Origin of the sequence: Nereida ignava, from assembly GCF_001049735.1 — a bacterium.
In the GTDB taxonomy this organism is placed as follows: Bacteria; Pseudomonadota; Alphaproteobacteria; order Rhodobacterales; family Rhodobacteraceae; genus Nereida; species Nereida ignava.
Map to the genome: position 1 here is coordinate 1 of NZ_CVPC01000004.1, position 55753 is coordinate 55753.

The following is a 55753-nucleotide window of genomic DNA, read 5'->3' on the forward strand; positions in this document are numbered from 1 at the left end:
TTAAATAATCGAGGCTCTCTTTCAAGATCAGCTTGTCCAGTTGGAGGTCCGCAACGATTTTCTTCAGCCGCTCGTTTTCCTTCTTCAGTGCTTTCATTTCTGAGAGCTGCGGTCGCCCTAGACCACCGAACTTCTTGCGCCAATAGTAATAGGTCTTGTCCGAAATACCCGCCTTGCGACACGCGCCCACAACATCCAACCCATCATGCAAATGAACATCAATCTCGCGCAATAACTTCAGTGCATCCTCATGTGAATACCGTTTCCGTGCCATTCTCTGTCACTCCCTTAGTCAACAAATAGTGGCACAGTTTTAGGGGGCCAAGACATGGCCGCGGCCGCAAGCCAAAGTGGCTAGTGGCACAGCTTGATCAAGGAAAGTCAGTCGAGGACTTTGCTCTTTAAACCTAGTGCGCGTCATAGGGCTGCTCGCCACTGCTACAGACAGTCAAGCGAGTAGCGGGCAGTCCTAACTTTCAACTTCTCAAAAATTGCACCAATATTTAGGTAAAGTAACTCGCTATCCGCATCTACCGCATAGTATTGAGGCAACATGATGAAGTACGTCTTCTATGACTTTGAAACCACTGGGATAAGCCCAGCATTTGATCAACCGCTTCAATTTGCTGCTATCGTGACAGACGAGAGTCTTAACGAACTTGAGCGGATCGATATACGGTGCCAGGTTGCTCCTCATATACTACCATCTCCATTTGCTCTGCATGTCACCAACATCAAGCCGGAGCAAACAACCAATAAAAACCTACAAACGCCATTTGAGTTTGCACAAACATTACAGGCTTTTACAGAGGCTTGGGCCCCAGCTTGTTGGCTAGGATTTAATACAATCGCATTTGACGAACCGATGATGCGACAGATGTTTTATCAAAATCTTCAGCCAAACATATTTGCCACGCAAATTAATGGAAACACTCGCCTTGACGTTATGAAAATGGTTTTTGCCACCTATGCTGAGGCAAATAGTACGTTAGCTTGGCCAACGAATAATAAAGGTAAGCTGAGCTTTAAACTCGACCAATTAGCTCCTCATAATGGATTTGCGCATGAGAACGCCCATGATGCATTGGCAGACGTCGAGGCCACGATTTATATTTTCAACAAAATCAAAGAAGGTGCACCTGAACTATTTGGAAAGCTACTCCAAGCTGCTGATAAAACATTTATTGCGAGCTCGCTTCGAGGGTTTGTCCCAATGGAAGTCACTCTCAGGTTTGGTGCCCACCCACCAAAAACTTATCAAGGATGCTTTTGTGGCGCGAGTAAAGGCAACCCGAACTCAATCGGCTTCGTAGATTTTGAACTAATGGGAGCAAACGAATTTTCCATCGCATCTCCAATTGCGATTACGCAGGCAATTGAAGCGTCACCAAAGAAAATTCGCAATCTAGCCATAAACAAATCTGAGACTTTTCGAGTTATAGAAAATCCTACAGAGGAAATGCTGCACACTTGTGATCAAGTTAAAGCTGCTACTGAGGTACAAGGTTTTGTTGCTGAAGCATTTACCGCGCGTTTTAGTCAAGAAGAACCGGCTGAACTCGAAGTTGAAGACCAAATCTATTCCAACTTCACTAGTCAACAAGACAAAAACTTACTTGAGCACTTTCAGACTGCGACGTGGCCAGAGAGGGCTACTATTATCAACAAACTTAGTGATCGACGCTTACAACAGTTGGGCAAACGCTTAGTGGCATTTTACGCACCAGAACTTTTGACCGACCAACAACGCATAGACTTTGATAATTTCCTTAGTCAGCGATGGTTAACCCCCGGTGATCAAGCGCCATGGATGACTGCAGAAGAAGTGTGGATTGCGCTTGAGAAGCTCGGCTCAGATATTGAAGTCAGTGAGTGGCGCGAGTTTTATCAAGCTCGGATAGATGCTATTTTGAATTAGATATGCGCGCCGCATAGCTCGAGGTTCTACGGCGCTGTTAGTCTCGCTTAAACAAAAAGGAGCCGGCGTGAGTGTTTCAAGGGTAAAAGAACTTTTCTATGATGCGACTAATTCTAAAGTTTCAATTGGATCAGGGGATGATGAGTACTTACAACGGAAGCTCAGAGAAGCGCATAGGCTAGCGGTATCGCTACAAGATCAAGTCTGGCAGTATATTCCCGCCTACCGCCTGTCGCATTTGCTCTTTCGAGAAGCAAAAACTGAGAGTGACTTCACCGAAATAATGGAGCTGCTCGAGCATGCCGAGAAATCAGATTCCAATTATATCAGTTTAAACTCAAGCCTGTTAAAGTTTGCAGCAATGCACAGGCTGCGCTTACTGGGAACTGACTTTCCAACAGAAACACAATCGGAATGTGCTGAATCAATTGTGAGGAAAATTTCCACTGCAAGTAATCAAAACCAACACTGATCAGCCCCACCTGAGTGGTCCAATTTGATTGTTAGTGCATGATCGGCCTTTGGTCCACCTGCACGATGGCTTCTGGCGCTGGCGGGCGGTAGCCCAGAGCGCTGTGTGGTCGTTTGGTGTTGTAGTGTTTCCTCCATTCCTCAATCAAGACTTGGGCTTCGCGCAGGTTATAAAAGACTTCTCCATTCAAGAACTCATCGCGGAAACGGGCGTTGAACTTTCGCAATATCCGTTCTCCCATGGGCTGCCTGGTTCGATGTAAGCCGTCTTTGCGCCGACGGCCTTGATCCAATCCTGTACAGCCTGCGCGACGAACTCTGGGCCGTTATCGGAACGTATAAACGATGGCACACCGCGCAGGATGAACAGGTCACTCAAGACATCGATGACATTGCCTGAGTTAAGCTTCCTGTCAACGCGGATCGCCAAGCATTCTCGGCTATACTCGTCGATGATGTTGAGCGTGCGGAACGCCTTTCCGTCGTCAGTCCGACAATGCACAAAGTCGTAGGACCAGACGTGATCGCGATGCTTCGGTCGAAGTCGAACGCACGATCCGTCATTCAGCCAAAGTCGCCCCTTCTTTGGTTGTTTCATTGGCACTTTTAGCCCCTCTCGTCGCCATAGCCGTTCCACGCGTTTGTCGTTCACATGCCAGCCGGCATCTCTCAACAGCGCCGCAATCCGACGATAACCATATCGGCCATACTGCCGGGCAAGCTCGATCATATCCGCAACAAGACGCTCTTCATCGGCACGTCCCACAGGAGTTTTGCGTTGCGTGGAACGATGCTGTCTCAGAACACGGCACGCACGGCGTTCAGAGACTTTCAGCTCAGCGCGTACGCGATCAATACAGGCGCGACGACGAGCGGGGCTCAGAAGTTTCCCTTTGCCGCCTCCGCCAGGATCAGCTTGTCCAGCGTCAGATCAGAAACGGCCTTGCGCAACCGCTCGTTCTCTTTCTGTAGACGCTTCAGCTCCTTCAATTGGTCCGTGCCCATTCCACCGTACTTTTTCTTCCAGCGATAATAGGTTTGTTCAGTCACACCAATCTGCCGGATCGCATCAAGACGAGGCATGCCTTGCCCCGTCAGTACCTCAACCTGCCGTAACTTCGTGACAATCTCTTCGGGCTTAAGTCGTTTGTTGGCCATGTGTTTCCTCCGTTTTCCTAAACATAGCGGAGGACCACTTCAGTGGGGGAGGATCATTGGTACGTCCGCTCATGTGACCACGAAAACAAACGATGCCACTACACCGTTCGTGTCAGCGGGTCACGCGCGTCTTGGCCGATCAGTTTTGACAGTGAAAACAATCAGACAATTCTGTTTCCGCAACGCAGCGGCCGGAACCATTCATCCCACCGTGCGGTGATGATTGAATACGGTGATTTCGAGGGCAACATGGATCACACTGAGTGGTTTTCTTACTAACTGCGTTCAGGTGAATTTAGGGGATGCTTTATGATTTGAACTTCTATCTCTGATTTTTCAACGCAATCAGGGCGGATAAACCACGCCCGCGTTACTTGGCAGTTGTTCCAGCGATAATCACGCCAGACCACTCTAGAAGAACCTGAAATTTCCGTGACACCTTCCCTGATAGGAAAGGCTGTTAGGCGCTTGTTACTCATGAAATGACTTACTTGTTACGTGTTAGGTGAGATTTACTAGGTACGGGCCCGGGGTTTAACCAACTCGCTCGGATCAATGCCCAGGGCCAGGGCGATGCTTTCCAACGCGGAAATAGACATGGCATTTCGGCCGTTTTCGAGCTTGCCCATATAGCTGCGACTAAGGCCCGCTGCGAACAACAGAGCTTCCTGGCTGAGCCCTTTGGCCCGCCGAGCATCTTGAATGTTTTGTCCGACGCGCTCTTGCAAATTCATGACCAGATATCGGCCATGTGGAACGCGATTTAGCCACGCAATATAGTGCGCATTCAGCATGTGAGTGCTGAAGCCTTGGATTTTATCATGGGCGCTCCGCTGTCATTGACAACGGCATCGAAAAGGCGCCCCAGAAGGATATGCCTATAAGTTAGATTATGTTAATTTTGTAGGCTTCCGACATGGCCCACCAGCAGTATTTTCCGGAAGCAGCGAAGCAAGGGTACATCTTAGCCAGACCGAGTGTTTCACTTTCTGTGAGAATACTTTGGAGATCAGTGACAAGGATCCTCGCTGAGACCTTTCAGAATGGGGCAATCTGGGCGGTGATCGCCTGCACATGCATTGGAAAGATGTGTGAGTGTTTCATACATGGCTTGGAGATCGGTAATTTTGGCCTCGATTTCTTCCAAATGTTTGCGTGTTATGTCTTTCACCTCAGCGCTTGCGCGAGTTTCGTCCTCATAGAGCGCCAGTAAATTGCGGCATTCGTCGATAGAAAACCCCAAGGCGCGGGCGCGGCCAAGAAAAACCAACTTGTGGAAGTCGGACTCACGGAAGACACGGTAGTCGTTTGTGTCGCGTAGCGGTTTAACAAGCCCAATGTCCTCATAGTAACGGATGGTTTTTGCCCGCAAACCGGTGCGTTTGGATACTTCGCCAATGTTAAGGTTCATTTGGCCTCCTAACTAAGACAATTCTAGGAACTCGATGGGGTGACGCGGCGTCCATTGACTGCCAGGGATCTAGTCGTTCAATACGGGCTTTACCCATCGTAAGCGAAGTGCATTCGTTAGCACAAATACGCTGGATAGCGCCATCGCTCCGGCCGCCAACACCGGTGATAGGAGCACGCCAAAGGCCGGATACAAGATACCTGCTGCCACAGGGATAAGCAGCGTATTGTAGCTAAAGGCCCAGAACAGGTTCTGTCGGATGTTACGCATTGTACGCGTCGAGATGTCAAAGGCATTGACCACTCCAGTTAGCTCGCCAGACATCAATACGACATCGGCCGCTTCGATTGCCACATCTGTGCCAGTGCCGATCGCGATGCCTACATCTGCGGTAGCCAACGCTGGCGCATCGTTGATTCCGTCGCCAACGAAAGCCAGCTTGCCACGCTTGCGCAACTCCTCCAACGCGGCAACTTTCCCCTCAGGTAGTACCTCAGCGACAACAATATCAATCCCCAGTTCAGTTGCAATTGCGTGGGCGGTGCCCTGATTGTCCCCGGTGATCATTGCCACGTTCAGACCAAGTCCATGTAGAGCTGAGATGGCTCGAGGGGTCGCGGGTTTGATCGGGTCTGATACCGCGATTGCCGCTGCTATTTTCCCGTCAATGGCGGCATAGAGCGGCGTGCGGCCTTTGAGCCCCAATGCGTTACCGGTTTGGGCAAGTGTGCCCATGTCGATTCCCTCGCGCTTCATGAGCCGATCTGCGCCGACAATAACCTGTTGACCGTCAACAGTTGCCTCAACGCCGTAGCCAGTGAGGGAGGAAAAGGCAGTAACTTCGGCGCTCTTCAGCCCTTTCTGAACGGCCGCGCGCGTAATGGCTTCGGCGATCGGGTGTTCGGATTGCGCCTCAAGTGCAGCAACAAGGCGAAGTACCTCATCTTCGTCGAAGCCGCCTGCAGCGACCAGGTCCGTGAGCTCGGGACGGCCCTGGGTCAACGTACCGGTCTTGTCAAGCGCCACCACTTTTGCTTCCTGCAGCATTTGCAGAGCATCACCCTTTCGAAAAAGAACCCCCATCTCTGCGGCCCTACCTGTGCCGACCATGATTGAAGTCGGCGTTGCCAGACCCATTGCGCAAGGACATGCAATGATCAACACAGCAACGCCTGCGATCAAGGCAAAGCTCAATGCGGGATCTGGACCAAATAATAGCCATGTTCCCACAGTTATGGCGGCAACCACCATAACCGCAGGAACGAACCACGATGTAATGCGGTCGACAAGACCTTGGATGGGCAATTTGGCCCCTTGCGCCTGTTCGACCATCTGGATGATTTGCGCCAGCATTGTATCTGCGCCAATCTTGGTCGCCCGAAAGACCAAGGCGCCTGTGCCGTTCACGGTCGCCCCAACGACCTCGGCGCCTACACCTTTCTCGACGGGCACGGGTTCCCCGGTGATCATACTTTCATCAACATAAGATTTGCCGTTGGTTACTGTGCCATCCACGGCGATTTTCTCACCGGGGCGAACATGGATCAGATCACCGACCATAATCTCTTCGATTGCTAGCTCGACGACCTCGCCCCCCCGTTCAACACGCGCGATTTTCGCCTGAAGCCCGACCAACTTTCGGATCGCCTCGCCTGTGCGCCCTTTGGCGCGAGCTTCGAGGTAGCGACCCAAAAGTATCAACACAACAATTACGGCCGCGGCCTCATAGTAAACGTTGACCGTGCCCTCAGGCAGAAGGGCTGGGGTGAATGTCGATACTAATGAGAACCCGTAGGCCGCCGAAGTGCCCAGCGCTACAAGCGAGTTCATATCCGGCGTACCTTTCAATAGCTGGGGAAAGCCCTTTGTGTAGAAGCGCAATCCAGGGCCGAACAATACGATTGTGGTCAAAAAGAATTGTAGAAGCCGGCTATTTTGCAACCCAATATTTTGCTCAATCCACATATGCATTGATGGTACTAAATGGCCGCCCATCTCGATCACAAACACAGGGAAGGCCAATAGGGCTGCAAAAAGCGTAAGTCGTCCCAGTTTTTTGATATCAGCGGCTTTGCGGTCCTGTTTGCTGAGGTCTTCGCCATCTTTGACCTTGGCCGGATATCCGAGCTCGGTTGATATCCTTGCCAATTCCGCCGGAGTGATTGCGCCGTTAACATAGCGGACCGTCGCCGCCTCTGTCGCCAGATTGACTTGCGCGTCGATGACCCCCTCGCTGGCTTTGAGTTTGCGCTCAACCCGACCAACGCAGCTGGCACAAGTCATGCCTTCGACATCTAACGTAATCTCGTTTGTTGAGGCGGGATAGCCTGCCTCCCCAAGAGCTTCGATCATGTCAGTCAGACTGGCCGGTTCGGAGTATTGCACCTGTGCAGTTTCATTTGCCAGATTGATCGCAGCTTCGCTCACACCGGCGATGCTCGACAATGTCTTTTCGACACGTCCGACACAGGACGCACAGGTCATCCCTTCAACCGAAAATGTAAGTACTTGAATTCCTGACATGACACACTCCGCGATTCGTCGTTTCAAAACCGACTAAGGGGGGTTCCAGTGAGGGTAGGGTCAAGCGCCGTAAGCCGAATAATTTGTGCTTGACCCTACCCTATGGGAACCCGCTCCTCTTTCTTTGAATCTAAAAAGGAGACAACTATGAGTAAGTTCAATGTACCCGATATGACCTGTGGCCATTGTAGGGCTTCTATTGAAAAGGCCGTTGGTTCGGAAGACGGCGACGCTGTTCTGAATTTCGATTTGGAGGGTCGCACAGTGGAAATCACAAGCCGGCTCAGCGATGATGAATTGGCGCGTCTACTGGAGAAAGAAGGCTATCCAGGAACGACCGCCGCTTGATCCGTGGCTTACTTCTTTAGCGTCGGGACAAGAATTGAGGGCTTGAGGGCGCCTGTTTGGCACCCTCAAGCCCTGATAGAGACTGCGGCTGTCTATGCCGCTTCGTATTCGGTGAAAGTCTCAACTGATCCGTCTTTTCGGATCAAATACACTGTATAAGCATCACGCTTGTTTTCGGGACCCATACCAGGCGACCCCCATGGCATACCAGGCACTGCCAAGCCAATAGCGTCGGGACGCTCGGCCAGCAGCCGTTCGATATCCGGTGCGGGTACATGGCCTTCAATAATATACCCGTCAACATGAGCCGTGTGGCACGATGCCATTTCGTCACTGATCCCGCTGTCCGCTTTCAACTGAACCAAATCATCGTAGGGAACGTCGCGAACCTTAACGTCGAATCCAGCGCTCGCCATGACGTTGATCCAGGCACCGCAGCACCCACAATTCGGATCTTTAACCACTTGCATCAACGGGCCCGTGGCGGCGAGGGCTGGGACAGCCATTGTGAAGCCAGTGGCGCATAAGCCACCCAACACTGCGCGGCGGTTAAAATCTAACGTAGTCATGGTATTTTCCTTTCTGACCAGACATGTCTGGCATTTTTTGTCTCACCTGTATCGAATTGGTTCGATCTCATTCTAACGAAGGTCAAGAGGTGGCCGTTCATGTGCCGTCTTCCATCTGCTCCCCTAATGTCCGCCCTCTTTGGGTTTCGCGCATTCGCTCCGGCCAAGTGGATTTGATAAAGGCCAAAATATCCCAGATCTCTTGGTCGCTGAGAAGGTCCGCAAAGCTCGGCATGCCGCTGTTGAAATTTGTCACGCCACTTGCCTCTAGAGCCGCCTGCCCCCCAAACTTCGTGTAGTTGAACAATAGAGCATCTCCATGGTGCCATGTATGGCCCGTTCGATCGTGCGGTGGGGCAGGAAGCGAGCCGTCATCTTTCGGGCTGCGCCAATTCGGCTCCCCTTCCAGCTGCACACCATGGCACGATGCACAGTTTTCCGCGTACAGCATCTCACCCGCTTCGACGCTCGACTTTTCGGGCTGTTTGGCAATGTTTGGCTTCTCAAAGGTAGCGCCAAGGGTGAAAGCAAGTACAGAAACGCCCACAATGAGTATGAAACCAAAAGTCAGAATATGTGACCGAGTCAATGTCGTGCTCCACGATAGAATGATTGAAGGGGAAGGCCAGTTCTCATGAAACTTCTACCCAGGTTGCCATGCCATCTGCGCTGTGACTAAGCATATGACAATGGAGCAACCAACGACCTGGATTGTCGAAAACGCATACAATTTCGCGCGTCTCTCCCGACGCCACCAAGAGTGTGTCTCGCAAAGGGCCTAGTGTCCCGTTGTCAGTGATTTCGCGGAAATGGTGACCATGCATATGAATTCCATGGGAAAAACCGGTTGGGTTCAACAAAATGAGCCGGGCAGTTTCACCCCGCCGAAACTTACCAAAAGGTCTGTTGGGAAGCCCTGATACCCCGTTGAATGCCCAGCTGCTATGGCCAGAGTGATTTCGATCGCCCTCCCCTCCCCGCATCAAGAGTTCGAGAGACTGACTAATTCGACCGGGTTTGCGGAGATTATGTTTCGGCAACGCGGGAATTGGACTTCGATCAGGTGAAGGGTTTTGACCTTCCAGTGAAATGGATGCGACTGATGCTTGGGAATTTCGATTTCTCAGATTGAATGAAATTTCAGTTTCAGCGATCCCAATAATGTCGATCCGCTGCGCAGGTGCTAAGATGAGCGGTTGCAATTGTGTTGGTGTTTCCAAGGGCATGCCATCAATCGCGACAATTGCCCCAGCAATGCCTCCAAGATCGAGACGAAACACTCTGTCGATGGCGGCATTGACCAACCGCAATCGAACGCGATCCCCTTTTTGAACTGAGTTCCTACTGAGAAAAACCCGTGTCATGTTTCCAAGGCGCCCTTCGCGACCAAAGTCATCCAAGGCGCTGAAATCGGTGTCGAGCATCCCATCGGCGGATGTTCTGAAGTCAGCCAACATTGCTATAATATCGTGATCAACAACAGGGGGGTCGTGTTCTTCAACAACTAGAGGGCCAAACAATCCACGGCCAACTTGCTCATAGGACATGTAGTGCGAATGATACCAAAACGTACCGGCGTCAGGCAAAGCGAATTTGTAGTCATAGTGCCCCCCTGGTGGAACAACCTCTTGCGATAGAATTGAAACCCCGTCCATTTGGTTGGGAACTCGAACCCCGTGCCAATGCACCAGCGCCCCGTCCTCCATCCCGTTTTCTAGACGAACATCCAGTTGATCGCCTTGTCGATATCGCAGTTCGGGTCCGGGAACGGACCCATTGAAGCCGAGAAAGCCAGACATTCTGTTGCTTTTTCTGCCCCACCGAACACTCATTGGAGCTGGGCGCAATGTATGCTTGGGGTTGGAAGCAGTTGATGATCGCGGCAATGAAAAACCGGCAATTGTGCCCAAAAGCATTTTGCGACGAGAAATCAGCATTAGTCTGCAATGAGTTCCAAATTTTCAATTGATGCAAGGATGCGCCCGCCTGTGTCGTCGCTATCGGCCGATACTCCGACGCCGACAAGAGTACCTATATGAGAGTCAAAAGCGGCAGAATAATCAGCTTCTAAGTCGACATTTTCTGAGTGGTATCCGATATCGCTAGGGCGAAGAACGAGCGTTGACATTCGGGAATGATACGGGCTTTTTAGGATGCTACCTGATGCATGCGCGCCGCCCCATACATAGACCAAAGCATGGGTATTGTGATTGCGTAGCAGCCGCCTTGGTGTCGTCTGGTCCAGTGAGCTGACGGTTTCAGGGTCCGTGAAAACGAAGTAAATTGCCAGATTTCGATCGTCCCCTCCCTTGCGTCTCAAGTCAGTGCCGATGACACCTTCGCGCACTTCCCAAGTCCACTTTGCCGATCGCGAAGTTCGCTGTTTGGCTTCCAAAACACGCCACAATAATGAGACCGTTCCATTTGAAGCTACGTCTAACTTTGAGCCCTGAAGTTTGTAGTCGTTTGACCGCAGGCGAAGAAAACTTTGCTCCTTCCAGGAGCCATCAAAGAGCACCGGCTCAGAATGAGCCGGGCTCATTGAAGCCGCGAACAGAAATACGGCGATAATTCTGCTGCGGGTTAGAGTCATTCTGTGGCTTTTCTTGCCGTGTCGACAATTTCCACCAATTGAGATTTTTTCACGAACCCTGGCACCAGTTCTTCTCCGATGACAAATGATGGTGTTCCGTTGAAGCCCAGTGACTGCGCCAGGCCCATGGATGTCTCAATGTGTTCTTCCACGTCAGGTGCTTCCATATCTTTGCGCAGCTGGGCAACATCCAATCCGACTTCACCCGCGATGCGAATGACACTTGCCTCTTCGGCACGGCCTGACATGCCCATCAACGCCCAGTGAAATTCCTCGTATTTCCCCTGCTTACGCGCGGCTAAAGCAGCCTTTGCCGCGAATACAGAACCCTCCCCTAGGATTGGCCATTCCCGGTAAACAAGGCGGACATTCTTGTCGTCCTCGAGCAATCCTTGGACCTCGGCCATGGCGCGACGACAAAAGGAACAATTGTAGTCGAAGAATTCGACCACCGTCACGTCACCTTCAAGATGCCCCAAAACCGGAGCATTCGGATCTTGTTCAAGTAAATTGCGCTGGTTGGTCAGTACGTTGGTGCGAGCAATATTCTCAGCTGCAGCCTGTTGCTGTTCCAAAATCGCGACGGCTTCCATTACGATGCCCGGGTTTTCACGGATTGTTTCGAGAACCAAATCCTTAATACGATCTTCATCGAGCCCGTCAGCCAAGGCCCCAAATGGCAATGCTAGGAAGGCCATGGCGAAAATGCCGTTCGTCAATCTCATGTTTTTCTCCGTTGTCGTTTTCTTCATGTCACGTTGATCCATGTTGCCATGCCAGAGGCGGCATGGGCCAACATATGGCAATGGAACAGCCATTTTCCGGGATTGTTTGCGACAAAAGCAATCTCTCGAGTTTCATCACCGAAAACCAAAATTGTATCTCTGAGTGGTCCCATCTCGTCATTTTCAAGGATCTCGCGAAAGTGCATTCCGTGCAGATGCATAGCGTGGGGGAAAACTGTGTCATTGTGAATTTTGACACGGGCGGTTTCACCTGATGAGAGCTCTGCAAGCGGGGCATCAGTCATTCCGACTACACCGTTGAACGACCAGAATTGATTGGCGGCAACCATTTTTCGGAAGCTCGTTTTTTCACCCTCCAACGTTGCGCTTCGAAGGCTGCCCATTGCGCCGCCTTCCATCTTCAGTTCAAAACGCTTGGCCGACTGGGTCCCAGGCACGGACATGTTGGGATTTGCGGGCAATGAGACCGGGCTTGTTCGCCGTGGTGTCGAGCTCTCGGCAGCCTCAACCGGAAAGGCCGCTTGGGAAGCTCCGGTTTCATCGTCAAATCGCACCAAATGGGCGACCTCACCGACCTCGGCGGTTACATCAACGAATAGGTCGACTCGCTGGCCCGGCGCCAACAAAAAGTCCCCTTCAACCTTTTCGGGAACCTCCAACGGCATACCATCATAAGCCATTACCCATCCGTCAAACCCCGACAAGCCGAGCAGGAAAATGCGCGCATTAGCAGCGTTAATGAGGCGCAAACGCAGCCTTTCATTTGCTTTGACAGGAAGTTCCGTTTCAGCAGTTCCATTCGTTGCGATGTAGTTCCCACGACGTCCGGCGTGGCTGCGGTCATGGGGGGCATCGAACTCAGGGTCCAATTGCGCTGTCTCAGGGTTAAGCAACCAGTCGTCTAGAATAAGAACTTCTTCTCGGTCGACGTCGACCGGTTCGGTTTCTTCGACGATCAATGCGCCATAGAGCCCGCGTGCGACTTGTTCCATCGATCTATTATGCGCGTGATACCAATAGGTTCCAGCGTCGGTTGCGGCAAACTCGTAGTCAAATGCCTCCCCTGGTGGGACAGCATCCTGAGTAAGTCCAGAGACACCATCCATCGCGTTGTCAATTCGAAGACCATGCCAATGTACGGAGCTCGCTTGCGGGAGTTCGTTCACAAAACGTCGCACTATCCGGTCGCCTTGTTTGACACGAATTTCGGTGCCGGGCATTTGTCCGTTGAATCCCCAGACCTCTGTCTTCGGATAGTCAGAAGGCGCGAGTTGAACGTTTGCAACGCTAGCGACTATGGAGATGGGGGAAGACGTTGCCGCAAGAAGTGTTCTCGGCACTAGCGCGCCAAATCCGAGGGATGCCCCCATCCTCAAAATGTCTCGTCGGGTCTGTGACATTCTATGTCCTTTTGTTGAAGGGGCTAAGGCCCCATTCTTTGTTTTCAACCTCAACCACCTGAGTGATCGTCCATCAAATAGGTCGCCATCGCGTTGCGGTCGGCATCCGTCAAAAAACTGGTTCCATACATCACAACCTCACCCATGGAGCCGCCAAAGGCGTCGCCGTCAGGTTTGATACCTGTGCGAAGCGCATAGGCGAGGCTCTTTACACTCCAGTCATTCCTCTGGAGGGCCTCATAATCGATGGCTGGAGCCTTTCCTCCGTCGGGCAGGGAACTACTTCCTTTAAAATGCTGACTGTCTGATTTTCGCGCGCCAGCAAAATTTCGAGCGGTGTGACAGGCCGCACAATGCGTCGCTCCTTCCACGAGCTCGCGACCCCGATTCCAAACGTCGTCGTTCCCTTCAATCGGCTCAGTGTTTGGGGCGTTCAAAAACGCGGCGCGCCATAGTTTCAAACCCCAGCGTTGGTTGAACGGGAAAGCCATCTCCTGCTCTTTGGAGGGCTCAGCAACAGCGGGTACAGTTTGGAATGCGGCCCACAGGTCGGCTATGTTCTGGTCTGTGAAGTTGGCGTAGAATGGATAGGTGAACGCAGGATAATAGGGTTTGTCTTCAGGCGAGACCCCCTGTCTTACGGCGCGGGCAAACTCGTCAATCGTCCAATTACCAATCCCGTGTTCAAGGTCGGTGGTCAAGTTAGGGGAGAAAAGCGTGCCAAATGGCGTTTCGAGTTTTACCCCTCCGGCCAAAGGCGCACCGCTTTCCTCTACATTTGTATGGCAGGCGATGCAGCCACTGGCGCGGGCAAGGTAGGCACCGCGGCCCGCGTCGCCTTCCAAATTTATGGGCTCTTGGAATTGGCCGATAGGCCATGCCATGAGCGCTACGATTGTGACGGTGCCAATAGCCGCCACCCCGAAGGCTATTTTCAAGATACCGCGCATTGGTTTAGTTTTCAGCGCGGAATTGTGTATGGCAGGCTGAACAGGCTTGGGTAACCATTGAGAAAGCACCATCTACAGGCATTTCAGAAATCTGTGCGACGGTCATGGCGTCACCCATTGCGCTGGAGCCCCCCATCATGTTGGCACCGCCGCTCATCATACCCGATCCGCCGCCCATCATTGTATCTGCGTTTGTTTCGCCCGCGTTGCTCCCCATCATTGGGTTATCGGCGGCCGCGGCCAATCCCTCGGCGGCAATCCCGAGCCGTTCAGCAAGAGCCGAAAACTCGTCCCAATTGCTCCAGACTGTGTCCTTGGCCTCAGAAGGCGTTCCACCTGTGCCCTCGGGGAAGAGCTTCGTCATTGAATCCCCAGCGTGCCGGGAGAAGGTTTCTGCAGCCTGACGCATGACTTCTGCATCATATGCGACGTCCCCACGCATCATTGGTGTGACTGCTTTAACAGCCTTTCCCATATCCGCCATGGCATCCATTCGTTCTTTAACAATACCTGTCGCACCCCCATGCGCAAAAGCGGCGAGAGCGGTTGACGTTGCGAGAAGTGTTGCGAGAATTGTTGTCTTTTTCATTGTCGTTATCCTTGATCGTTCATTCATGTTTGCGTTTTGTAATCAGGATTCTCGGCGGGGCGGTGGTTTGTCAAATTGTGGGCTCCACCTGGCCCCTCCTTGGAAGGTGGACCAGAGATGTAATTTGCCAGACCGTGCCCGTTCCGGCAGCAAGATAGGGCGGAGCAAATAGTTAGCGGCGGTCAAACAATCTAGCCCTGGATGACAATGGCCCTTTAGTGCGGTGAGTTCATTATTGTGGCCACGGACGGTGTCGTCATGGTCGCTTTCGTAAAAACCACTGGAATCTTCTGCGTGTTCGCTAACAGAATCGGGCAAACCCGCGATGGAGATCAGTGCACCTAGAATGGCGACGCCGATCAATCGAAACAGGGTTTTACCGAGATCTGAAAGCATCAATTGATTCCGTTTTCTCTCTGAAGCTCTCTCACATATTGGGCGATAAATTTAACATCCGCACGCGTCAGGCCTGGCACTGGGGGCATATTGCCGAATTGCCAGTGGTGCGCACGAACTCCATTCTTTGCAGCCGATTGGAATGATTCATCCGAATGGTGCCCCGGCTCGTAGATTTTGTGCACGAGGGGTGGAGCAACGCCATTTTGGCCCGCGGCATTTGCGCCGTGGCAGGGCGCGCAATTAATATCAAAAGCACGTTTTCCAATTGTAGCATCCGACGATAAAGTGGCGGGTAGCTGGACAACTTCAATCGGGTCGCCAATAGCGATGTCGCTCGTGTCGGGCGGTACCATGGAATGACCTTGTGGCGTGGGCGCTGGTTGAAGCGCTTGCCAACCTATGACTGCAATACCTGCAAGTAGGACGCCACCTACGAAAAGTCCCCATTTACTCATTTTCATATCCTTTAGTTTCTTCCCGAGTAGCGCTCAAATCAACTTAACCTGTGTCCCTACAGGAGTTCGGCCGTAGACTTCTTCGATTTGATGATTGTAGAGGCCTATACATCCGTTCGAAGATCTTCGGCCGATTTTTCGCGTGTCATGCGTGCCGTGAATTCGGTAGTACTGCCAAGAAAGGTACAGCGCTCGAGTTCCCAATGGATTGGTTGGGTCTCCACCTTTGACGATCAATGGCCATTCTGGATTTCGTTCTCTCATAGCCGGCGTCGGGGCCCAACTTGGGTTTTTGCGCTTCTCGACGACCTCGGTGTAGCCTCGTTTCGTCAGCTCGTCCGTTAAAGGAACTGAGGTCGGATAAACGCGCATTTCGCCATCCGCGGTCCAATGTTGCAAGACCTTCGTATTCATGTCTGAAAGAAGAATCCCTCGACCTAACCTGTCAAAGTGATCCTTCCATTCGTGCAAGTAGAAGGACGATATATTTCGCCGCACGGTGGGGTCTGCGATGTTTGAAGGCACTTCTTGAGCCCGCAATACTGAAGGCGCTACTAAAGCAGACGCAAAACTGCCAAGGAGCACACGTCTGTTTATTTTGCATTTTCTATCCACGTCGCCTCTCCGGTTACATCATTGGCGCTTTTTGCAATATTCCTAAGCCTGACCCGCCCTGGTCATCAACAGCTACGAGCCTAGAGATTTGTATCGAAATGTATCCTTGACCTTTCTGTGGGTCAGGCCTGCATATGGAGGCAGAATTGTAGAAGAGGTACTCAATGCGTACAGAATCTGAGAACAACTCCCGCGAGAAATCACGATCGGGACCAAAAACTATGCACTTCGCGATGATGGCCTGTTGCGTCATCATGGCAGTGCCCGTTGTAGGATTTTTTCTTGCCGGTGGGACGCTTGGAATAAGCGGGTCAAGCGTCATGGCGTTTGCACCGCTGGTGCTTTGCGTGGGTGCACATTTGGTCATGCACAAAATGATGGGAAAGAGCTGTCACTCGAACGCTTCCGAGCATGACGCCGAGGACATAAAGGTCGTAGCCGAAGATGTGGTGTCGACGGTGCCGCAGGTCAGACGGGGCTGACCACGTGCCAGTGTTTGGTGTGGCGCGCATTTTGCTAGCGAGGCTGGCTTTGAGTGGCTGCGCGGCCTCCGTCAAGCAATGTACCAACCCAGAACGCGCACCTCTTTCGGAAAGTGACACGGTTCAAAGTGCCCCGGAAGGCTGTTGGTTCTTAAACGACGAAAACAACCCTGTGCGCATAATTGCGTGTCGCGACGGTCGACAAGGTTTAGCTGTCGGCAACGTCTCTGGACTCTCGATGGGGGTCACTAATTGAGCATAGATATTGTGAGAAATTGGGTCCGAAAATGCTACCAAGCATAAGGTTGCGCGCTTGCCTCATTGCCCGCATTTTTGTTTTAGGGATAGGTATATTTATAAGCGGCCACGTCGTTGCGGCGACGTCCAATGACTATTCGACTTCAGCCATTACGGTCAGACTGATCTCGGCGCAAGATGGTGTCCCCCTAGGAGCTGAAACGCTTTCAGCAGGTCTTGACCTGACGCTTGAGGAAGGGTGGAAAACCTATTGGCGCTCGCCTGGCGAGGTTGGCATACCCCCGCAGGTCGAGTGGAGTGGCTCTCAAAATGTCGCCGATGTTGAATTGCTTTGGCCCGCGCCTGAGCGGTTCACAGCATTTGGTATAGAAAACTTTGGGTACCATGACACTGTGGTGTTCCCTCTTCGGATCACCTTAGAGCGGGCAGGTGAACCAGTGGACCTGACAGCTAACGTGAAGCTTCTAATATGCTCCGAGGTTTGCGTGCCAGAGGTGTTCGATTTAACCCTGTCACTTCCCTCGGGGTCGGCAATCGATACAGTCTCCGCGTCTCGCATAAGCACGTATTTGTCGCGCGTTCCCGCCGAAGGAGATCAGATCGGCGTTTCGGATGTGGTCGCTTTTGTCGACGAGAAGAAGACAACACTTACCCTTGAGATGAATGGTGAAGTTCCGTTTGGCGAACCGGATGTTTTTGCGGAACTTGGAGCTGGGACCGCATTAGGGAAACCAGATATCCGCCTTGGGGAAGGTGGACGTCGGCTTTGGGCGCAAATTCCAATCCTGACGGTTCTCGATGAGCAGTATCACGACCCAGTATTGACCGTTACGGATGGGGTTGAGCGCGCGTTGACCGTGACCCCAGAACTCCTCTTAGCCCGCCCTGCCCCACCTTTTAAACTCGAGCAGCTGGTGCCGGGTTTGGACAAACTTGCTTGGATTGCGCTGGTCGCCTTTTTAGGGGGGCTGATTTTGAATGTGATGCCCTGTGTTCTTCCCGTTTTATCGATTAAACTGTCTTCCGCAATAAAGGCCCAAACGAGGGGTGCGGGCGCCGTTCGCACCGGCTTTTTGTTCGCCGCGGGTGGTGTCATGAGCTTTATGTGGTTTCTGGCCGCGGTGCTTTATGCATTACAATTGTCTGGCGTGGCCGTTGGTTGGGGACTTCAGTTCCAAAACCCCTCCTTTCTCGCTTTGATGTTTATCGTCCTTGCGATTTTTTCCACTAATCTTTTTGGCCTGATTGAGTTTTCCCTTCCCTCACCACTTCAATCCCGCTTGTCAAACGTAGGGAGCGGTTCAAGGCATGGGGCGGATTTTGCAACTGGATTTTTTGGCGCGGTATTGGCGACCCCATGCTCCGCCCCGTTCCTTGGAACCGCAATCGCCTTCGCCCTCGCTGGACGCGGTGTAGATATCGCGATTGTCTTCACTGCATTGGGCGCGGGGCTTGCTCTACCCTATCTCCTTGCGGCTCTCTTTCCCGGCCTTGTGTCTGTTTTTCCCAAGCCCGGGCGCTGGATGGTTGCCGTAAAGCTGCTACTCGGCGGGCTTCTACTTGGGACAGCGCTGTGGCTCTTGTGGGTCCTGTCTGGCGTCGCTGGTCCATTGCCAACGATCGTGATCCTTGGCCTTTCACTCGCCTTGCTTGCGATCTTGATACGTCGCCCCTTCTCCCCTGCCCCACGCTATTTGGCGGTTGGGGTGCTCGTCGTTCTGCCATTGATTTCGGCGCATTTCCTAATGCGTGAAAGCTTGGGGTCCCAGCCACCGCAGAAGGGGCAGATCAATTGGGTTGCTTTCGATCGCGGAGGAATTGCTCGGCTCGTGTCGCAAGGTGAAGTGGTTTTCGTCGATGTCACGGCTGACTGGTGCCTGACCTGTAAAGCCAACAAGGCTTTAGTTCTGGAACGTGACCCCGTACTATCCACACTAAACGGGGACGCAGTTGTTGCGATGCAAGCCGATTGGACGCGACCCGACGACCGTATATCGCGATTTTTAGAAACAAATGACCGTTATGGCATCCCATTCAATGCGGTCTATGGCCCGAACGCGCCGAACGGGATTGTTCTTTCTGAAATCCTTTCCTCCCAAGACGTATTAGAGGCTCTCAGATCTGCCGGCGCAGTTGGAACCCAGAATGTGATATTGGGGAATGGAAATTGAAGCGAGAATAGTCTGAATGAATAACAAAGTTGGGGGGGAATGTGATGATGTCAATGAATGCACCGTGGCCGAATGTCGAAGAGCTGTGACACGTGTAAAGGTCTCAATATCGCAATCACCTTCTTGTAACCACGGCTATGTTATTGGTTTCACGGTTGATCATACGTAACCTAGTACCCAACCAAAAAAAATGACTGACTTAAGGAACGCACATTTATGTTAACCCGACGCCACTTCATTTGCTCGACTGCCGCCCTATTCTCTACACCAATCGCGAGCGCCAGTTTTGCATCGCCGATATCTGATCGTTCTAAGTGGTCCAGATGGGATGCGCAGATTACGCCAAAAAACTATGACCCGGAGACAACAAATCTGTGGGGGCTGCATCCACGTTTTTTACCTAGAATTGTTGAGGCTAATCCCGGTTTGAAAGTCGGTGATATCCACGTCGATGCTGTAGCGAGGTATTTGTATCACATTCGTGAGGATGGCACTGCGATGAGATATGGTGTCGCGATTGCGCGAGGAAATCTCTATGAGCCTGGGACCTATACGATTCAACGAAAGGCTAAATGGCCGACTTGGACGCCAACTGCAGCTATGATCAAGCGAGATCCAGGTCTGTACGAGCGTCATGCGGATGGTATGAGTGGTGGGCCGACAAATCCGTTAGGCTCGCGCGCTTTGTATCTATATGTAGGTAACAGAGATACCTACCTCCGCATCCACGGAACTCCCAGCCCTCGGTCAATTGGAGGCCGAGCCAGCTCGGGCTGTGTTCGTATGGTTATGGCCCATATCAATGGCCTTTATGATCATGTCTTGAAAGGGTCGACTGCTTACCTTTATCCGCCTGATGGGACGGTATCGGCTCGAAGCTGATCCGAATTGATCAATTGGGTGCAGTCCCATCGGAATCTAGACGCTGGGTGCAAATCGGTTGTTCTTTTACCGATCTCAGTGGGAGGAAGGTTGTTTCGACTGGACCAATGTGGCGGTATTCAAGGCACCCATCGGTTGGATCAATGCGCACTGCGGTGAGGTCTTGGTTAGGCGCTACGATAGACAGAACACCTTCGGGCAGTTCCTTGATGAAGCCAGTCGACGAGATTAGCATTCCGTTTTCGTAGGTCTCACAAGACGCCAGTAGGATGAGCGCTCCTCCCAACAGAACAGATGATTTTTTCAGGGTTTTGATCCTTAATGTGCCATTCTTACAGTGCTTCGTTTTTGGCCAAAAAACCAGTGCTTTCGGAGTGAAGACCGCAAAATTTCAACAACTTGGATGTCCCAATGCGAGGCATTTTGTGTGCGATTAATTGACACTAAAGTGGGCACCATAGTCTTGGCGCGTCAGCCGCGAGAGTCACTGCCCAGTGCACTCCTGAGCGCCCTACTCTCGCAATGCGTATAGCGCCTGCTCAACAATTTTGTGGCGAGGGTCGCTTGCGGCAAAACCTGAAAGCAATCTTGATGCGCTTTCATAGGCGGCTATCGCATTCTTCTGCTCCCCTAAGACCGTATAGGCATTCGCCAACCGCAACCAACCATCTAGGTCGTCGGGGCTTTCTTCGAGCCGTTCTGCCAGTCGATTTACCATGGCTCGAATGAAATCTCCGCGCTCCTCAGCACTCATCTCACTGGCCGCAGCAACGTCATCCGCCGAGGGGCCGGTACCGCCGTTCAATGCTGGTGCGTAATCCGCGAGAGAAATCGGCGCTTTTCCCGCTGTTTTGGCAATGTCGTTGGCTTGTTCTACAAATGCTTCCATCCAGGGTTTGAACCCATCAGCGGAATCTAGATGTGACACTAAGAGCGCATGAGCCTCAGCTTCCTCGCCTAACTGTACCATGGCCATAGCCTTGTAAAAGGCGCCGGCGGGGTTTTCAGGGTTCAACTCGATCGATCTATCAATCGCAGATATAGCTTTCGGCGTAACGATGCCCTTTTCTTTGCGGATCAACGCTTCTGCCATCATGGAAAATGTTGTCGAGGTCGCGTCATCACGTTTGGATACGGTCTCGAACGCAGCTGCAGCCTGCGTGTATTCACCCATTCGGTAATAGGTCTGTCCGAGCAACATCCAACCCTCTGACGCGCCACCCTCGGGATCGGTTATCAGACGCTCATAAAGCTTCTCCGTTAATTCGGCGATCTTTCGCTGTTCGATGCGCTCATCCTGACGATCCACGAAGGCAAGACTTGCAACATTTGGAGACCCCATACTAGCGTAGTAGCCTATGGCCAAAAGGGGCACGAAAATTGCGGCGAGAAGTAGAGCGCTGCGCCCACTTGTATAATCTAGCATGGGTTCAGATGTGGCACGTCGGGCCGCGGCCAAAATGCGTCTTTTGATTTCCTGCTGCGCGGCTGTGGCCTCTGACGCCGATATCAAACCTCGGTCCTGATCGCGTTTGACCTCCTCGAGTTGATCAACCAAGACAGCAGGTGTTGAATCTTGACGTGCGGGCAAAGAGTGGCTCATTTTGGCAAGTGGCAAAACAACAAAGCCAATCGATAATGCAATCAGTACAATCATCCATGCGAAGATCATTTGTTGTCTCCTTTCTTCTGGCGTTCGATGAACTGTTTAACCTCATGTTCTTCGGTAACATTCAGTCCACGAAGTTTTGGTGTCTTCCGCCGGCCCAATAAAGTTGCCAATCCCACCCCCAAAGCGATCAAAAGCATTGCTGGGGGGGCCAACCACAATACATATGTTTTTGCGTTGTACGGAGGTTTCAGCAACACATAGTCTCCATAGCGTGCTTGAATGAAGGTCAGTGCTTCGTCGTTACTGTCTCCGGCGACAATCCGTTCGCGAACGAGCAAGCGCAGGTCACGCGCAACTCCCGCGTTTGAACTATCGATGTCCTGGTTTAGGCAAACGACGCAGCGAAGCCCCTTTGATACCTCACGTGCACGCGCCTCCAAGACTGGGTCGGATAGAATTTCGTCCGGTTCAACCGCAGCGGATGCAAACGGTAAAACTAAAGCAACAAGTAGAATAAGAAGTCTCAACATTATAAGCCTCCACTGGGCAGTGCGCCCGCTTGAAGCAAAGCTTCGCGAAACTTTCCAATGGCTCCCTCGCCCACGATCGGGCCTACATGCCGAAATAGTACGGTACCGTCTGTGTTAATTATGAATGTTTCAGGGACCCCGGAGATTCCCCACTCAATTCCGGCCCGCCCTGAAAGGTCGGAGCCAATACGTTCATAGGGGTTACCCAGCTCCGCCAACCAACGGATCGCGTCTTCAGGCTTGTCTTTGTAATTAATCCCAAAGAGGCGGATGCCGTCTTTCTCGGCCAAACTTGTGAGAACCGCATGTTCTGCCCGACAAGGCACACACCAAGACGCAAAGACATTCATGACCACTGCAGTTTCAGTTCCGACGAGGTCAGATCGTGACAAGCCGGGGGTGTGCAGCCCGACCACCGGATCTAGCTCAAATGCTGGCGCTGGTTGTGCGATTAGTACAGATGGGACTTCGTTTGGATCCCGATCCGGGTTTAGCCCCCAAAGAAAGAAGCCCCCAAAGATGACTGCAATTGATAAGGGAAGCAACGCCAGTATTCGTATCATGCCTTTTCCGCCTGCGTTGACGGCGCTGACGATGCGCTAGTGCGTTTTGGTGCGCCTACTCTAAGTCGCCGATCTGAAAGGGATAGCGCCCCTCCAATGATTAGAAGGCTACTTCCCAACCAAATAAAATTGACCAAAGGCTCATACAGGATACGAAGAGTCCACGCGTCACTTTGCTCGGCATTCTCTGTCGCGGGCTCGCTGATTGATGCGTAGAGATCGCCTGCAAGCGTTGAGCGAATTGCGCTTTCAGTCGTCGTACTGTCCGCAATCGGATAATAGCGTCTTTCTGGACGCAACGTGTCAATGCTCTGCCCATTGCGAGAGACTGCTAACGTGCCGCGATCCGCTAAATAATTTGGGCCCCTCACCCGCTCCACGCCTGAGAAAGTGACATCAAATCCAGCAATCTCGATCGTGGTTCCCGGAGCTACAAACACGATTTCTTCAGACTTCCAGGCACTGGATCCAATCATACCGAGCATCGCAATCGCCAGACCCGCGTGGGCCATAGTCATTCCATGAGATGCTCGTGGTAAATTGCGAGCCCGGCGCAATGTCTCCGAAATAGGCGCCTCAAAAAGGCGAATTCGAATGCCCCATTCTCGTAGCGTCGCGAGCAAGAGCCAAGTCGCCAACATGATCGAAAAATGCGCTAAAAGCGGGCCCCCTTTCTGAATGTACCAAACAATCGGGGTCGCGATGATCGACGCCAGAGCAACGTATTTTAGGCGCTGGTACACACCGGCCAGGTCGGCGCGTTTCCAACTTAGGAATGGGCCCACCCCCATGAAAAGTACAAGGGGCAACATCATGGGAACGAAGGTTGCATTAAAGAAGGGAGCCCCGACTGAGATTTTGTCTCCTGTGATGGCTTCAAGAAATAGTGGGTAAAGAGTGCCGAACAGAACAGTTCCTGTCGCGGTGGTGAGGATCAGATTGTTCACCAACAACCCAGCTTCGCGACTGATTGGTTTGAAAATCCCACCAGCCTCCATCATTGGCGCACGCCATGCATAAAGTGCCAACGAGCCGCCGATCGAGAGGGCGAGCAGAGCCAATATGTAAAGACCGCGCTCCGGATCTACCGCAAAAGCGTGGACCGAAGTCAATAGACCAGAGCGCACTACGAAGGTTCCCAGCAATGAGAGTGAAAAGGTTAGGATCGCAAGCAAAATTGTCCAGCTTTTGAAGGCGTCACGCTTTTCGGTTACAATCGCAGAATGAAGGAGCGCGGTACCAAGAAGCCAAGGCATGAAACTCACGTTCTCAACCGGGTCCCAGAACCACCAACCACCCCAACCGAGTTCATAATATGCCCACCAAGAGCCAAGAACGATCCCGGCCGTTAAGCAAATCCAAGCCGCGAGTGTCCACGGGCGTACCCAACGGGCCCACGCCGCATCGACTCTGCCCTCAAGTAAGGCGGCTACGGCAAAGGAAAATACAATCGAAAACCCAACATAGCCTAGATAGAGAAATGGTGGATGCAGAGCTAGGCCAACATCTTGCAAGAGAGGGTTTAGATCATTCCCGTCCGTGGGTGGTGGAAATACGCGCGTAAACGGATTTGATGTGAACAGCATGAATGACAAAAAGCCAACGCTTATCCATGCTTGCACAGCGAGCGTTCGGGCTTTCAAAGAGCTAGGAATATTGGAACCAAACAAGGACACAGCGGCGCCAAACAAGGTCAGGATTAGGACCCACAACAAGAGAGATCCTTCGTGGCTACCCCATGTCCCAGCAATTTTGTACAGCATGGGTTTGAGAGAATGAGAGTTTGAAGCAACGTTGAGAACGGTAAAGTCGCTAACGATAAAGCTGCGCATCAAGGCGCCAAAAGCGACGCCAACCAGAATAAACTGTCCGATAGAGGTCGTGCGCGCGGAGTGCATCCATAGGAGATTTCCTCGATTGGCGCCAACAAGCGGAAGTACGCTTTGGACCAAAGCCAATGCAAAGGCGAGAGCAAGTGCAAAGTGGCCGATTTCGGGTGTCATATTGCTATCCCAATTCTAGGTGAGTTAAGTCCGATGAAGAAAGGCAGCGATTGCCGCTTAGCGTGTGTCAAGAACTGCGCTGCCTAGCTCTCATTTTTACAACGGAAGTTGGAAATGCTTATTCCCTGCGAGGATGACGTTCTGTTTTGATTGGAGCAGCACAAAAGTGCATCGCCGCCGAAACCAATGCGATCATTGCTCCCCAGAGAAGAAGAATGGAGAACGCGCCCAATCCTCCCTTCCAGAAAATGTGATCTGCCACTTTGACCAGATCTATGGTGTTATTCGCGTAAGCCACGTTTGCGACCAAGGCAGCAGCAAACGAAAGTGCAATGGGTTTCTGTATCATTTCTGTCCCTTTTCAATCGGTTGGTCGTTCGCCAATGGGATTGCGATCGTAGCGCGCAGTCCCCCCTCATCCCTGTTTGACAATGAAATATCGCCGCCATGGGCGCGAACGATTGTTCTTGCAATGGATAGGCCCAACCCATGCCCACCCGTTTCCAGAGAACGGGATTGTTCAAGACGGAAGAAAGGATCAAAGACACGTTCTAGTTCTGGAGCGGGGATTCCTGGGCCGCTGTCGTCTACCGCAATGATGAACTCGTCGGATCGACTATGAAAAGTGACGCGCGTTTTTCCACCATAGCGATCAGCATTTTCGATGACATTGCGCAAAGCACGCCTGAGTGCGTGAGGTCGGATCCGGGCCTCAATGACAGGCCCAACCTCTAGGTCGAATTGTGTAACCATGTCCGATTTCAATGCTTTCAAAAACTCACCAACGATCACATGTTCGGGCTCCTCAGAGCCTGCGAGGCCACGCGCAAATGTTAGAGTGGCTTCCACCATCGACTGCATTTCCTCGACAGAAGCCACAAGACTATCTCGGGTTTCTTCGTCATCCACCATTTCGGCTTGGACTCGCATTGCAGTTAGGGGAGATCGAAGATCGTGGCCAAGGGCTGCCAACAGTCGGGTTCGGTCTGCTACGAAGCGGGTAAGCCGCTCCTGCATGCGATTGAACGTTGCAGTTAGGTCTCGCACCTCTGTTGGACCAACCATTGGCAAGTCTGTAATGTCTTCGCCTCGACCGAGCCGGTCAGCCGCGCCAACCAAGCGCCTCAATGGCCCGGTCAAGCGAGTCATCAAGAACCAGAATATTGCGACCAAGATTACTGCGGCTGATAGCGCGAAGGTCAACATCGAGTAGACAGGCCATTGGATTGGGGGGCGTTCGAAGCGGGTCCCCACATTCAACCAAGATCCACCTGCAATCGCGATAGACAGGTTCATTTCAACTGCCGAGAGCTCACCGCGCATCATGGCCATATGCATCTCGGCCATTTCTTGCGAAAGATGCGGCAATGGAAGAATTTGGCCCTCGATTTCGTGCAGTTCAACGCGTATATCTCGACTGTAGCCATCATCCAGCAATGCGCGAATTCTAGCTTCAACCAACCCGCCATCCGAATGTTCCGTGTGTTGAACGATTGCTTCACTGGCGAGGTCAAATCGTACAAGCGGCGAATTTGCAGCGCGCAGTACAGATAGACGTAGGTCTTCGGGTGCTTCTTCTATGAGGCGCGCAACATTGGCAGCGCGGCCTGCGGCTTCAAACCCGAGGGCCGCACGGACAGCTAAACTGCGTTCGTCGGCGAAAAACCACAGGCTTATGAGTTGAGCCGCTGTGAGCGCTGCGACCACCAGAATAACCAGCTGAACCCGCAAAGTGTTTATTAGGCCTAGCTTCATCCTTCCACCTCAACATCAACGGAGAGGCAATACCCACCATTGCGGATAGTCTTGATGATTTTGGGTCGCAAGATGTCGGGCTCTATCTTGCGCCGGAGACGGCTGATTTGGTTGTCTATTTTGCGATCCATGGGGCCTGCGGCGCGGCCCGCAGCTAGATCTAGAAGTTGGTCGCGGCTAAGGATCACTCGCGGGCGTTCTAGAAGCACCAAAAGCAGTTTGAAATCGGCGCTTGTCAGAGCAGTTTCTTCACCTTCAGCACCCAGAAGGACCTGTCGATCAACGTCCAAGGTAAGATGGGCAAATTTTATGAGTTTGCCCGCGAGGGCACCTGCCACCGTTTCAGCCTGAGGTGCTCGGCGCAATACAGCCTTGATCCGCGCCAAAAGCTCTCGCGGATTGAAGGGCTTTGCTATGTAATCGTCAGCACCAATTTCCAATCCCACTATTCGGTCGGTTTCTTCGCCCAATGCAGTCAACAAGATGATCGGAAGGCTCTTGTCGGATGCGAGCCGTTGGCAAACCGAAAGCCCACTTTCGCCTGGCATCATGACGTCCAGAACCATCAAATCGAAATGTCCATTAGCTAGTTTCACGTCCATATCCTGCGCATCTTTCGCAGACGTGGCCCGTAATCCGTTCTTTTCCAGATAGCGGGTCACGCTGTCACGAATTTGCTGATGATCGTCAACGACGAGGATGTGTGGTGGATTGGTCATGGATACTTTCTACATCATTCACGTAAGCGTGGTCAGACCCTTTTTTGTCGCCGTTTGTATCAATGACGGGTGTTGCGACACACGGATACAATCAAGAGGGTGCGCGTTCTTTCATTTCGAATTCTTATGCCAATGTGAATGAGGCCAATAAATGAAAAGAGAGGCTCAGATGTCTAAGTTTACCAACACCACACTTGCCCTTGCTTTGATTGTCACATCACCAAGCTCCGCATTTGCCGATGCCGGCCATCACGATGGTGAAGATGCCGACGTGGATAAAGTCGTAACCCAAAGTCCCGCTGAAATGGGAGGCGCCGCAGGCCAAATGGGCATGATGGAGGGCGATCATCACGCCATGATGCAAGGTATGATGAAAATGATGATGCAGATGCACGGCTCAATGATGGGCGGCGGCATGGGTGCGGGTGGCCAAATGGGTGCGATGGATCAGGATATGATGTCGCTTATGAAAGGGTCGATGATGGGCCATTCTCGTGCTGAAGGCGTTTCACTGCTCTCAATGCACGCCGAGGCTGATACGGACGGCGATGGGGCGCTGAACCTCGAAGAATTCGAGACCCTGCACGGCAAGATGATGCACGATCGAATGGTTGATCGGTTCCAGTTTCTAGACAAGGACGGAGATGGAGCAGTGACCCCTGACGAAATGAAAGCGCCCGCTGAGCGTATGAACACCCCCTCCTCCTCCTCTGACGAAAAGATGGACGATGAAATGGGCGCTCAGGATAACTGAGTTTTGCAATTGGGAGGGCACGGTCCTAGTGCCTCCTTCGCCCCGACCGGCATCCCTTCCCCGTGGTTCGGTCGGGGCATTTTCAACAGGAGAAACGTGATGACCTACACGTACAACCGGCTGCTGTCGGGAGTTGCTATCGATGATGCGCACATGCGTGTCTGTGATGCCCTCGGCATGCAAGGCTTTGGCGTGCTTACTGAAATTGACGTCAAAGAGACGCTAAAAAAGAAGATTGATGTGGAAGTTGATGGCTACCGGATCCTCGGCGCTTGTAACCCTACTATGGCTCACAAGGCCATCGGCCTGGAACCTCGTATTGGCGCGATGCTGCCGTGCAACGTCATTTTGCGACAGATGAAGGATGGCACTGAGGTGAGTGCCATCGACCCGGTCGCCTCGATGGCCGCCGTCGAAAACAATGAACTACATGCCGTGGCAGGTGAGGTGCGCGACATGCTTCGTGCGGCGATTGATTCAGCGTAAATTCACCAAAGGAGTACAACAAATGACACTAACTCGCCGTCACACTTTGACAATTCTGGCAGCGTTCCCTGCTCAGGCCATTGTGACCCCCGTATTTGCCCAGAGCCGCGATGTCTGGACCGTTGCCGAAGCATTCGATGCCCTGCTGCAAGACCGTATCCGGCTTCTGGATATCCGCACCCCGAAGGAATGGCAGCAAACTGGAGTCGCCAAAGGAGCTTGGCCTGTGAGCCTCAATGACAAAGGCTTCTCTGAACGGTTGTTTGCAGCGCGCGAATTGGCCGAACACCGCGCCGTTGCCTTGATCTGCGCGACCGGCGGGCGTTCCGGAAGCGTGATGTCTAGTCTTCGAGAGGCTGGTTATGACGGTTTCATAGATGTGTCCGAGGGAATGCTTGGGTCACGCAAGGGGCCGGGTTGGGTCGAGTCAGGTTTGCCAATTGTCTCCGCCCAAAATGCCATCGACGCGTTGCCGTCCTCCCTCAAACTTTGAGGGGTTTTCGAATGCGGTCTGGCGCGGAAAATCAAGACCAAGTCACTGTCGACGGAATGATCGAATTTCACGCCGCATTTAATTCTCTCCCAAAGGTCCCGTGGCATGGCTGAAAGGTTACGTCGCAGCTCAATGCTCTATGCCTTTTTGTTGATTTGCCTCCTTGGGCTTGCCGGGTATTGGTTCTTGAGTTCGCCTGCTTGGCAAAGGCCCAGTGCATTTGAGATTTCGCAGTGGATTGAACGACTTGGCGTCTTTGGTCCATTTGTGATTATATTCATGATGAGCCTAGCTGTCGTCGCAAGTCCAATTCCAAGCGCGCCGATTGCTCTTGCCGCTGGTGCTGCATTTGGACAAGTCGCAGGCGCGATTTATGTCGCGATTGGAGCTGAAACGGGCGCTTTGGTGGCTTTTGCGATTGCGCGTGTATTGGGTAAAAAGACGGTCGACCGGCTTGTTGGGGCTCGAGCTGCCTCAGGCTTGCTTGGGTCGCAAAACGCTTTGACCTTTACTGTTTTTGTAAGTCGGTTGATGCCTTTTATTTCTTTTGATGTGATGAGCTACGCCGCCGGATTGAGCCAAATACATCCTTGGCGGTTCATTCTAGCCACGCTGGCGGGCATCCTTCCAGCAAGCTTTGTCTTAGCCTATCTGGGCGCCGAGGCCATGTCAGGCGGGTTCGGTTCTGCCAGATGGGTCGCCATCGGGCTCGGCCTGATGACGGGCGTACCCGTCCTTATCGTGGCGCTGCGCCACAAGTCAGGCGCCCTCCCCCTCTCCCCCCAATTGAAAGATTCCGAATGATCGCTGCTGGCCTGCCTTTTCCCGATATCTCCCCTGACATTTTTTCCATCGAGATCGGGGCCCTAACCTTGACACTAAGATGGTACGCCCTCGCCTATATCGTGGGTCTGCTCTTGGGGTGGCGGCTTTGTATTGAGCTCATCCGACGCACGAAGTATTGGCCGGATCAAACGCCACCGATGACAAGCCAGCAACTCGAGAGTTTCTTGAACTGGGTGATCTTCGGGATCATTTTGGGTGGGAGACTAGGGTTCGTCCTGTTCTATCAACCCGGGTATTATCTGTCCCAGCCTTTGGAAATCCTAAAGATTTGGCAGGGAGGGATGTCTTTCCATGGTGGATTCTTGGGGGTTTCGATTGCGGCGGTGGTCTTTGCCGTGCGCAACCAGATCTCCATTATGAGTCTGGCCGACCTTCTTGCGTTGTCCGCCCCTCTTGGTTTGTTTCTGGGACGTCTAGCGAATTTCATCAACGCTGAGCTTTGGGGCCGTCCGACCACCCTACCTTGGGGTGTCATTTTTCCTGGCGATGCAGCCCAGTCGTGTGCCGATATCATCGGACAATGTGCCCGCCACCCTTCGCAAATCTACGAGGCCTTGCTGGAGGGGCTGCTTTTGGGGGTCGCCTTGATGATCCTCGCATTGCGTCGCAAGTGGCTTCATAGTCCGGGCGCCATTACTGGTGTTTTTTTAACAGGTTATGGCTCTGCCCGTTTTCTTGTCGAGTTTTTCCGCCAGCCGGATATGCAATTCGTAACACTTGAAAACCCTGTAGGTCACGCGCTGCATTTTGCCGTTGGTGGACTGACCATGGGGCAAATCCTATCCCTTCCCATGGTATTGGTTGGAGCTGTGCTGATCTGGGTCGCGCGGTCGCGACGAGGTCCCATTTATTCGGGAAAACAGATCGAAATGGATTGACCTTACCCCCATGGGAACCTTCACGCATATTCCATAGATTGGAGAATACGATGTCTGATAATATGAATAAACATCATCACGGAACAAGCGCCGTTGACCCTGTTTGCGGAATGAATGTGGAAGTGACACCGAAGACTCTCACTGATGACTTGGAAGGTGAAACCTATCACTTCTGCTAAGAGCGCTGTCAGACCCAGTTCAAGAACGACCCGTGGCTCTACGCTTTTGTAGGGGGCTATGATGGTCGCGCTCATGAGGGTGCCCCCGGGGTGTCCACCGCAAATATTTCTCAAGGGGCTCAATGGACCTGTCCCATGCATCCAGAGGTGATCCGCGACGAGCCGGGCGCCTGCCCAATTTGCGGAATGGCATTGGAGACTGTTGTCCCCAATGACGAACAAAGCGAAGAACTCACGGATTTTACCCGCCGTATGTGGATCAGTGCCTTAGCGGCTGTTCCTTTAATTGTTCTCACGATGGGAGAGCTCGTGGGATTGCCCTTCAGGAATTTGGTTGGCCATCAGATTGCGTCATATGCGGAGTTCTTGATCGCGACCCCGATCATCCTTTGGGCGGCAAGACCGTTTTTTGCACGTGGTGTGGCATCGGTTCAAAACCGATCCCCAAATATGTGGACCTTAATTGCTCTCGGGGTCGGCGCTGCTTATGTGTATTCCCTATTTGCGACTTTCTTGATTTGCGACTTTCTTGCCAAATCTGTTTCCAGACCAATACCGGACCGACGGAGGGGTCGGAACCTATTACGAAGCCGCGGTCGTTATCATCGCGCTCGTCTTCGTTGGCCAGGTCCTAGAGTTGCGTGCACGTGAACGCACTGGTGACGCAATCCGCGCCCTATTCGACCTCGCACCCAAAATGGCTCGAGTGATTTCTGCGGAAGGGTTGGAAAAAGATGTCCCTCTCGATCAGGTTACTATCGGTGACTTGCTGCGTGTTCGTCCCGGCGACAGCATCCCTGTGGATGCGATCGTTGCTGAGGGGCATTCATCAATAGATGAAAGCATGATTACTGGCGAACCTGTGCCGATTGAGAAAACTGAGGGGGACCGTGTAACCGGAGGTACAATCAACAAAAACGGCACGCTTGCTATCCGCGCGACACAAGTCGGAGCCAACACCGTTTTGTCTCAGATCGTTGAAATGGTTGCTGGAGCACGCCGCTCACGCGCGCCAATTCAAGGTCTCGCAGATCGTGTTTCCGCGGTATTCGTGCCCGCAGTTGTGTTGATAGCACTCATCTCCTTTTTCACTTGGCTGTTCTTTGGTCCCAATCCCGCGCTTGCTTTCGCGATCGCGTCGTCAGTGTCGGTTCTGATCATTGCTTGCCCCTGTGCCCTTGTGATCCTCCCCCACTGAAGTGGTCCTCCGCTATGTTTAGGAAAACGGAGGAAACACATGGCCAACAAACGACCTAAGCCCGAAGAGATTGTCACGAAGTTACGGCAGGTTGAGGTACTGACGGGGCAAGGCATGCCTCGTCTTGATGCGATCCGGCAGATTGGTGTGACTGAACAAACCTATTATCGCTGGAAGAAAAAGTACGGTGGAATGGGCACGGACCAATTGAAGGAGCTGAAGCGTCTACAGAAAGAGAACGAGCGGTTGCGCAAGGCCGTTTCTGATCTGACGCTGGACAAGCTGATCATGGCGGAGGCGGCAAAGGGAAACTTCTGAGCCCCGCTCGTCGTCGCGCCTGTATTGATCGCGTACGCGCTGAGCTGAAAGTCTCTGAACGCCGTGCGTGCCGTGTTCTGAGACAGCATCGTTCCACGCAGCGCAAAACTCCTGTGGGACGTGCCGATGAAGAGCGCCGAAACATTGGTGTCATTTGGGTATGTAGGACCGGACGAGGGTGAAACCTCTGATATGATAGTGTCCGATATGTTTTCACGAACAGATAAATTGCCAAATTGGATTGAACTAGTTGAGGTGCAGTTTTTCGATGACAATCGAGCGCCGACCCAAGCGTGGAAGATGAAGGATTCAGGTGTTTATGATCTTTTTAACTTTGAGTCTAAATTAGATTTGCCCAGAAAAGGTTATCAATGTGACTGGCCTCCGCTTATCGGGAAAATCAGTTGAGCTTGCGTGGATATGAAGAAAGTTACGGTGCCGGTATCAGTCGCAGTGTTAAAAAGGACGGCATTAACCCCAAACACCCAACAACACACTTCGATAGACTTATTGAAACGCCTGCTCGCAAATGTCCGAAATGTGGCCATATAAGAATGCAGATTCATTACCCTAATTACCTACATGACCTGACACCCCACGCTATCATTAGCCTAAGAGATAATTGAGAATGACATTGCGACCGCACAATCCGTTCATGACAATCTATTTTCAAATTGCCCAAGACTACTTTCATCGTATGGGGGGAGCGGGTCGGTATGAAGGCTTCCAAGAGTGGCACCCAGCATTACTCACACTCGCGTGCGCATTAGAGGCGGTTGAAAATCCGAACTTGGGCGCGGTTTGGTCTCGTTTGCCAAATGCGATAGTTCAGAAGTGCGACGGCTTGCGATCTAAAATCATTCAGTCGTTCAGGCGAGACCTTGAACCTTTTGAGCATAAACTTGATTGCGTCCGAACAGGCGCTGATCTGTTGGTGCAAGAGTTGAGCACGAACCACAGAGGAAAGCCCCTAAGCCACACAGACATTGAGCTGTTAGAGCGTGTTAAGTTGGAATTCAACTTAGCTTTATCTGGTAAGAGCGAATCCCACGACTTTGTTAATCGTGGAAAATGAAATCACTGCCTAATGAATTTAACGCCCTAATACTTCAGGCCCGTGGTCCAAGGCGCAGGGCTCGTGCTCCGGGGTCCCCGGGTCTGCCCCAACACTTCTGCGACGTGAAACAGGCTAAGTAACCCCCAATCGAAGCTGAAGAGATCAGTGCTTTTGTTGTGGGTAGGATTGAGGGTAAAATTTTCCTAATTTAATAATCTAATTATAAATCAATAACTTAAAGGTATAAGATGGCGGAGGCTCAGGGATTCGAACCCTGGGTACGCTCTCACGTACGTCGGTTTTCAAAACCGGTGCATTCGACCACTCTGCCAAACCTCCGCGTTTGGACCGTGTAGCGTGCAAATTTTGATTCGAAAAGTGGGGAATGTTACCTAAAGCATTTCCGTCGCTTTTCAAAAGCATGACCTTTCGATAAGGTTGCGGAAATTAGATAGCGAACAGGGCCAACCTTGTCGCACAGCAGGCACACAGGACGGACAGAATTATGGCTGTAAAACGCATCACGACAGTGCATTCCGTTGGCGCTTTTTTGGCAGCGGCGGTGCTGCTTTCGGGATGTGACGAGAACGGTCAGTTGTCCCTGAAGGCCCTGCAAACAAGCCCCGATGCAACCGTGACGCCCGCAACTACCGCGCGACTTGTTGAACGCGACGTCGAAGCACCAGACGTGTTTCAAGTGACAGAAACGGGCCTTTGGGATGGACGCCCAAGTTTGGGTGGTGTCTGGGTGGCCCACCCTGATGTGAAAGATCCCGAGCGGGTTATTATCCGCAATCAAGCGAACGGAAAATTTGTTATCGGTGCTCTTTTTCGCCGTGAACGCGACAATCCCGGCCCCAGCCTTCAGCTTTCCTCAGATGCCGCAGACGCGATCGGGGTGTTGGCGGGACAGCCGGTGCCACTCAATGTGACGGCTTTGCGCCGTGAAGCAGTGGAAGAACCAACGCAAACTACGCCTGCGCAAACAGCCATTGAAAAACCAGCCGCAGTTGAAGCGCAGCCTCTCGATGATATTGTGACCACCGCTGCCAACGCCATTGATGCATCAACGGCACAGCCGCCAGCGGCCAAACCAACACCACGCCCCGTTGTATCGACATTAAATAAGCCGTTTATTCAAATTGGCATTTTCAACGTTGAGCAAAACGCCAAGAACACTGCTGAGGCGATGCGTCAGGCGGGCATTATCCCGCAGGTTCTTCAAGGTACCAGCAATGATAAAACTTTTTGGCGCGTCATCGTTGGGCCAGCGACCAGCACGTCTGAACGCGCGGGGCTGTTGAAAAAGGTCAAATCACGCGGTTTTAATGACGCCTATTACGTCACCAACTAGACAGCACGCGCCAAGATCACGGCGCATGCTCAGATCAGCAATGAGGCACATATGACCCACCGGTTACTCATCGTTTTGGCATTTTTGATACTGCCCCTCAGCGCCGCCCATAGCTTTGAAACGCGCGCTACAGCAGCTTACGTCATTGATCAGACAACCGGCACGGTACTGCTCGCCAAGAACGCATCGAAACCTTTACCACCGGCGTCAATGTCCAAACTGATGACACTTTATATGGCGTTTGAAGCTGTAGAAGACGGCAGGCTCAACATGGATGAAGAGCTGCTCGTTAGTCAAAACGCGATGAACTATGGCGGCTCTACTTTGTTTCTCAGACGCGGCGAACGCGTCAGTGTCGCGGACCTCATCACGGGCATCATTGTTTTGTCGGGCAACGACGCATGCACAGTCATTGCCGAAGCGCTTAGCGTAGACGGCACCGAGGCTGGCTTTGCTAAAATGATGACTGCCCGCGCGCGCCAATTGGGGATGATGGACAGCAATTTCACCAACTCCAACGGATGGCCCGCACCCGACCACCGCATGTCGATGCGCGACCTTGGCACGCTTGCGGACCTGCTGATCAAAGATTTTCCACAGCACTACCCACTTTTTGCACAGCGCGAATTTTTATTTGACCCAACAGAAAGCTCAAACAGGTTGAACCGCAATCCTTTACTGGTGCTTGATATTGGGGCAGACGGCCTGAAAACCGGGCACACACAAGAAGCGGGTTACGGTCTTGTAGGTAGCGCAAAACAAGGTGATCGCCGTGTGATTTTTGTAATCACTGGCCTCGAAACCGCAGCGGGACGCGCCGAAGAAGCTGAGCGGATCGTTGATTGGGCTTTTCGTCAGTTCGCCCAGAAAGATATCATCACAGCTGGCACCAAGGTTGCCGATGCTGAGGTTTGGAACGGTGATTTGCCGCTGGTAGGTCTTGCGGTTGCGCAGGATCTTTCCATGCTGCTCCCCGTCTTGGCTGCAGATCAGGTCAAAGCTGAAGTCGCCTACACGGGCCCGATCGAAGCACCAATCTTTAAAGGCGATGTTCTGGCCGAATTGGTGGTAAGTGTTGATGGCCTTCCCGACACCCGTATCCCGTTAGTTGCCGAGCACAACGTTTCTGCAGGTGGCTTTCTGAGCCGCATGCGCACCGCAAGCCGCGTTGTCATCCGTAAAATAGCCGGACCAACAGTTCCCCTTATGGCGACGAATTAATTCATGACTGCACGTTTCATTACTTTTGAGGGTATCGATGGCTCTGGCAAATCGACCCAAGCGCGCCGCCTTGGTGACGCCCTGCCCAACGCAATTTTGACCCGCGAACCCGGTGGTTCAACCGGTGCCGAAGAAATTCGCCGCCTTTTGGTTGAGGGGGAGCCAGATCGCTGGTCCGCTGAAACCGAGCTTTTACTATTCACAGCGGCCCGCCGTGACCACCTTGAAAAGACCATCCGCCCTGCCCTTGAACGCGGCATAACGGTGATCAGTGACCGCTTTGCCGACAGCACACGGGTCTATCAAGGTGCGACCCGTGGCGATTTACGCAGCAAGGTAGATGCGTTGCACAGTTTGATGATTGAGCGTGAACCTGACCTGACGATCTTGATCGACATGGACCCAAAAACAGCGCTGCAACGCGGCTTGGCCAGATCAAGCGGCGAAGACCGTTTTGAGGACATGGGCCTCGAGTTTCAGCAGGCCCTTCGTACAGGGTTCCTTGATCTCGCCAAACAGGATCCTGCCCGTTGGCGGGTGATTGATGGAAACAGGTCCATTGAGGACGTCTGGCGCAGCGTCCAAGCCGCAGTCCTTTAGAAGGCGCAATTAGCGCTTTTACCTGCCCCAGACCCGTGGCACACCTTTGACATGTCTGATCTGCCCGAACCCGACCGCATTGAAGGTGCGCCGCATCCGCGCGAAACCACACGCCTGTTTGGGCATGGGGCGGCTCAGGCTGCGGTACTTGATGCATTCACCTCTGGGCGGCAACATCACGCGTGGATGCTGCAAGGCCCGCGCGGTACCGGCAAAGCGACATTCGCTTATCACTTTGCAAGATTTCTGATCGCCACGCCCCCAACGGGGAAGCCGGATATGTTCGGCGATACGGCGGCGCCAAGCACATTGCACATTGATCCAGCGCATCCCGTTGCACGCCGAATGGCCGCCGGATCCGAAAGCGGGCTGTTTGTCTTGCGTCGCGCCGTGGATGAGAAGGACAAAAGCAAATTTAAGACTGTAATCACCGTCGATGAGGCACGCAGGCTCAAAGAATTTCTGACTATGTCTGCGGCCGACGGCACGCCGCGCGTTGTGATCATTGATGCGGCGGATGAAATGAATGTTCAGACCGCGAATGCCATCTTGAAGCTGCTTGAGGAGCCGCCCGCAAACACCACGCTTTTGCTGATCTGCCATCAACCCTCGCGCCTGTTGCCAACCATTAGGTCACGGTGCCGTACGCTGTCTTTCAACAGGTTATCTGCAGAAGACATGACCCAAGCCTTGGCGCAAGCGGATGTAGCACTTCCCGCGAATATGGATCACCTGAACGCACTCGCAGATGGCTCTGTTGGGGAAGCGTTAAGGCTGCTCAACCTTGGCGGTCTTGAGACATATGCCCGACTGGTGGAGTTACTCCAAAACGCGCCGGGCCTTGATCGAGCTAAACTCAGCAAACTTGGCGACGGTATGATTGGGCGCGCCAAGGCACCCCAGTTTGATCTATTTTTGAACCAGATTGACACGTTGTTGTCACGGATCGCACGTACTGGCATTGCAGGTGCACCATCCGTGGAGGCAGCACACAACGAAGGCGCGCTGTTACAACGCCTTAACCCCAATCAAGCTGCGGCAAAGGCATGGGCGGCACTTCACCAAGACATTGGCGCACGTCTTAGGCATGGCAAAGCAGTCAACCTTGACCCTGCGGTGTTGGTCGTTGATACGGGCCTAAAGATTGACCAAGAAGCCGCCAAATGGGCCGCAAAAAGGTAGCCATCATGATAGTCGACAGCCACTGCCACCTCGATTTTCCAGACTTTGACGAAGAACGCGCAGATATCGTGGCGCGGGCCGTTGAGGCCGGTGTGGGCAAAATGGTAACGATCTGCACAAAGTTGAAGAACGAGCCACAAGTGCGCAAAATCGCTGAAGAATTTCAACCCGTCTACTATGCGGCGGGTACGCACCCAATGTCTGCCGCGGATGAGCCGATGGCCACTGTGGAACAGCTCGTTGCCCTTGCGCAGCACCCCAAGTTTGTAGGCATCGGCGAGACCGGTCTAGACTATCACTATACGGCCGACAGTGCTGAGGTACAAAAGACCTCTCTTGCCGTACACATCGATGCCGCCCGCGAAACAGGGTTGCCGCTGATCATCCACTCTCGCGCGGCAGATGAGGACATGGCCGATATCCTTGAGGCGGCCTACGCCAAGGGTCCGTTTGACTGTGTCATGCATTGCTTCTCAAGCGGGCCAGAGTTGGCGCGCCGTACTCTCGATTTGGGATTTTATCTGTCCATGTCGGGCATCGCGACATTCCCCAAATCGCAAGAAGTGCGCGACATCTTTGCCGCTGCTCCACTGGACCGTGTCTTGGTGGAAACTGACAGCCCGTATTTGGCACCAAAGCCGTTTCGCGGGAAACGAAATGAACCCGCCTACACTGCCCACACCGCCGCGGTTGGCGCAGAGGTCTTCGGCATATCACTTGATGATTTCGCCAAAGCGACCACGGACAACTTTCATCGCCTCTTCTCAAAGGCCGCCTGAATGGAGCGGGTGTTTACCATACTCGGTTGCGGCTCATCGGGAGGCGTTCCGCGATTGGGGCCCAATGGCGGAAACTGGGGGGCGTGCGATCCAGGTAATCCTAAAAATAGGCGTCGCCGCTGTGCGCTACTTATTGAGCAGCACACAGATGAAGGCGCCACTACGGTCCTGATCGATACTGGACCCGATATGCGCAGCCAGTTGCTTGATGCGGGTGTCGGCGCGTTGGATGCGGTTGTCTTCACCCACAGCCACGCAGATCATGTCCACGGCATCGATGACCTGCGCCAGATCGTTTACAATATGCGCAGCCGCCTTGATGTGTATGCCGACGGCGACACGACAAACGACCTCATATCACGGTTTGGCTACGCCTTTGTCCAGCCTGCTGGATCGAGCTATCCGCCTATTTTGAACCTTAACACAATCGATGGCGATGTTACTGTGTCGGGCGATGGCGGCGAAATTATTCTATCGCCAATTCGCGTGACGCATGGCTCTATCGAGGCGCTTGGCTTTCGCATTGGCAACGTGGCCTATATGCCTGATGTGTCCAGCATGGGTGAAGACGGTTTTGCGATGCTGCACAACCTTGAATACTTCATTCTTGATGCCCTGCGCTATGAACCGCATCCGACACACCTGAATGTTGAACAAGCACTTGAATGGGTGGGGCGCCTTAAACCGTCCCAAGCGGTGCTGACCAACATGCATCTCGATCTTGACTACGACACACTCAACCGTGAAACCCCTGATCACGTCACACCAGCTTTCGACGGGATGCAGATAAAAGTTCAGCTCTAGCTTTCTTTTGTTTTCAAATATCCCCGCCGGAGGCCCACGACGCTGCCCACCCACGCCGGACCCGCCATGCAAGCTCTGATTGACGTCATTATTCCTGTCTTTTTGTTGGTCGGTTTCGGCTATGCAGCCTCGTGGGGTGGGTTGTTTAAGGCAGAATATGTCGACGGGCTGATGAAGTTCGCCCAAGGATTTGCGATCCCGTGCTTGCTGTTTTCAGCCATCGCTAACCTCCGATCTTGGCCAATCCTTCAACTGGCCCATTCTGCTTAGCTTTTATTCAGGCGCGTTTGTGTGTTTCACCTTGGGGCTGATCGGTGCCAGAGGACTGTTCAAACGCGATTGGGAAGACGCAGTTGCCATCGGGTTTGTGGCGCTCTTTTCAAACTCCGTACTTCTTGGCCTGCCAATCACAGAGCGCGCCTTTGGGTCCGAGGCCCTAACCGGTAACTACGCCATCATCGCCATTCACGCACCACTTAACCTAAGTATTGGCATCATCGGGATGGAGCTTGCCAAAGCCCACGGCGCGCCTGCCCGTGACGTTGCGCGCACCATATTTACCTCTACGATCAAAAACTCACTGATCATCGGTATTTCGCTTGGCTTTATCGTGAACCTCACCGGATTGACTGTGCCGAGCGTGCTGCAAGACGCCATTGATTTGATGATCCGTGCCGCCCTACCCGCTGCACTTTTCGGACTTGGCGGCGTGTTGCACCGCTATAAACCCGAAGGTGATATGACCACGGTGCTTTACGTTGTGGCGCTATCGTTAGTGGTGCATCCCGTGATCGTTTACAGCGTTGGGCAACTGGTAGATTTGTCTACCTTCGAGATGCGCTCGGCTATCATTACCGCCGCCTCCGCCCCCGGTATCAACGCCTACTTATTTGCAAACATGTACGGGCGCGCAAAACGTGTAGCCGCCACATCGGTCCTTTTGGGCACTGCAGCGAACATGGGGTCTATCTGGGTCTGGTTGTTGATCTTGTCGTGACGCCTAATCAAGCGGTTCAAGAACTTCGACGTTGAGATACCCCTGATCAGGCCCCGCCCATTGGCGCGATTGCCACGCAAGCCCTGTACGCTCATCTACAAAATAGAGGTTGCGGAATCCGGCCCCTCCGCCCTCGCAAGTTTCGATCATTTGACGGGTTGTATAATTCAGCTCAGCCAATGTGATGCGCACCATGTCACCGGCACTGTAGCTACATCTGACATTCCAAGACTGTCCGTCAGGCCCGCGACCGGGGGTGAAATATGTTCGGCTAATTGCCTCTGGCCACCTATTTGGCGGGAGTGGAAAAGCGATCGGGTCGTTGCTTTCGACCTGCATTGGCAGCAAGTCAAACCCAAAGCCCTGAGTTGCCACGACCAATCCGCCTTTGAGGGTAATTTGGCGTTTAGACGGTGTAAGGTATGACACACGGTTACCGCGTGCACGGTTGGCCAGCGCCAGCGTTCTCAGCTTTTGATCAGGTGCCTCGATGCGGATAATCGCAAGATCAAGCGCGTCAATTTGGGCACGCGAAATCTCAGCTTTTGAGACCTGCTGGTTTGACCCCGCACGTCCATCCCGAAGCTGCTCACTGGCCAGCTTCCAAAGCTGGCCGTTGCTGCCCCCTGATGAGCAAGCGGTAGATAACAGCAGACTTGCTCCAACAATCGCGCGCATCATTTCCAGAACTCCCCCCAGCTGTCGTATACGCGCTGATCACCCGCATCACGCACCTTGGGATAAAGCCGGTCAGACACATTCAACCGCGCACCAGCATCTCCGGAAATACCGCCCAAGCGCAGCGTACTTTTCTGTGCGGTCGTCGTCGGTGCGACCCAACCCAGCGGGATCGAAACCCGCAGGCCCAACTTGAGTTGTTCGTCTTTGTTGGCTTCCGTGAGTGTCGCACTCAGCGACGTGTCCCAGCCGTTTGCATGATAGCGTGAAAGGGTCACTGTGCCACCCCAATCTCCCGCTAGGTATTTACCAACATCCAATTGCGCAGAAACGCCCTTATACCCTGTGTCCCAATAGACCGAGCCGTGGCCCGTTGTGGCCGTGTAATCCACAAATTCGAACGGGTCGTCATAGTCACGTTTCTTCACTTCGTTCACTTCAAGACCGAATGCGAAATTGCTCGCGTTTAGGGTCCACAAGATTTCGGCACTCGCCCCGCCGTAACCACGCTCTAGAAGGCCAAACGAAAAACGGGAGTAAACCGTATTGGAAAGTTTGCGCTGATAGACAGCCGCAAGTTGCGTGAGCTGTACCGAACTCCGGTCATACGAGCTGTTGTCGCTACGCGCCGTTGGCAACACGGGTGCGGGGTCTTGATTTTTGTCCCCCGCCAACAAGTAATCAAGCACGCCCACAAAACTCAGGGATGGCGACACGGTGTATTTACCGAACGCATTTAGAACCGCCACAGGATCAAACTCATTGTCGGAAGTCACATCAAGCTGGATGCGCGGTGCGACAGACCAATAAAACCCTGGCTGCTGTTGTTACTGCCAGTCCCACGTCTGGGCCCTATCAGACGCGCCTGTGATCCCTGTGTTGGCCAACACTTGCGAGCCACCCAGTGGCTGATCAATCAATTGATGGATGTCGTTACGCCGGATCGTAAAGGTTTTCGTGGGTAGATCGTTCAGGGTTAGTGATATATCAAATACGTTGACGCTTTGCGGTGAGGTCGCCGCCAAGACACGCGCCGTACGTCCAATCACTTTGGGCACTGCTGAATTGCTCCAAGACACAACACGGACTGCCGCAACGTCCCCGTCTAACTTTGCCTTTTGCAATTGAATGCCTTGTTCGGACAGCAACTCCGCCAAGCGGTCAAAATCAGGCGACGCCGCACTACCCCATGTTTGCGCCGCACGACTGCGCGCGCCAACAAATACAGGCTGAGCCCCAACAGGCTGTGCAACGCGTGGCCGGTTTGGGTTACCAGAAAGGGTCAGCGTCACACCGACGGTATCACCACCGCGCTGATAGGCCCCAAGGGTCAGCCCTTCGCTAACCTCGTAACGCGCACCAAAATTGAACCGGCTATCTGGCATCACTGCTTCGTTGGCAAAAGTATCACTGCTGTATTCAGCGGCCAGTGAAAGCCCGTCTACCGGCGTGTGCCACAACAGGCCGGCAAAAACGCCAGCGTCCCCTTTGAACAGATGATCAAAACTGGCGCGCTTTGCGGTGTCAAACGCTGGACGCTGACCAAATGGTGCGGAAACATCTGCCGCCCCCCCGTAGCGTCCCCACCCCAGACCGACGCTGGCCTCAACGGTCTGGGCCAGTGTTTTGCTCGCCACAATATACTCTGCCGCATCACGATCGTTTCCAAACAGCCCGTCAATCCCCACGCTGATCGCAGGCAAAACCCGACCTTCATCTGTCAGTGCATATTTCAGGTTGAGCGAGGTATTCTCGGACGAAACCCCTGCTCCAATATCGTCGTACGTCGCGAAGCTAAGCGAGGTTTGAAGCCTTGGCAGCGCTTGGAACGTGAAGTTAAGCGTAGAAAGGTCCTTGTCACGTGCAATGCTTAACGCGCTTTCTGCATCCGGCAACATGAACGCATCGGGCATATCAACAAGCCCTGAAATACCCCGTGGCGTAAGGTTTAAGTCCGCGGCCCCCAGAACAGATGGGACCAAAATACACACCAATGTTGTTGATAACCGCTTCACCTGCGCACCCCTTACATCACCCCGCCGTCAAGCGTATACTACACCTGTAACGTAGCCCATGGATTGCAGACACGCAATTCAGACTTAACGAGTACTCAGTAATGTCGCCCACTTCTTCGTTGGATATTTTCATCGCTGCCGAGGCCGGTGAAACCCCAAAAGATATCGAAACAACGTTGCGCCATTTTGAGGCTGCTCTGGAAGGCTGCGGCGGACGGGTGCACCTGATGGTGCTCATCAGTGAAGGTACATCAGAGGCAAGGTTTCAGGCGGATACGGTCGTCAATAATATCAATTGCGCCCAGATCGAGATTGTCTGCGTAGCTGCGTCCGATTGGCACGAAACATATCGCACGGCGCGCGCACATTTTGGCGAGAGTGGCCGCGAGTGGTTTACATTCTTTGCGTTCGGTTTAATACCGAATCCCGACTGGCTTGCTGAAATACAAAAAGCGGCAAGCCTTTGGCCTGACAGAGCCGCGTTTTTTGGTCCCGTAGATAACGACTGCAAGCAAACATCTGGGATTTACGATGGCATTTCCTACGGCGAGGAAGCCACTGTGCTGTGGCAGGGCAATCACGTCATAAAGGCCCCATTGCTTCAGCTGGGGCCGCTTGGCGCAGATAACGCCACTTTTGTCCCGTTCGCACGCGTCAGGGATCACACCTCGACGAAAACCATACGGCACCTTCAACACCTGTCGGTTCATGATCCACAAATTGAACAAAACTCAAAACGCCTAAGAAACGAACCTCTCAAAATATGGATGAGCGTTGCGTTGAAAGGCTTTAACTGCGGCTGGAAACTAACTGAAGAAACAGGATTTTATATTGTGCGAGGTCGATGGAGAACGGCCTATGTAGCCCGTGAAAGACTGAGATTGACCCGCGCATGGACGGCAGGTCTAGCCGTTCTTTGGCCGCAACTTCAATTGCGAAAACTGCCCTCAGCAGACCTGCCTGTCGCAGTGCATGCCCGTCGCCCGTCAAAAAAACGTGGCCAAATCAGCATTGTGATGTGCACCCACAATCGCCCCGAGCTTTTCAAGCGTGCAATGCGCTCACTTTCGATGATGATTCAGTGCAGAGATCACGACGTGGATGTCATCGTGGTTGAGAACGATCAACACCCAAAGGTGCAGCAGTGGATCACCGCGCAAGCGTGGCCTTGGCCGGTCATTCATGTTTTGGAGACCAAGCAAGGGTTAGCGCACGCACGCAACAGGGGCTTGGACGTGGCGGATGCCCGAGGCAGCCACTGGGTCGCCAGTTTCGATGATGACCAAGAAGCTGACCCTGCTTGGCTGCTCGAGTATGAGCGCGCAATCGCGTCATATCCGGACGCCCGTGCATTTTCGGGGCCGTATGTGTTCCGATACCCAAAGGGCCTATCGGCATTTCGGCACAGAACAGAAATGTCTGGCTATCGGCTTGGCCAGCCCATGACGATTGCCGCAACTGGAAACGCGCTCTTCCACCGCGATCTGTTTGGGGCAGAGGCTGCGGGGCTTCGATTTGATAACCGCTTCAACAAAACGGGCGGTGAAGATACCGCGTTTTCCAAGTCGGTACTCAAAATGGGACAGAAGATACATTGGGTGCCATCTGCAAAAATATCCGAGGACGTGGACAGAGGTCGGACAACGCTGCAGTATCTCGCGCGCCGAACAACTCGCAACGCTCTAAACGCCAGTGTTATTCGTAGGATCAATTATGGAACCGCCCAAGGATTGCTGCGCGACATACTACAAATCTACCGATCTATAATCCTGACCCTACTCGCCGTTTTATGTGCGCTCATGTTTTTGCCCTTCTACCCCAGACGGGCAAAAGCGCATTTGGGCGACGTAGTGATCTGGCTCTCGCGCACTAAAGGCATCGCGCTAAGTTACTTTGGCAAATCAATTGAAGCCTACGGCACAACCACCGACAAAAATTAAGACTTGGAAAAACAGGCCTATCTGATAAAGTTAACAAGGTATTAACGAGTTGGTGAGCAAGATGAAGAAACTACTATTGATCTCTATTGGATTGGGAATTGCAGGTTTTGCAGCATATGCAGGCGGCCTCGCGGAAGGCCTTGTCGATCCAGAAGTGTTAGAACCAGAAGACGATGGTATCGGTTGGCTCTTGCCAACGTTGCTGTTGATCGGGGTAGCTGCACTGGTGGCGTCAAACGACGACGGCACCTAAGGCCGTCATCACAATACAATCCATTGCTTTGGCCCTGACGTTAAATCGTTGGGGCCTTTTTGATGGGAAACTACTTTGGAAATCTACAATGGTGCGGTCGGGGGGACTCGAACCCCCACGAGTGTTACCTCACAGCGACCTCAACGCTGCGCGTCTACCAATTCCGCCACGACCGCATGTTCATGTGCTTGGTATGGGCGCGGCTTAGACAAACTGCGGCGGCCTTACAAGTCAAAAAATGCGCATCACTCATGACAATCTCAACATGGCCTGATATTGCCATACAAAATTGCCGCTGCGCCATTGGATTGTCAGCAGGCAGGGACATGCAAGCTAGGAAATTCTAAATGGTCGAATGGATTACCTCCACGTCTTTGGTCTCATATGACGCGGCTTGCGCAGAGATGGAGCGACGCGTTGCAGGGATCATCGACGGCTCGATGAACGAGGCGATATGGCTGCTTGAACACCCCCCTCTTTACACTGCAGGCACATCGGCGGACCCAAGTGATCTGACCGACCCAAACCGTTTTGACGTGTTTGAGAGTAAGCGTGGCGGACAGTATACATATCACGGCCCGGGACAGCGGGTCATCTACACGATGCTTGATGTGAACAAACGGGGCCGTGATGTGCGAGCATTTGTGCAATCTCTAGAAGCTTGGGTGATTGATGCATTAGGCGAGTTCAATGTGACCGGTCATATTCGCGACGGTAGGGTTGGCGTTTGGGTAGAGCGGCCTGAAAAGCCGCTTGGCCCGAATGGTGGCATGGCTGAGGATAAAGTGGCCGCGATTGGAATTCGCCTGCGCAAGTGGGTCAGCTTTCATGGCATTTCAATCAATGTTGAGCCGGATTTGTCCCACTTTGACGGTATTGTGCCCTGCGGAATTACGGATCACGGTGTTACATCGCTGGTTGATTTGGGCCTTCCTGTTACGATGGATGACCTCGACGTCGCATTACGCAAAACGTTTGAGACGCATTTTCCCGCGATTATTTAGAAAGAACAAAGCACTGAAACCCCCAAAAACAAGCCGCTGCTACTGGTCAGATTTCCAACGTATACAATTGTTTACAATTCTAAACTGGCGGTAAAATCAGATGTTTAGATCGTTCCAGCTTGAATGACCTGCGCCATTTTAGCCCACATTTTACGGCGTATTAACATTGCTCTGATAGCGGCTGTGCCTTAGTAACGGGTCAGAATACCCTCTACGAGTCGCTTCGTGGGGTGATATACATTGGGAACCAACAAAAACGGAGGCACCGGACATGGCAGACGCCGCCATTCACGGCCACGACGCTGAGCACGAAGACAATCGCGGGTTCTTTACCCGTTGGTTTATGTCTACAAACCACAAAGATATCGGCATTCTTTACCTATTTGCAGCAGGTATCGTCGGTTTCATTTCCGTAGCATTCACAGTTTACATGCGCCTCGAGCTCATGGAACCTGGCGTGCAATACATGTGTCTTGAAGGCGCACGTTTCCTCGCATCTGAGGCAACTTGTACGCCAAACGGTCACCTGTGGAACGTCATGATCACCTACCACGGTGTTTTGATGATGTTCTTTGTTGTTATCCCCGCCTTGTTTGGTGGTTTTGGTAACTACTTCATGCCATTGCAAATTGGCGCGCCAGACATGGCGTTCCCACGTTTGAACAACTTGTCATTTTGGTTGTTCATCGCAGGTACGTCACTGGGTGTCGCATCAATGTTGGCACCAGGCGGCAACGGCCAATTGGGCTCAGGCGTTGGTTGGGTTTTGTATCCACCGCTTTCAACTTCAGAAGCCGGCATGTCGATGGACTTGGCAATCTTTGCTGTACACGTTTCCGGTGCGTCATCGATCCTAGGTGCGATCAACATCATCACCACGTTCTTGAACATGCGTGCGCCAGGTATGACACTGCACAAAGTACCACTTTTTGCATGGTCGATTTTTGTAACCGCATGGTTGATCCTTCTGGCACTGCCCGTGCTTGCAGGTGCGATCACAATGTTGCTGACAGACCGTAACTTTGGCACATCCTTCTTCCAGCCTGATGGCGGTGGCGACCCTGTTCTCTACCAGCACATTTTGTGGTTCTTCGGACACCCAGAAGTGTACATCATCATTCTGCCGGGCTTTGGTATCATTAGCCACATCATCGCAACATTTTCGCGCAAGCCGATCTTTGGTTACCTGCCAATGGTTTACGCGATGGTCGCAATTGGTGTCTTGGGCTTCGTTGTCTGGGCGCACCACATGTACACAGTCGGCATGTCACTGACGCAACAGTCATACTTCATGATGGCGACGATGGTGATTGCGGTACCGACCGGCGTAAAGATCTTTAGCTGGATCGCAACGATGTGGGGCGGCTCAGTTGAGTTCAAAACACCTATGCTTTGGGCGTTCGGCTTCTTGTTCCTCTTCACTGTCGGTGGTGTAACAGGCATCGTATTGTCACAAGCCGGTGTAGACCGCGCTTACCATGACACGTACTATGTGGTTGCTCACTTCCACTACGTGATGAGCCTTGGTGCGGTGTTCTGCATCTTCGCAGGTATCTACTTCTACCTGCCGAAAATGTCCGGTCGCATGTACCCCGAGTGGGCTGGTAAACTGCACTTCTGGGCGATGTTCATTGGTGCAAACCTGACATTCTTCCCGCAGCACTTCCTGGGCCGTCAGGGTATGCCTCGTCGCTATATCGACTACCCCGAAGCGTTCGCGACTTGGAACTATGTCTCATCGATCGGTGCATTCCTGTCGTTTGGTTCGTTCCTCTTCTTCATCGTAGTTCTGTTCTACACATTGCTTGCAGGACGCCGCGTGACAGAAGCGAACCCATGGAACGAGTATGCAGATACGCTGGAGTGGACACTTCCATCACCACCCCCAGAGCATACATTTGAAATTCTTCCAAAGCAGGAAGACTGGGACAAAGGCCACGCGCACTAAGCGCTGTAGCCAGCGACTAAACAAGAAAGCCCTCGCCCTTATCGGCGGGGGCTTTTTCTTTTTGACCAGATCGAAGTCATCTATTCTGAACTGCGGCAAAACATACAATGGAAAAGCGGTGGCCAGCATTGCTAACTCGCAAGAGCAGCCTAACTTCTGGGCAAGAATAGACACGCAAGCGACAGACGACATGCCCTATCAAATTACCAATCAGAACCCTTGCACCATAACACTTTGGCCTCACCAATCGATGACACCACAAGGCTTCGTCTGGTTCATCGGCATTACCAGCAGCCTCATTTTTCTGCCCGCAATCGCCATTCTGGGCAGCCCCGTTGTTTGGGGTCTGCTGCCATTCTTTATCATCGCACTTTGGGCAGTCTGGAGCGCGATCCGCCGCAACCAGAAAGACGCCGCGGTGCGCGAAACGCTTACAATTGATTGTGAAACAACTGCTTTGTCGCGGATAAACCCACGTGCACCGGCCCAAAACTGGCAAGCAAATACTTACTGGGTCAGCGCACACATGCACACCAAGGCCGGACCCGTAGAAAACTATGTTACGTTGAAAGGCGCCAACCGCGAGGTCGAGCTTGGCGCGTTTTTATCAGCTGATGAGCGCGTCACGCTCTATGATGACGTGCAACGCCTGCTCAAAGAACACCGTGAAGCGACCCTTAGCTATTCAGCTGATCCTTGACCATCGGGCCTACACTGCCAAAGTCCATCTGGCCGGTGTAGGTAGCTTTCAACGCTGCCATCACTTTACCCATATCGCGGATGCCCTCGGCCCCGGTCGTGCGAATGGCTTCTTGAACCGCTGCTGCGGTTTCGTCCGCATCAAGTTGCTTTGGCAAATAATCTTCGATGATCGAGATTTCCTGCAGTTCTTTTTCCGCAAGTTCCAGACGCCCGCCCTCTTCATAGGCTTTAGCACTTTCTTTGCGCTGCTTGACCATCTTGCCCAGAATAGACGTGATATCGGCATCGCTCACAGAGACCACCTCATCAGATCCACGCGCAGCAATCTCACGATCTTTGATCGCGGCGTTCACCAACCGCAGCGTTGACAAGCGGGCAGTATCTTTCGCCTTCATCGCCTCTTTCAGCGCAGCAGAAATCTGTTCTTTCATTGTCATGGCAGGACCTAATATGTCAGTTAAGTTAAAGGACTAAGGTATAGGCGTAACAGCGTTACAACTCAAGCCCGATGGGAACCCCCCCAAGCCATTGATAAATATATGTAATTATATATTCACCCAATGCACAGACCGCCTGTTGACGCCCTTACGCCAAGTGCCTATGTTCCGCCAAGTTTGACCTGATGAACCGGAATCTGCGCCATGACTGACACGTCTCACCCCACAGCTTGCCTCGCCCTTGCGGATGGAACGTTGTTCTACGGATTTGGCTTCGGTGCAGAAGGCATCGTTGAAGCTGAACTTTGCTTCAACACGGCAATGACCGGCTACCAAGAAATCATGACAGACCCGTCATACGCGGGCCAGATTGTTACTTTTACGTTCCCACACATTGGCAACACAGGCATCACACCAGAGGATGATGAGCATGCAGACCCAATCGCGGCCGGCATGGTTGTGAAGTGGGACCCCACGGACGCATCGAACTGGCGCTCGACACAAGAGCTTGGCGACTGGCTTAGCGCCCGCAACCGCATGGGGCTGGGCGGCGTTGATACACGCGCCCTCACCCGCGCGATACGCCACCAAGGCGCGCCACATGTGGCGATGGAATACCGCGCTGACGGGAAATTCGATATTGAAGCGCTCGTTGCGAAAGCCCGTGATTTCAAGGGCCTCGAAGGGCTTGACCTCGCAAAAGACGTCACATGTGCACAAAGCTACACTTGGGATGAAATGCGGTGGGCTTGGCCCGATGGCCACGCAAAACGTAGCGAAGCTGGCTTCAAAGTAGTCGCGCTAGATTTCGGCGCAAAACGTAACATCTTGCGGTGCCTTGCGTCTGCGGGATGTGATGTAACTGTTCTACCCGCAACAGCGACAGCAGAAGAAGTGTTGGCACACAAACCCGACGGTGTGTTCCTGTCAAACGGTCCTGGCGATCCGGCAGCGACGGGTACTTACGCTGTACCAATGATCAAAGACGTTTTGGCGCAATCTAACATTCCGGTCTTTGGTATCTGTCTGGGTCACCAAATGTTGGCTCTCGCCCTTGGTGCACAAACTGTGAAAATGAACCACGGGCACCACGGCGCCAACCACCCTGTTAAGAATTTGGAAACCGGGAAAGTTGAGATCACCTCAATGAACCACGGCTTCACGGTTGATAGCCAAACGCTAACCGACGGTGTGCTTGAAACGCATGTTTCTTTGTTTGACGGGTCTAACTGTGGCATCCGGATGGCTGATCGGCCCGTGTTCAGCGTCCAATACCACCCTGAGGCAAGTCCGGGCCCGATGGACAGTTATTACCTGTTTGAGCGGTTTGTAGAGCACATGTCTGAGCAGGCAAAAACATCTGCTTGAACGGCTTGGGTTTAACCACTCTTTAAGGATCAGACGCCATCACTAACACGCAGCTTATTGCGGCTGTGCGTTAGTAAAGAGTTGTCATGTCATCCCATCCACTTGCCCTTGTTGAGGGGCAATCACGACATTCGTTTGGTTCGGTAAGAAGCGGCTCTCATGACGCAAGTAGCCCCTTGCTTGATGTGATGCTTGACATCGGAACACTTGCACCAGCCGATGCGCAAGAAGTTGCTAACAATGCACGGCATGATTGGGCCCCAATCTGTGAATATGTTAATGCTATGTTCATGGTTGACGAGGCGGATATCCTGCGCGCTCAAAGCCTCAAATGCGGTGCACGTATAGTTGATCCCGCGACTCCGTTCCGCCAACCCGAGTTGCTTGAAGATGTAGACGTCAGGAAATGTATTAAGAAAGCCATCATTCCACTACGTAACGTAGGCTCCGCTACTTTAGTCGTGACATCGTCACCTACAAGCTTTGCCGCGGACACTGCACATTTACCCGATCACCTGCATCCGCTCAAAATGGCACTGGCAACACGCCATCAGATCACAGATGTCATTGCCAATGATCACAAAACACGGCTGGCTGAACTAGCCGAAAGTCGTGTTCATTCCGAAGATAGTTGCCGGCATTTAAGTAAGCCCACATCAAAAACAGCAAAGATTCTCTGGCTCTTGAGCTTTGCCAGCGTCGCTTTGTTTATGCCAAAAGTCTTATTTGTAGCGCTCATTGGCTGGGCCATTCTCAGCATGTTCGCAGTTCTTGCGCTCCGCGTTTGGGCCAGCATTGTTTACCTGTGCCAAAACCTCAAACCGCGGGAGGAGACCGCACTCTTTCAATTACCAACAGTATCAATTCTTGTTCCCCTTCTGAATGAGCGCAACATCGCCGGACAGCTGGTCAGACAGCTTAGCCGCCTCGATTATCCCCGTGAAAAGCTTGACGTCTGCTTGATCACCGAAGCCAGCGATAAGGTAACCCAAACCACATTGCGCGAGACGATTTTGCCCCATTGGATACGGGTTCACGAAGTTCCTAAGGGCAGTCTTAAAACCAAACCACGCGCCATGAATTACGCACTCGATTTTTGTCGTGGCAGCATCATCGGGATTTATGATGCTGAAGATGCGCCTGAACCAGATCAGCTGCTCAAGATTGTCCATGGCTTTGCCAACCGGCCTGCCGAGGTAGCATGCCTGCAAGGTGCTCTCGATTTCTATAATCCAAAACAAAACTGGATGTCGCGCTGCTTTACCCTCGAATACGCCACGTGGTTCAGACTAATCTTGCCAGGCTTCCAAGCCCTCGGGCTGCCAATTCCACTGGGTGGCACAACAGTTTTCTTTCGCAGGCACGTCCTTGAGGAATTAGGCGGATGGGACGCGCACAACGTGACCGAAGACGCCGAACTCGGCATGCGCTTGGCCAAAGCAGGCTACAGAACCGAATTGATTGACACCACAACCTATGAAGAAGCGTGCTGCGCGCCGCGCGCTTGGATCCGTCAACGCTCAAGATGGCTAAAGGGATACGCCGCCACATATATGGTGCTAATGAAGGATCCAAAGGCGCTTTTCACGCAATTAGGATGGCGTGGATTTTTGGGCGTACAGCTCATCTTTTTGTGTACGCTTAGCCAATTCGCATTGGCGCCCCTGATTTTGGGCTTGTGGCTTCTGCCCGTTCAAGAGGTGGCTTCAAGCACGGGGATCAGCTGGCTGACAAGTGCAATCGTGGCGATGTTCATCATGGCTGAAGTTGCCAACATCACCGTCACAGCACTTGCAACCCGAAGGGCGGAACATCGCCGGTTTTGGATATGGATACCCACACTACACGCCTATTTCTTATTGGCGTCACTGGCCTGCTACAAGGCCCTGTGGGAGCTCATTCGCGATCCGTTCTACTGGGATAAAACAAGCCACGGCAAATCCCTCAGACGTGCCCAGCCATCGCCGTCAGGCGCTAAATCCCCGTTGCCTCGACCGCTTCGGCGTCCGCACGTAAGCGCGTCTGAAACGCCACCGAAATATGTTCGCGCAGAGCCTGATAAGCACGGTCGCCGTCACCGGTTTCAATAGCCGAAACAATCGCATCGTGTTCTTCAAGGGCAAGCTTGTCGCGCCCCTCAATCGCAAGTGATGTGGTCGCCAACAGCGCCATGGAGCGGTGAACTAGATCAAGCTGACGCACCAAAAAGCGGTTATGGCTGGCCAAGTGAATTTGCTTGTGAAACCTACGGTTGGCCCGCGACAACGCAGATGGGTCGCCCATCAGCTTATGATCTTCGTCGACCATCTCACGCAGAACTTTCACTTCTTCAGGCGTGGCATGGCGTGCGGCCAACTGCGCGGCCAAACCCTCAAGTTCTGCCCGCACCACGTAAAGCTCTGCTAACTGGTTGTGATCCAGCGAAGCAACAATCAGGCTTCGCCCATCACGGGTCAAAAGGCTTTGCGTCTCAAGGCGCTGTAACGCTTCGCGAATAGGTGTCCGAGATACGCCAAAACGGTCAGCCAACTCACTCTCAACCAAGCGCGATCCGGGCTTGTAAACGCCTACATCAATCGCATCGAGGATCATGTCATATGCATCTTTTTGATTTGGTTTCAACATTTTGGCGTCCGTTCTTCGTGCGTTCCCTGACCCTAGCCCGACAGCTCGCACGCTGGCAACCCGTTTGCCATTGACCCACAGTTTGACACAAGTACGGTCCGCCCATGACACACAACCTTCGCGACACTTTCAGTGATACCCAGACTTGGGTGTTTGACCTCGACCACACGCTTTATCCGCCCGATGTTCCGTTGTTTGCCCAAATGGAAATACGCATGGTGGACTACATGTGCCGGATTTTGCATCTGGACCGTGACACAGCGAATGCCCTGCGCACCGACTACTGGCGCGATCACGGGACCACATTGGCGGGCCTCATGGCAGAGCATCAGATTGATCCGGACCCGTTTCTTTGGGACGTGCATCAGCTTGATTTCAGCGTTGTTCCCCAAAGCCCAAACCTACGCGATCTGATCACGCGGCTGGATAACCGCAAGATCATCTACACCAACGGAACCGCCTCTTACGCCGAAGACGTGACCGCTGCGCGCGGCATCGCGGGGCTGTTTGATGCAATCTACGGCGTCGAGCACGCGCATTACCATCCCAAACCCAACCGCGCTGCTTTTGAAGCCGTTTTCTCACTCGACGGGTTTGACCGAGCGAAAGCGGTCATGTTCGAGGACGACCCCCGTAACCTTGAGGTCCCGAAGGAAATGGGGCTTACCACAGTGCTGATAAGTCCAACGCCCAACCACAGTGCCTTCATTGATTATCAAGCCGCTGACTTGGAAGAATTTTTGTCGCAGATCACCTAAGGCACCTTTCCCTCACCGCATCGCGGGCCTACTTTACAGGTATGGAACGTACAAAAATCGACATTCTCATATCAGGCGCTGGCATCGCGGGCCTGACGGCTGCTGCTGCATTCGGCACGGCCGGATTTTCTGTAATTTGTGTCGATCCAACGGCCCCAGTTACCGAACGCAACACAGATGGAAGCGATCTGCGCAGTACCGCACTGTTGCAGCCCGCCCGCGACTTTTTGAAAACCGCAGGTATTTGGGCCAAACTCAACCCCCACGCCAGTCCCTTGCAAACGATGCGTATTGTGGATGCGGGCGGCGAAGTTGCAGAGCCCCGCCTCACCCGTGACTTTGACGCCTCGGATATTTCTGACAGACCTTTTGGCTGGAACCTGCCTAATTGGTTGTTGCGCCGTGAAATGTTGGTCCGCCTTGATGAATTGCCGAACGTCACGTTTCGACCGGGCGTCGGCACCAAAACACTACTTACACGCCAAAGCGAAGCGCTTGTCAGCCTTAGCGATGACACTCAGATATCTGCACGTCTGGTGATTGGCGCAGATGGCCGCAACAGCGCTGTGCGCCGCGCCCACGGGATTGGGGTACGCACAACTCGATATGGTCAAAAAGCGCTGGCTTTTGCGGTCAACCATCTGATCCCGCATGAAGGTGTCAGTACCGAGGTGCATCGCACTGGTGGACCCTTCACGTTGGTGCCACTGCCGGATTACAACGGGATGCCGTCCTCGGCGGTGGTTTGGATGGAGCGCGGCGCGCGCGCCAAAGAGCTTTATGAGCTGCCCGAAGATGCGTTCAACGATGCCATGTCAGAGCGGTCCTGTCACCTGTATGGCCCGCTGACCCTTGCAAGCCGGCGCACAATTTGGCCGATCATCAGCCAAATCAGCGATCGTTTTTATGCAGAACGCACCGCTCTTATTGCAGAAGCCGCCCATGTGGTGCCGCCGATCGGTGCGCAGGGTTTGAACATGTCCATCGGGGATATGGCGGCGCTGTTGGAGTTGTCTCTGAAGGACCCGTCCAAGCTGGGTGAGCCGGAGATGCTCGCGCAGTACGAACGCAAACGCATGACCGAGGTCAAAGCGCGGGTAACCGGTGTCGACGCGCTTAACCGCGCCTCAATGATGTCAGCACGGCCTTTGCGCGATGCGCGCGCCGCGGGCGTTGCAACGCTTTATTCGCTGGCGCCGGTTCGTAAAACGCTGATGCAGCTCGGTCTTGGGGCGCGCGGCTGATACAGCAGCCAAGCGACATGTCACAACGGACCGGGCAAGCGCTCCTCTGACAGCAACACGTTGGCCTCAACATCACCTGCACCTGGAAGGGTCATGATGCGTCGCCGCAAGATACGCTCAAAATCCGCCAAATCCCGCGCAACCACCCTGAGCCGGTAATCATAAAGCCCCAACATATGCTCAGCCGTTTGCACTTCGGGAATTGCGATAACAGCACGTTCAAAATCATCCAGGCTAACCCGCCCTTTGGTCGCCAACTTAACGCCCAAAAACACCGTGACACCAAAGCCCAACTTTTCGGCATCAAGCTTTACGCGCCGCCCTTTGAAAACGCCTGCCGCCTGTAGTTTTTGCAATCTGCGCCACGTGGCTGGTTGGCTCAGCCCCAAATCACGGCCCAACGCACCCGCAGATTGCGTCGCATCCTGCTGCATCGCCTTGACCAAAGCCATGTCGATCTCGTCCCAACTCACAACGGCAACCTTTCATCTGATTTAAGCGTCGACACCAACATC

The 55753-nt window shown here is 52.9% G+C and carries 54 protein-coding genes, 2 tRNA genes and 6 pseudogenes (1 of these 62 cut by a window edge); 31 read left to right on the forward strand and 31 right to left on the reverse strand.

What is annotated here, in order from left to right:
• The coding region (locus NIG5292_RS03855; RefSeq protein WP_048598202.1) for a transposase at window positions 1-274 on the reverse strand (274 nt) is incomplete at its 3' end.
• Between the two features lie 62 nt (window positions 275-336).
• Between NIG5292_RS03855 and NIG5292_RS15295 the strand changes: the two are divergent.
• From NIG5292_RS15295 to NIG5292_RS03865, 3 genes and pseudogenes are all read left to right on the forward strand, one after another.
• A pseudogene (locus NIG5292_RS15295) lies at window positions 337-405 on the forward strand (H-NS family nucleoid-associated regulatory protein); the annotation flags it as partial.
• A gap of 148 nt (window positions 406-553) precedes the next feature.
• Window positions 554-1918: an exonuclease domain-containing protein gene (locus NIG5292_RS03860; protein WP_082136621.1), complete on the forward strand. Its 1365-nt coding sequence runs from the start codon at window positions 554-556 to the stop codon at window positions 1916-1918.
• A gap of 67 nt (window positions 1919-1985) precedes the next feature.
• On the forward strand, window positions 1986-2390 hold the full coding sequence (locus NIG5292_RS03865; protein WP_048598204.1) for a hypothetical protein: 405 nt from the start codon (window positions 1986-1988) through the stop codon (window positions 2388-2390).
• Between the two features lie 31 nt (window positions 2391-2421).
• On the opposite strand, the pseudogene NIG5292_RS14555 reads toward NIG5292_RS03865, so the two are convergent.
• The 4 genes and pseudogenes from NIG5292_RS14555 to NIG5292_RS03895 form a co-directional block, all read right to left on the reverse strand.
• Window positions 2422-3547: pseudogene (locus NIG5292_RS14555) on the reverse strand (IS3 family transposase).
• 515 nt (window positions 3548-4062) lie between these two features.
• Window positions 4063-4341 carry a helix-turn-helix domain-containing protein gene (locus NIG5292_RS03885; RefSeq protein WP_233488163.1) on the reverse strand — a complete coding sequence of 93 codons (279 nt, stop codon included), beginning with the start codon at window positions 4339-4341 and terminating at the stop codon, window positions 4063-4065.
• A 215-nt stretch (window positions 4342-4556) separates the two neighbouring features.
• On the reverse strand, window positions 4557-4958 hold the full coding sequence (gene cueR, locus NIG5292_RS03890) for a Cu(I)-responsive transcriptional regulator (RefSeq protein WP_048598206.1): 402 nt from the start codon (window positions 4956-4958) through the stop codon (window positions 4557-4559).
• Between the two features lie 69 nt (window positions 4959-5027).
• The gene (locus NIG5292_RS03895) at window positions 5028-7481 is read right to left on the reverse strand and encodes a heavy metal translocating P-type ATPase (protein WP_074842166.1); all 2454 of its coding nucleotides are present in this window, start codon (window positions 7479-7481) and stop codon (window positions 5028-5030) included.
• Between the two features lie 147 nt (window positions 7482-7628).
• Here NIG5292_RS03895 and NIG5292_RS03900 point away from each other — a divergent pair, with 147 nt between their 5' ends.
• A complete protein-coding gene (locus NIG5292_RS03900) occupies window positions 7629-7829 on the forward strand; it encodes a heavy-metal-associated domain-containing protein (RefSeq protein ID WP_048598208.1) in 201 nt (66 codons plus the stop codon).
• Between the two features lie 92 nt (window positions 7830-7921).
• Here NIG5292_RS03900 and NIG5292_RS03905 read toward each other — a convergent pair whose 3' ends face one another.
• The 10 genes from NIG5292_RS03905 to NIG5292_RS14560 all read right to left on the reverse strand — a co-directional run bounded on the left by NIG5292_RS03905 (window position 7922) and on the right by NIG5292_RS14560 (window position 16127).
• The gene (locus NIG5292_RS03905; protein WP_048598209.1) at window positions 7922-8398 is read right to left on the reverse strand and encodes a DUF411 domain-containing protein; all 477 of its coding nucleotides are present in this window, start codon (window positions 8396-8398) and stop codon (window positions 7922-7924) included.
• A 97-nt stretch (window positions 8399-8495) separates the two neighbouring features.
• Window positions 8496-8987: a c-type cytochrome gene (locus tag NIG5292_RS03910; RefSeq protein WP_425319899.1), complete on the reverse strand. Its 492-nt coding sequence runs from the start codon at window positions 8985-8987 to the stop codon at window positions 8496-8498.
• 43 nt (window positions 8988-9030) lie between these two features.
• The gene (locus NIG5292_RS03915; protein WP_158441646.1) at window positions 9031-10197 is read right to left on the reverse strand and encodes a multicopper oxidase family protein; all 1167 of its coding nucleotides are present in this window, start codon (window positions 10195-10197) and stop codon (window positions 9031-9033) included.
• 137 nt (window positions 10198-10334) lie between these two features.
• Complete coding sequence (locus NIG5292_RS03920; protein WP_048598210.1) at window positions 10335-10991, reverse strand: DUF3047 domain-containing protein; 657 nt, start codon at window positions 10989-10991, stop codon at window positions 10335-10337.
• Window positions 10988-11716: a DsbA family protein gene (locus NIG5292_RS03925; protein ID WP_048598325.1), complete on the reverse strand. Its 729-nt coding sequence runs from the start codon at window positions 11714-11716 to the stop codon at window positions 10988-10990. The genes NIG5292_RS03920 and NIG5292_RS03925 overlap by 4 nt, the downstream gene beginning before the upstream one ends.
• 23 nt (window positions 11717-11739) lie before the next feature.
• A complete protein-coding gene (locus NIG5292_RS03930; protein WP_048598211.1) occupies window positions 11740-13137 on the reverse strand; it encodes a multicopper oxidase family protein in 1398 nt (465 codons plus the stop codon).
• A gap of 50 nt (window positions 13138-13187) precedes the next feature.
• Window positions 13188-14087 (reverse strand): c-type cytochrome, encoded by a 900-nt coding sequence (locus tag NIG5292_RS03935; RefSeq protein ID WP_048598212.1) that lies wholly within the window; start codon window positions 14085-14087, stop codon window positions 13188-13190.
• A gap of 4 nt (window positions 14088-14091) precedes the next feature.
• The gene (locus NIG5292_RS03940) at window positions 14092-14676 is read right to left on the reverse strand and encodes a c-type cytochrome (protein ID WP_048598213.1); all 585 of its coding nucleotides are present in this window, start codon (window positions 14674-14676) and stop codon (window positions 14092-14094) included.
• Between the two features lie 395 nt (window positions 14677-15071).
• Window positions 15072-15530 carry a c-type cytochrome gene (locus NIG5292_RS03950; RefSeq protein ID WP_082136622.1) on the reverse strand — a complete coding sequence of 153 codons (459 nt, stop codon included), beginning with the start codon at window positions 15528-15530 and terminating at the stop codon, window positions 15072-15074.
• Window positions 15531-15563: 33 nt separating this feature from the next.
• The gene (locus NIG5292_RS14560; protein WP_425319900.1) at window positions 15564-16127 is read right to left on the reverse strand and encodes a L,D-transpeptidase; all 564 of its coding nucleotides are present in this window, start codon (window positions 16125-16127) and stop codon (window positions 15564-15566) included.
• A gap of 182 nt (window positions 16128-16309) precedes the next feature.
• Here NIG5292_RS14560 and NIG5292_RS03955 point away from each other — a divergent pair, with 182 nt between their 5' ends.
• From NIG5292_RS03955 to NIG5292_RS14565, 3 genes are all read left to right on the forward strand, one after another.
• Window positions 16310-16627 carry a DUF2933 domain-containing protein gene (locus NIG5292_RS03955; RefSeq protein WP_048598215.1) on the forward strand — a complete coding sequence of 106 codons (318 nt, stop codon included), beginning with the start codon at window positions 16310-16312 and terminating at the stop codon, window positions 16625-16627.
• Window positions 16628-16914: 287 nt separating this feature from the next.
• The gene (locus tag NIG5292_RS03960) at window positions 16915-19056 is read left to right on the forward strand and encodes a protein-disulfide reductase DsbD family protein (protein WP_048598216.1); all 2142 of its coding nucleotides are present in this window, start codon (window positions 16915-16917) and stop codon (window positions 19054-19056) included.
• A 216-nt stretch (window positions 19057-19272) separates the two neighbouring features.
• Window positions 19273-19938: a L,D-transpeptidase gene (locus tag NIG5292_RS14565; RefSeq protein ID WP_074842163.1), complete on the forward strand. Its 666-nt coding sequence runs from the start codon at window positions 19273-19275 to the stop codon at window positions 19936-19938.
• 10 nt (window positions 19939-19948) lie between these two features.
• Here the strand turns inward: NIG5292_RS14565 and NIG5292_RS14570 are convergent, their stop codons facing one another.
• From NIG5292_RS14570 to NIG5292_RS03995, 8 genes are all read right to left on the reverse strand, one after another.
• Window positions 19949-20173 carry a hypothetical protein gene (locus tag NIG5292_RS14570; RefSeq protein WP_143082028.1) on the reverse strand — a complete coding sequence of 75 codons (225 nt, stop codon included), beginning with the start codon at window positions 20171-20173 and terminating at the stop codon, window positions 19949-19951.
• Between the two features lie 276 nt (window positions 20174-20449).
• Window positions 20450-21610, reverse strand: coding sequence for a c-type cytochrome biogenesis protein CcmI (gene ccmI, locus NIG5292_RS03965; protein ID WP_048598217.1), 1161 nt, complete (start codon window positions 21608-21610; stop codon window positions 20450-20452).
• Window positions 21607-22080 carry a cytochrome c-type biogenesis protein gene (locus NIG5292_RS03970; RefSeq protein WP_048598218.1) on the reverse strand — a complete coding sequence of 158 codons (474 nt, stop codon included), beginning with the start codon at window positions 22078-22080 and terminating at the stop codon, window positions 21607-21609. The genes ccmI and NIG5292_RS03970 overlap by 4 nt, the downstream gene beginning before the upstream one ends.
• Window positions 22080-22643 carry a DsbE family thiol:disulfide interchange protein gene (locus NIG5292_RS03975; protein WP_048598219.1) on the reverse strand — a complete coding sequence of 188 codons (564 nt, stop codon included), beginning with the start codon at window positions 22641-22643 and terminating at the stop codon, window positions 22080-22082. Before NIG5292_RS03975 ends, NIG5292_RS03970 begins: the two co-directional genes overlap by 1 nt.
• Window positions 22640-24646, reverse strand: coding sequence for a heme lyase CcmF/NrfE family subunit (locus tag NIG5292_RS03980; RefSeq protein WP_048598220.1), 2007 nt, complete (start codon window positions 24644-24646; stop codon window positions 22640-22642). The genes NIG5292_RS03975 and NIG5292_RS03980 overlap by 4 nt, the downstream gene beginning before the upstream one ends.
• Before the next feature lie 118 nt (window positions 24647-24764).
• Window positions 24765-24995, reverse strand: coding sequence for a hypothetical protein (locus NIG5292_RS14775; RefSeq protein ID WP_048598221.1), 231 nt, complete (start codon window positions 24993-24995; stop codon window positions 24765-24767).
• Entirely contained in the window at window positions 24992-26401 is a 1410-nt protein-coding gene (locus tag NIG5292_RS03990; RefSeq protein ID WP_048598222.1) for an ATP-binding protein, read from the reverse strand. The genes NIG5292_RS14775 and NIG5292_RS03990 overlap by 4 nt, the downstream gene beginning before the upstream one ends.
• Window positions 26398-27120: a response regulator gene (locus NIG5292_RS03995; RefSeq protein WP_048598223.1), complete on the reverse strand. Its 723-nt coding sequence runs from the start codon at window positions 27118-27120 to the stop codon at window positions 26398-26400. Before NIG5292_RS03995 ends, NIG5292_RS03990 begins: the two co-directional genes overlap by 4 nt.
• Before the next feature lie 169 nt (window positions 27121-27289).
• Between NIG5292_RS03995 and NIG5292_RS15110 the strand changes: the two genes are divergently transcribed.
• The 8 genes and pseudogenes from NIG5292_RS15110 to NIG5292_RS15025 all read left to right on the forward strand — a co-directional run bounded on the left by NIG5292_RS15110 (window position 27290) and on the right by NIG5292_RS15025 (window position 32680).
• Complete coding sequence (locus NIG5292_RS15110) at window positions 27290-27874, forward strand: EF-hand domain-containing protein (protein ID WP_053084829.1); 585 nt, start codon at window positions 27290-27292, stop codon at window positions 27872-27874.
• 99 nt (window positions 27875-27973) lie between these two features.
• A complete protein-coding gene (locus NIG5292_RS04005; protein ID WP_048598224.1) occupies window positions 27974-28360 on the forward strand; it encodes a DUF302 domain-containing protein in 387 nt (128 codons plus the stop codon).
• Window positions 28361-28382: 22 nt separating this feature from the next.
• The gene (locus NIG5292_RS04010; RefSeq protein WP_053084830.1) at window positions 28383-28853 is read left to right on the forward strand and encodes a rhodanese-like domain-containing protein; all 471 of its coding nucleotides are present in this window, start codon (window positions 28383-28385) and stop codon (window positions 28851-28853) included.
• A gap of 105 nt (window positions 28854-28958) precedes the next feature.
• On the forward strand, window positions 28959-29657 hold the full coding sequence (locus NIG5292_RS04015; RefSeq protein ID WP_233488165.1) for a TVP38/TMEM64 family protein: 699 nt from the start codon (window positions 28959-28961) through the stop codon (window positions 29655-29657).
• Window positions 29654-30577: a prolipoprotein diacylglyceryl transferase gene (gene lgt / locus NIG5292_RS04020; protein WP_048598225.1), complete on the forward strand. Its 924-nt coding sequence runs from the start codon at window positions 29654-29656 to the stop codon at window positions 30575-30577. The genes NIG5292_RS04015 and lgt overlap by 4 nt, the downstream gene beginning before the upstream one ends.
• Window positions 30578-30627: 50 nt before the next feature.
• A pseudogene (locus NIG5292_RS14580) lies at window positions 30628-31936 on the forward strand (HAD-IC family P-type ATPase); the annotation flags it as partial.
• Window positions 31937-31993: 57 nt separating this feature from the next.
• A pseudogene (locus tag NIG5292_RS14585) lies at window positions 31994-32406 on the forward strand (transposase); the annotation flags it as partial.
• On the forward strand, window positions 32399-32680 hold the full coding sequence (locus tag NIG5292_RS15025) for a hypothetical protein (RefSeq protein ID WP_048598227.1): 282 nt from the start codon (window positions 32399-32401) through the stop codon (window positions 32678-32680). The pseudogene NIG5292_RS14585 and the gene NIG5292_RS15025, both read left to right, overlap by 8 nt.
• A gap of 898 nt (window positions 32681-33578) precedes the next feature.
• Here the strand turns inward: NIG5292_RS15025 and NIG5292_RS04045 are convergent.
• Window positions 33579-33668 (reverse strand) — tRNA-Ser (locus NIG5292_RS04045).
• A 166-nt stretch (window positions 33669-33834) separates the two neighbouring features.
• Here NIG5292_RS04045 and NIG5292_RS04050 point away from each other — a divergent pair.
• The 7 genes and pseudogenes from NIG5292_RS04050 (at window position 33835) to NIG5292_RS04080 (ending at window position 40266) form a co-directional block, all read left to right on the forward strand.
• Entirely contained in the window at window positions 33835-34683 is an 849-nt protein-coding gene (locus tag NIG5292_RS04050; RefSeq protein WP_048598229.1) for an SPOR domain-containing protein, read from the forward strand.
• Window positions 34684-34734: 51 nt separating this feature from the next.
• Complete coding sequence (locus tag NIG5292_RS04055; protein WP_048598230.1) at window positions 34735-35904, forward strand: D-alanyl-D-alanine carboxypeptidase family protein; 1170 nt, start codon at window positions 34735-34737, stop codon at window positions 35902-35904.
• 3 nt (window positions 35905-35907) lie between these two features.
• The gene (tmk, locus tag NIG5292_RS04060; protein ID WP_048598231.1) at window positions 35908-36504 is read left to right on the forward strand and encodes a dTMP kinase; all 597 of its coding nucleotides are present in this window, start codon (window positions 35908-35910) and stop codon (window positions 36502-36504) included.
• A gap of 51 nt (window positions 36505-36555) precedes the next feature.
• Window positions 36556-37686: a DNA polymerase III subunit delta' gene (locus NIG5292_RS04065; RefSeq protein ID WP_048598232.1), complete on the forward strand. Its 1131-nt coding sequence runs from the start codon at window positions 36556-36558 to the stop codon at window positions 37684-37686.
• A gap of 5 nt (window positions 37687-37691) precedes the next feature.
• Window positions 37692-38465 carry a TatD family hydrolase gene (locus NIG5292_RS04070; RefSeq protein WP_233488166.1) on the forward strand — a complete coding sequence of 258 codons (774 nt, stop codon included), beginning with the start codon at window positions 37692-37694 and terminating at the stop codon, window positions 38463-38465.
• Window positions 38466-39269 (forward strand): MBL fold metallo-hydrolase, encoded by an 804-nt coding sequence (locus tag NIG5292_RS04075; protein WP_048598234.1) that lies wholly within the window; start codon window positions 38466-38468, stop codon window positions 39267-39269.
• A 66-nt stretch (window positions 39270-39335) separates the two neighbouring features.
• Window positions 39336-40266, forward strand: a pseudogene (locus NIG5292_RS04080) (AEC family transporter).
• A 3-nt stretch (window positions 40267-40269) separates the two neighbouring features.
• Here the strand turns inward: NIG5292_RS04080 and NIG5292_RS04085 are convergent.
• On the reverse strand, window positions 40270-40947 hold the full coding sequence (locus tag NIG5292_RS04085) for a YjbF family lipoprotein (RefSeq protein ID WP_048598235.1): 678 nt from the start codon (window positions 40945-40947) through the stop codon (window positions 40270-40272).
• A pseudogene (locus NIG5292_RS15115) lies at window positions 40944-42959 on the reverse strand (YjbH domain-containing protein). Before NIG5292_RS15115 ends, NIG5292_RS04085 begins: the two are co-directional and overlap by 4 nt.
• A 101-nt stretch (window positions 42960-43060) precedes the next feature.
• Between NIG5292_RS15115 and NIG5292_RS04100 the strand changes: the two are divergent.
• Entirely contained in the window at window positions 43061-44899 is a 1839-nt protein-coding gene (locus tag NIG5292_RS04100; protein ID WP_048598238.1) for a glycosyltransferase family 2 protein, read from the forward strand.
• Between the two features lie 61 nt (window positions 44900-44960).
• Complete coding sequence (locus NIG5292_RS04105; RefSeq protein ID WP_048598239.1) at window positions 44961-45152, forward strand: hypothetical protein; 192 nt, start codon at window positions 44961-44963, stop codon at window positions 45150-45152.
• Window positions 45153-45241: 89 nt separating this feature from the next.
• Here NIG5292_RS04105 and NIG5292_RS04110 read toward each other — a convergent pair.
• Window positions 45242-45328 (reverse strand) — tRNA-Leu (locus NIG5292_RS04110).
• Between the two features lie 171 nt (window positions 45329-45499).
• On the opposite strand from NIG5292_RS04110, the gene lipB reads away from it, so the two are divergent.
• The 3 genes from lipB to NIG5292_RS04125 all read left to right on the forward strand — a co-directional run bounded on the left by lipB (window position 45500) and on the right by NIG5292_RS04125 (window position 48804).
• The gene (lipB, locus tag NIG5292_RS04115) at window positions 45500-46156 is read left to right on the forward strand and encodes a lipoyl(octanoyl) transferase LipB (protein WP_048598240.1); all 657 of its coding nucleotides are present in this window, start codon (window positions 45500-45502) and stop codon (window positions 46154-46156) included.
• A gap of 271 nt (window positions 46157-46427) precedes the next feature.
• Window positions 46428-48104, forward strand: coding sequence for a cytochrome c oxidase subunit I (gene ctaD / locus NIG5292_RS04120; protein ID WP_048598241.1), 1677 nt, complete (start codon window positions 46428-46430; stop codon window positions 48102-48104).
• A 118-nt stretch (window positions 48105-48222) separates the two neighbouring features.
• Window positions 48223-48804, forward strand: a complete 582-nt coding sequence (locus NIG5292_RS04125; protein WP_233488167.1) for a DUF2244 domain-containing protein — start codon at window positions 48223-48225, stop codon at window positions 48802-48804.
• On the opposite strand, the gene NIG5292_RS04130 is transcribed toward NIG5292_RS04125, so the two are convergent.
• The gene (locus tag NIG5292_RS04130) at window positions 48782-49243 is read right to left on the reverse strand and encodes a GatB/YqeY domain-containing protein (protein WP_048598243.1); all 462 of its coding nucleotides are present in this window, start codon (window positions 49241-49243) and stop codon (window positions 48782-48784) included. The two genes, NIG5292_RS04125 and NIG5292_RS04130, sit on opposite strands and share 23 nt — an antisense overlap.
• 204 nt (window positions 49244-49447) lie before the next feature.
• On the opposite strand from NIG5292_RS04130, the gene carA reads away from it, so the two are divergent.
• Both carA and NIG5292_RS14590 read left to right on the forward strand, forming a co-directional pair.
• A complete protein-coding gene (carA, locus tag NIG5292_RS04135; RefSeq protein ID WP_048598244.1) occupies window positions 49448-50611 on the forward strand; it encodes a glutamine-hydrolyzing carbamoyl-phosphate synthase small subunit in 1164 nt (387 codons plus the stop codon).
• 86 nt (window positions 50612-50697) lie between these two features.
• Entirely contained in the window at window positions 50698-52701 is a 2004-nt protein-coding gene (locus NIG5292_RS14590; protein ID WP_074842117.1) for a glycosyltransferase family 2 protein, read from the forward strand.
• Here the strand turns inward: NIG5292_RS14590 and NIG5292_RS04140 are convergent.
• Window positions 52586-53236: a GntR family transcriptional regulator gene (locus NIG5292_RS04140; RefSeq protein ID WP_048598245.1), complete on the reverse strand. Its 651-nt coding sequence runs from the start codon at window positions 53234-53236 to the stop codon at window positions 52586-52588. The genes NIG5292_RS14590 and NIG5292_RS04140 overlap by 116 nt on opposite strands.
• A 104-nt stretch (window positions 53237-53340) precedes the next feature.
• On the opposite strand from NIG5292_RS04140, the gene NIG5292_RS04145 reads away from it, so the two are divergent.
• Entirely contained in the window at window positions 53341-53994 is a 654-nt protein-coding gene (locus NIG5292_RS04145; protein WP_048598246.1) for a pyrimidine 5'-nucleotidase, read from the forward strand.
• Between the two features lie 41 nt (window positions 53995-54035).
• A complete protein-coding gene (locus NIG5292_RS04150) occupies window positions 54036-55238 on the forward strand; it encodes a UbiH/UbiF family hydroxylase (protein ID WP_048598247.1) in 1203 nt (400 codons plus the stop codon).
• A 20-nt stretch (window positions 55239-55258) separates the two neighbouring features.
• On the opposite strand, the gene NIG5292_RS04155 is transcribed toward NIG5292_RS04150, so the two are convergent.
• The gene (locus tag NIG5292_RS04155; protein ID WP_048598248.1) at window positions 55259-55690 is read right to left on the reverse strand and encodes an Lrp/AsnC family transcriptional regulator; all 432 of its coding nucleotides are present in this window, start codon (window positions 55688-55690) and stop codon (window positions 55259-55261) included.
• A 17-nt stretch (window positions 55691-55707) separates the two neighbouring features.
• A protein-coding gene (locus tag NIG5292_RS04160; RefSeq protein WP_048598249.1) for an Lrp/AsnC family transcriptional regulator crosses the window boundary here: on the reverse strand, window positions 55708-55753 show its final stretch. 410 nt of this gene lie beyond the right edge of the window; only the last 46 of its 456 coding nucleotides appear in the window; its start codon lies off the right edge, out of view; the stop codon is at window positions 55708-55710.

Excerpts from the sequence above, each read along its gene's own strand:
- NIG5292_RS03860 (WP_082136621.1), top strand. The coding sequence starts at position 554 with ATGATGAAGTACGTCTTCTATGACTTTGAAACCACTGGGATAAGCCCA.
- NIG5292_RS03885 (WP_233488163.1), bottom strand. The coding sequence starts at position 4,341 with ATGCTGAATGCGCACTATATTGCGTGGCTAAATCGCGTTCCACATGGC.
- cueR (WP_048598206.1), bottom strand. The coding sequence starts at position 4,958 with ATGAACCTTAACATTGGCGAAGTATCCAAACGCACCGGTTTGCGGGCA.
- NIG5292_RS03895 (WP_074842166.1), bottom strand. The coding sequence starts at position 7,481 with ATGTCAGGAATTCAAGTACTTACATTTTCGGTTGAAGGGATGACCTGT.
- NIG5292_RS03900 (WP_048598208.1), top strand. The coding sequence starts at position 7,629 with ATGAGTAAGTTCAATGTACCCGATATGACCTGTGGCCATTGTAGGGCT.
- NIG5292_RS03905 (WP_048598209.1), bottom strand. The coding sequence starts at position 8,398 with ATGACTACGTTAGATTTTAACCGCCGCGCAGTGTTGGGTGGCTTATGC.
- NIG5292_RS03915 (WP_158441646.1), bottom strand. The coding sequence starts at position 10,197 with ATGTCTGGCTTTCTCGGCTTCAATGGGTCCGTTCCCGGACCCGAACTG.
- NIG5292_RS03920 (WP_048598210.1), bottom strand. The coding sequence starts at position 10,991 with ATGACTCTAACCCGCAGCAGAATTATCGCCGTATTTCTGTTCGCGGCT.
- NIG5292_RS03925 (WP_048598325.1), bottom strand. The coding sequence starts at position 11,716 with ATGAGATTGACGAACGGCATTTTCGCCATGGCCTTCCTAGCATTGCCA.
- NIG5292_RS03930 (WP_048598211.1), bottom strand. The coding sequence starts at position 13,137 with ATGTCACAGACCCGACGAGACATTTTGAGGATGGGGGCATCCCTCGGA.
- NIG5292_RS03935 (WP_048598212.1), bottom strand. The coding sequence starts at position 14,087 with ATGCGCGGTATCTTGAAAATAGCCTTCGGGGTGGCGGCTATTGGCACC.
- NIG5292_RS03940 (WP_048598213.1), bottom strand. The coding sequence starts at position 14,676 with ATGAAAAAGACAACAATTCTCGCAACACTTCTCGCAACGTCAACCGCT.
- NIG5292_RS03950 (WP_082136622.1), bottom strand. The coding sequence starts at position 15,530 with ATGAGTAAATGGGGACTTTTCGTAGGTGGCGTCCTACTTGCAGGTATT.
- NIG5292_RS03955 (WP_048598215.1), top strand. The coding sequence starts at position 16,310 with ATGCGTACAGAATCTGAGAACAACTCCCGCGAGAAATCACGATCGGGA.
- NIG5292_RS03960 (WP_048598216.1), top strand. The coding sequence starts at position 16,915 with ATGCTACCAAGCATAAGGTTGCGCGCTTGCCTCATTGCCCGCATTTTT.
- NIG5292_RS14565 (WP_074842163.1), top strand. The coding sequence starts at position 19,273 with ATGTTAACCCGACGCCACTTCATTTGCTCGACTGCCGCCCTATTCTCT.
- NIG5292_RS14570 (WP_143082028.1), bottom strand. The coding sequence starts at position 20,173 with ATGCTAATCTCGTCGACTGGCTTCATCAAGGAACTGCCCGAAGGTGTT.
- ccmI (WP_048598217.1), bottom strand. The coding sequence starts at position 21,610 with ATGATCTTCGCATGGATGATTGTACTGATTGCATTATCGATTGGCTTT.
- NIG5292_RS03970 (WP_048598218.1), bottom strand. The coding sequence starts at position 22,080 with ATGTTGAGACTTCTTATTCTACTTGTTGCTTTAGTTTTACCGTTTGCA.
- NIG5292_RS03975 (WP_048598219.1), bottom strand. The coding sequence starts at position 22,643 with ATGATACGAATACTGGCGTTGCTTCCCTTATCAATTGCAGTCATCTTT.
- NIG5292_RS03980 (WP_048598220.1), bottom strand. The coding sequence starts at position 24,646 with ATGACACCCGAAATCGGCCACTTTGCACTTGCTCTCGCCTTTGCATTG.
- NIG5292_RS14775 (WP_048598221.1), bottom strand. The coding sequence starts at position 24,995 with ATGATACAGAAACCCATTGCACTTTCGTTTGCTGCTGCCTTGGTCGCA.
- NIG5292_RS03990 (WP_048598222.1), bottom strand. The coding sequence starts at position 26,401 with ATGAAGCTAGGCCTAATAAACACTTTGCGGGTTCAGCTGGTTATTCTG.
- NIG5292_RS03995 (WP_048598223.1), bottom strand. The coding sequence starts at position 27,120 with ATGACCAATCCACCACACATCCTCGTCGTTGACGATCATCAGCAAATT.
- NIG5292_RS15110 (WP_053084829.1), top strand. The coding sequence starts at position 27,290 with ATGTCTAAGTTTACCAACACCACACTTGCCCTTGCTTTGATTGTCACA.
- NIG5292_RS04005 (WP_048598224.1), top strand. The coding sequence starts at position 27,974 with ATGACCTACACGTACAACCGGCTGCTGTCGGGAGTTGCTATCGATGAT.
- NIG5292_RS04010 (WP_053084830.1), top strand. The coding sequence starts at position 28,383 with ATGACACTAACTCGCCGTCACACTTTGACAATTCTGGCAGCGTTCCCT.
- NIG5292_RS04015 (WP_233488165.1), top strand. The coding sequence starts at position 28,959 with ATGGCTGAAAGGTTACGTCGCAGCTCAATGCTCTATGCCTTTTTGTTG.
- lgt (WP_048598225.1), top strand. The coding sequence starts at position 29,654 with ATGATCGCTGCTGGCCTGCCTTTTCCCGATATCTCCCCTGACATTTTT.
- NIG5292_RS15025 (WP_048598227.1), top strand. The coding sequence starts at position 32,399 with ATGAAGAGCGCCGAAACATTGGTGTCATTTGGGTATGTAGGACCGGAC.
- NIG5292_RS04050 (WP_048598229.1), top strand. The coding sequence starts at position 33,835 with ATGGCTGTAAAACGCATCACGACAGTGCATTCCGTTGGCGCTTTTTTG.
- NIG5292_RS04055 (WP_048598230.1), top strand. The coding sequence starts at position 34,735 with ATGACCCACCGGTTACTCATCGTTTTGGCATTTTTGATACTGCCCCTC.
- tmk (WP_048598231.1), top strand. The coding sequence starts at position 35,908 with ATGACTGCACGTTTCATTACTTTTGAGGGTATCGATGGCTCTGGCAAA.
- NIG5292_RS04065 (WP_048598232.1), top strand. The coding sequence starts at position 36,556 with ATGTCTGATCTGCCCGAACCCGACCGCATTGAAGGTGCGCCGCATCCG.
- NIG5292_RS04070 (WP_233488166.1), top strand. The coding sequence starts at position 37,692 with ATGATAGTCGACAGCCACTGCCACCTCGATTTTCCAGACTTTGACGAA.
- NIG5292_RS04075 (WP_048598234.1), top strand. The coding sequence starts at position 38,466 with ATGGAGCGGGTGTTTACCATACTCGGTTGCGGCTCATCGGGAGGCGTT.
- NIG5292_RS04085 (WP_048598235.1), bottom strand. The coding sequence starts at position 40,947 with ATGATGCGCGCGATTGTTGGAGCAAGTCTGCTGTTATCTACCGCTTGC.
- NIG5292_RS04100 (WP_048598238.1), top strand. The coding sequence starts at position 43,061 with ATGTCGCCCACTTCTTCGTTGGATATTTTCATCGCTGCCGAGGCCGGT.
- NIG5292_RS04105 (WP_048598239.1), top strand. The coding sequence starts at position 44,961 with ATGAAGAAACTACTATTGATCTCTATTGGATTGGGAATTGCAGGTTTT.
- lipB (WP_048598240.1), top strand. The coding sequence starts at position 45,500 with ATGGTCGAATGGATTACCTCCACGTCTTTGGTCTCATATGACGCGGCT.
- ctaD (WP_048598241.1), top strand. The coding sequence starts at position 46,428 with ATGGCAGACGCCGCCATTCACGGCCACGACGCTGAGCACGAAGACAAT.
- NIG5292_RS04130 (WP_048598243.1), bottom strand. The coding sequence starts at position 49,243 with ATGACAATGAAAGAACAGATTTCTGCTGCGCTGAAAGAGGCGATGAAG.
- carA (WP_048598244.1), top strand. The coding sequence starts at position 49,448 with ATGACTGACACGTCTCACCCCACAGCTTGCCTCGCCCTTGCGGATGGA.
- NIG5292_RS14590 (WP_074842117.1), top strand. The coding sequence starts at position 50,698 with ATGTCATCCCATCCACTTGCCCTTGTTGAGGGGCAATCACGACATTCG.
- NIG5292_RS04140 (WP_048598245.1), bottom strand. The coding sequence starts at position 53,236 with ATGTTGAAACCAAATCAAAAAGATGCATATGACATGATCCTCGATGCG.
- NIG5292_RS04145 (WP_048598246.1), top strand. The coding sequence starts at position 53,341 with ATGACACACAACCTTCGCGACACTTTCAGTGATACCCAGACTTGGGTG.
- NIG5292_RS04150 (WP_048598247.1), top strand. The coding sequence starts at position 54,036 with ATGGAACGTACAAAAATCGACATTCTCATATCAGGCGCTGGCATCGCG.
- NIG5292_RS04155 (WP_048598248.1), bottom strand. The coding sequence starts at position 55,690 with ATGGCTTTGGTCAAGGCGATGCAGCAGGATGCGACGCAATCTGCGGGT.